Source organism: Arthrobacter sp. W4I7 (assembly GCF_030816215.1).
Lineage (GTDB): Bacteria > Actinomycetota > Actinomycetes > Actinomycetales > Micrococcaceae > Arthrobacter > Arthrobacter siccitolerans_A.
Genome location: NZ_JAUSXU010000001.1, coordinates 171329 through 228635, shown reverse-complemented (window position 1 = coordinate 228635; position 57307 = coordinate 171329). Strand labels below are relative to the sequence as shown.

Sequence of the window (57307 nt, the reverse complement as noted above, 5' to 3'; positions counted from 1 at the left end):
CAGCCACGGCAGCAGGAACGATGACGCGTCCAGTGGCCGTCGAGTCCCGGTTCAGCATCCACCCCACCCGCTTGACAGTACTCAGCATCACTACGCTCTCCACCAGCTCAATTGCGGGGATCCGCTGCTGCAGGGCGAGCTCGGCGTTCATCACATCGGCCAGCGACTGCAACCACATGATGATCACAAAGTTGGTGCGGCCCGTAGTGGAGGCACTGAGCCGGACGTTGCGCAGGCCCCTGAGCTCGGCCGCGGCAGCCTCATGCTGTCCTGGCGGGACGTTGGCGAACCACTGGCATGTCACGGGGTAGCCGGAGAACTTCTGCGCCACTTCGCAGCGGAAGGAGAGCACCCTGCTGGCGAGGACCCGGTTCAGCTGGCGCTGCACCGTGGCCGGGTGGCGGCCCAGCTCCCGGGCGATGTCGGCCGCCGTGGCCCGCCCGTCCCTGGCAAGGAAGGGAAGCAGTGCCAGGTGGCTTTCAGGCAGGGGCTCCACAACGGCTTCCGGGGGTGCGGACCCTGCCGCTTCGGGACCCGCCTTCGCCTGCAGCGCCGCGACCTGGGCTCGGTCCAGCACATTGAGGCGCCAGGCGTACCCGCCCGAGTGCAGCCTGGTGCACAGGGCGGTCTGGTACTTCAGGAGACCCTGGATGTCCTGGAGCCGGGACGCCACGGCCGTAGTGAACTCCTCCAGGGACCGGGTGAGGACCGTCAGCATCAGGTCCCTGTTGCTGGCGGCCTCCTCGATGGTAACGATCTCGGGGACCGCGGCCAACGCCTCCGTCACCTCAGCCCGGCGGTGCATTTCGCAGTCAACGTCCACGAGTGCAAGGCACATCTGTTTGGGGTCGCCCATCAAGTGGGCGGTCACCCAGGCCGCACCTGAACCGCGGACCCGTTCCCACCGTGCCGCAAGTGTAGTGGCGTGGACACCAAGAATTTCTCCTGCATCCGCCCAGCTGATCCTCGGCGCGATCTCCAGCGCGTTGATGAGGGCAAGGTCCTCCTCGCTCAGTTCCATATTCATCATTCTTCCGGAGGGATGCGCAAAACGTGGAAGACAAGGAGGGCTTCTGCATTTTTCGAGCAGTTTGAACATATGTGAACCAAGTCACCCCAGACTGGATAAAACTGATTCTTGGAGGAGCAGCAATGACCATCACATCAGCGGCCAGGGAACTCCAGCCCGAACTCACCCGCTTCCGCCACGCCATGCACCGGGAGCCGGAAATCGGCCTTGACCTGCCCCGGACGCAGGACAAAGTCCTCCAGGCACTGGACGGGCTGCCTTACGAAATCACCCTGGGCAAGGAGACGACCTCGGTCACGGCGGTCCTGCGGGGCACCGGCGGCAGAGCAGGAATGGGCGAAGCAGGGCAGGATCAGCCGGTGCCATCGGTCCTGCTCCGTGCCGACATGGACGGCCTGCCCGTCCAGGAGAAGACCGGCGTCGACTACACCTCCCGGCTGGACGGCGCCATGCACGCCTGCGGCCACGACCTCCACACGGCCATGCTCGCCGGCGCCGCCACGCTGCTGGCCGAGAACCGGCACCGCCTGGCGGGCGACGTCGTCCTGATGTTCCAGCCGGGCGAGGAAGGCTTCGATGGCGCCAGCTACATGATCCGCGAAGGTGTACTGGACGCTCCCGGGCGCCGTGTGGACGCCGCGTACGGGATGCATGTGTTCTCCGCCCTCGAACCGCACGGCACCTTCGCCACCAAACCCGGCGTGATGCTCAGTGCGTCCGATGGCCTGGTGGTCACTGTCCTCGGCGCAGGCGGCCACGGCTCCGCCCCGCACACTGCCAAGGATCCGGTGACGGCGGCCGCCGAGATGGTCACGGCGCTGCAAGTGATGATCACTCGCCAGTTCAACATGTTCGATCCCGTGGTCCTGTCCGTCGGTGTCCTCCATGCCGGCACCAAGCGGAACGTCATCCCGGAGACCGCGCGGATCGAGGCCACCATCCGGACGTTCTCCGAAGCCTCCCGGGTAAAGCTGATGGACTCGATTCCGCGCCTCCTGCAGGGCATCGCGGCAGCGCACGGCCTGGAGGTGGACGTCGACTACCAGCAGGAGTACCCGCTCACCATCACTGACGCGGATGAAACCCATACTGCCGAGAACGTCATCACCAGGATGTTCGGCGATTCCCGGCTCTCCCGCTGGGCCACTCCCCTGAGCGGCTCGGAGGACTTCTCCAGGGTGCTCGCCGAAGTACCCGGTACCTTCATCGGCCTCAGTGCCGTCCCGCACGGCGCTGACCATGCCGCCTCCCCGTTCAACCACTCGCCGTATGCAACGTTCGACGACGGCGTGCTGGCTGACGGCGCCGCCCTCTACGCGGAACTGGCCATGCAGCGCCTTGCGGCGCTTTCGTCCACGCGCACCAACTCCTGATCCACCCTTCCAGGAAGAGAACTCAGATGACCACTATCGTCAACCCGCAGCGCACCGCACGGGCTGCACTGCGGAAAACCATCGTCGGGACCGGGATCGGCAATGCCGTCGAATGGTACGACTGGGCGATTTATGCAACCTTTACCCCCTTCATAGCCAGCCAGTTGTTCAGCAAGGCGGACCCGGCGTCGGCCGTTCTGTCCACGCTGGCGATCTTCGCCGTCGGCTTCGTCGCCCGGCCCTTCGGCGGCTTCCTGTTCGGCTGGATCGGCGACCGTGTGGGCCGTAAGACGTCCATGACCCTCGCGGTGGGCTTGGCGTCGCTCGGCAGCCTAATGATCGGCATTGCGCCCACCTTCGCCAGCGTCGGGGCGTGGGCGTCACTGATGCTGCTGGTGGCCCGGCTGGTGCAGGGCCTGGCGCACGGCGGCGAGCTGCCGTCGTCGCAGACGTACCTTTCTGAGATGGCCCCGAAGGAAAAGCGCGGCTTCTGGGCCACCCTGATCTACACCTCGGGGACCGTGGGCATCCTGTTCGGCACGCTGCTGGGCGCGGTCCTGAACATGGCACTGAGCACCGACGCCATGAATGCCTGGGGCTGGCGTATCCCGTTCCTGATCGGCGCGGCACTGGGGCTGTACGCCCTGATCATGCGGTCCCGGCTGCACGAAACCGAGGCGTTCGAGAGCGAATCCGCCGGCACGAAGCGTGCTCCGATTTGGCCGCAGATTGTCCGCCACCGGAAGCAGGCCCTGCAGGTCATCGGCCTGACCGTGGGGCTCACGGTGATCTACTACATCTGGGGTGTGGTGGCCCCTAGCTACGCCACCACTGCGCTGAAGATCGATCGCGGCGAAGCACTGTGGGCCGGCGTGGTCGGGAACATCGTGTTCATCGCGGCGCTGCCGGTGTGGGGCAAGCTGTCTGACAAGATCGGCCGCAAGAAGGTGCTGTGCTCCGGCGCCATCGGATCCGCCGTGATGCACTTCCCCATGACCTGGCTGCTCAAGGACTCAGCATGGCAGCTGGCCGTCAGCATGTCCGTGATGCTGATCTTCATCGCAGCGAGCGCCGCGATTGTCCCGGCCGTGTATGCCGAGCTCTTCCCCACCAGCATCCGCACCGTGGGAGTCGGCGTCCCGTACTCCATCTGCGTGGCATTGTTCGGCGGCACCGCCCCGTACCTGCAGCAGTGGCTCGGCACCACCCTCCATATGCCGGACCTGTTCAACGTCTACGCCGTGCTGCTGCTGGTGGTCAGCACCGCTTTCGTGTTCACCATCCCGGAAACGAAAGGCAAGGACCTCACCCACTAGTCTTCCCAGGCAGGTAGCAGCAGGTGCCGTTATGAGCTCATAACGGCACCTGCTGCTACCCGTTTCAGTTACCGACGAAACGGCTCCGTCCCGCCCGGTAGCCAAACAAGGCCGCGAGCAGCCCCACGGCCAGGAAAAGGACGCCCGCGGCGGTGAAGGAGCCGGTGGCCTGGTGCAACTGGCCCACCATCAGGGTTCCCGTTGAACCCAGGCCGTACCCCACGCCCTGCATCATTCCCGAAAGGTGGGCTGCCGTGTGCCCGTCACGGGTGCGCAGCATGATCAGGGTCAGCGCCACCGCGGTGAGGCTGCCCTGCCCGAGTCCCAAAAGACCTGCCCAGACCCAGACCAGCTCAAGCGGACCGAAAATGCTCAGCGCAAAGCCGCCGCCGGTCATCAGCGCCACCACCGTGTTGATGCCACGCTGGTCGCGGAACCTCGCAGCCAGCGCCGGCGCAAACAGTGAGCCGAGCATCTGCAGCACAATGCTGGCCGAAACGATCAGCCCCGCCGTGGCGCCGTCCACTCCCCGTTCGCGCAGGATCGGCGCCAGCCAGGCGAACACGCTGAAGGACATCATCGCCTGCAGCACCATAAAGATGGTGACCTGCCACGCAACCGGCGAACGCCACACGTTCACGCCGTCCTTCACCAGCTGGTGCCGCACGGCGCGCTGCCGGAGCGCCACCGGAAGGAAGAGCAAAAGGACGACGGCGGCAGGCAGCGCCCAGAACCACAGCGCCAGGGTCCATTCCCCCGTCGCCGCATAGACAGGGTACGTAAAGCCGGCTCCCAGGGCGGCTGAAGCGCAGATGGCGGTGGTGTACAGCCCGCCCATCAGGCCCAGCCGGTGCGGAAAATCGCGCTTGACCAGCCCCGGCAGGAGCACGTTGCACAGGGCGATGGCGGCGCCGCAGGCAGCAGTTCCGGCCAGCAGGGCGGGCAGCTGTGACGGTCCTGCGGGGCGGAGCAGGAGTCCCGCCGTGAGGACCGCCATCGCGCCGAGGAGGACGCGTTCGGGGCCGAAGCGGCGCGCCAGGACCGGGGCCAGGGGCGCAAACACGCCGAGCAGTGTCACCGGCACGGTGGTCAGGACCACCACGGCCCACGCGGGCAAGGCGGCCTGCGCCGTGATTTCGGGAAGCACGGCCGAGAAACTGGAGAAGACCGTGCGCAGGTTCAGGCCGATCAGGACCAGGCACAGGCCCAGGTAAACGAGGGCCTTCCGGCTTCCTACCTGTGTTGGCTCCGGAGCGGGAAGCTCGTCAATTTCGGCGTCCACCAGATTGTCCGGGCGGGCCGCGTTGGCGGGCCGGGGCCCCGCCGCCGGTTTCCCGGACCGCTGCCTTTTTGCCGCCGCATTTGTCGCTTCTGTCACCTGCCCATTCTTGCAGGACGCCGGCGGACGAAGTTATCCACATACGGCAGGTGGCGCCTACTGCGAAGGTCACGACCTCCATAGGTTGGAACAACACACCCGCAGGGTTCAGCAGCGGCCTTCGGACCTATCTGAGGAGAACCATGGGCATCCCGCCACCAGATGCGAACCGGCCAGTAGATGGAACAACACCGCCCGGCGGTCCCCCTGAAGCGGGAAACCGGGAACAGGGAACAGAGGGCTACGAGCGCAAAGCAACTCACAGCGTCACGATGGCGGTCCTTGCCATTCTCAGCATGATCGTGACTGCTCCATTGGCAGCGTTTGCCATGCTCGGCACTTATCCGTCCAGTGGCCCCTCACCTCTGCCCTGGGTGGCACCTTTGGTGTTCTTCAGCCTGCCCCTCCTGTTTGCTTTGCCCTCCCTGGCGCTGGCAATTTCCGTCATCAAGAACTCCCCGGATACGTCACCCGCCCGGTCATCGGCGGCGTTTGCCTTGTGCATCTCGGGGCTGGTCTTTGCTTTGGCCCTCGGGCCTGCACTGGACCAACTGGGGAACTGATGATTCCGCCCTCCGGCCGCCGGTATTCTGGAAGGGATGAGCGAATCCCCAGAAACCCCCCAGCCGCAGCATGTCCCCAGGCCGGTGACGCCCGGCACGCAGGCTTCCTACGGCACATACGGCGGGCGGCCGGTCAGCTTCGTCCGCCGCGGAACCCGCCTTCAGGGACGCCGGCAGGCGGCTTGGGAACTGCATGCCGAGCGGTGGGCGGTGAACGTCCCCCGGCACGTAGCCAACACCTCCGTCCACCCGGACTACACATTTGATGCCGAGGCGGAATTCGGCCGCAAGGCACCCCTCATCGTCGAGATCGGATCGGGCCTGGGCGACGCCATCTGCCACGCCGCCGAGCAGAACCCGGACACCGACTTCCTCGCAGTGGAGGTCTACACCCCCGGACTCGCCAACACCCTCATCAAAATCAACAGCCGCGGCCTGAGCAACGTGCGGGTGGTTGAGGCCAACGCTCCGGAAGTGCTGGCCACCATGCTTCCGGAGGGCTCCGTCAGCGAACTGTGGGTCTTCTTCCCCGACCCCTGGCACAAGTCGCGGCACCACAAACGGCGCCTGATCCAGCCCGAGTTCGCTGAACTGGCCGCACGAGCGCTGAAAAAGGGCGGCCTGTGGCGGATAGCCACCGACTGGTCCAACTACGCGGTCCACGTCCGCGACGTCCTGGCGGACTCCAAGGACTTTGAGAACCTGCACACCGGCGAGCGCCGCGGACCTGAAAGCCCGTTGACCCACGTGTGGCAGTCGGGCGTGGAATCAGTAGTGGGAGGAGCACCCGTCCGGGAAGGCCGTCCACCGGTCAGCACGGAACACACCGGGCCCAACGAGGGTGTGGATGAAACGGGCGGCTGGGCGCCGCGCTTCGAGGGCCGGATCCGGACCAGCTTCGAGGCCAAGGCCCACGAGGCCGGGCGGCTGATCTTCGACCTCTGCTACCGCCGGCGGTAGACCCGCCCGCCGGCAGTCCGCGGCGCCCATCACGACCTCAGCCGTGGTTCAGCCCGTCAGGCCACGCTGATGGACCCGACGATCTCCTTCAGCATAACCAGCCTCGGCTCCACCCCGGGGTTGCTGTAAGGCCAGATGACCACCAAACCAATGAACCGCCCGCGTTCCCACACGCCGACGGTTGCTGCAACCTTTCCCGAGCCGTCGGCGTCGTCATAGCCCACCACCACGGCGTAGGCGGCTTTGCCGGCCAGGTTGAGTTCGCCTTCGGTCAGTAGGGTGCCACCCCTCTCCTCAAGGTAGAAGCCGGACATCAGGTGCGCCCAGCCGTTGGCTTGCGGTGCGCCCCGGACGGAAGTGTCGGTGGGGACCTTGCAGTAGGTGGAGACGTTGGTGGTGGCCCGGCTCTCGGTTTTCACTTCCACTTCGCCCAGCTTGACATCCAGCCCGGCCTCGTTGGAGGCCGTGACCACGCTGTTGACGATGTTGTTGCCCTTGCCCATGTTCAGCTCGAGCCCGCCCTTGCCGGACGCCTCGAAAGTCCGGCCGTCAAGGTTCCTGCCGCGGCTTCAGCACCGCTGGATGTCAAACGCCTGAACCACAAGCTCCACACGCTATTCCACACAGTTCCCTCACTGGTTCGCCGGGACCAAATCCGCGTGGCACGATGGCGGTATACGGGGCACGCACCGTTCGCGCTTTGGCGCCGGCATGAAGGAACAGCCATCAAAAGAGAACTGAAGCAGGCCGCGGACGCGGCAGAGGATGTGACCAATTCCCGCCCCCTGGAGCTGCTGGCCAGGGCTGGTTTTGCGGCCGGCGGCATCCTGCATCTGCTGGTAGGCGCCATCGCCTTCCGGCTGGCCAGGGGCGGCACAGGAAGTGCCGATTTCAGCGGCGCCGTGGCTGAGCTGGCCACGCAGCCTGCCGGACCCTTCCTGTTGTGGGCCAGCTTCGCCGCGTGCGCCGCCCTTGCCCTGTGGCAGGCCGGCGATGCCATCTTCGACTACAACCATCTCCAAACCAAGGAAAAGGTGGGGAAGAAGGCCAAGGCAGCGGCGCAGGCCCTCGTTTACCGCGGGGCTTGCCCTGACGCTGCTGTCCTTCGCGCGCGGCACGGGCTCAAGCGGGGACAACCGGGAGAACATCAGCGACCTTACCGCCTCGCTGATGCGGGCTCCGGGGGGCGTGGTACTGCTGCTCCTGCTGGGCGCCGGCATTGCCGTGACCGGAGTGGCCTATGGCATCCGCGGTATACGGAAATCGTTTGTGAAGCAGCTGGCGATGCCGGGGTCCCCTGCGGCAAGGAACGCCGTCACCGTGCTGGGCGTAACCGGGTACGTCGCCAAGGGAATAGTGCTGCTGCTGACCGGCCTGCTGATCGCCATTGCCACCCTCGAGGCGCATCCCGAGGACTCCACAGGACTGGATGGCGCCCTCCGGGCGCTGCGCGACCAGCCCTTCGGCCTGTACGTCCTGGCGGCCGTGGGCGCGGGACTGATCTGTTACGGCGTCTACATGGTTGTCCGGGCGCGCCTGGCGAAGATGGTCCACTAGCTGCGCTCCGGGCGCGCGGCGGGTCCGGAACGGGGCCGCCCAAGGTGCGCATAGGGTTGGACCATGCCCCAGGTACGCGCAGAACGCTTCATCCGCATGGACCCGGACACCGCTTTCGCCTTCTCCCAGACCACCGGCACCTTCCGGCTGAAGTGGGATCCTTTCATCTCCGGACAACAGTTCCTGGGCGGCGCCGCCAGCGCGGGCAAGGGCGTGCGCACACGCACCCGCTCGCGCCTCGGCCTGACGATGGTCAGTGAGTACGTCTCCTATGCTCCGCCCAAAAACGTCGGCATGACCATGGTGTCCGGCCCCTGGTTCTTCGAAAACTTTGGCGGCGGCTGGCGGTTCACAGCCGACGACGGCGGCACGCGGGCAGTCTGGAAGTACACCTTCTCCTGCCGCCCGGCATTGTTGCGGCCGGTGATGGAGCGGATCGGCCGCTGGCTGCTGGGGCGGGAAATCGAGAAACGGATTGAAGCCTTCGCCCGCGCCTGTGAAGACCCCGCCCTGGTTGCCGAGTTCCGGGCTCTGGAACCAGGCAAGGTGAACGGGAAGCAGCAGTAGCCCACGGCGCGTCCTTCAGGGCTCTGTACATTACGGCACAGTAAATTGCGGCTCAGTGACCAGAAATTACGGCACAGTGATCACGGCAACGGCTTGCTGCATGCCGTCCCGCAGTTCCACGCTGGAGATGCTGGCCAACTGGATGGGTGTTGCCCCGGTGACTTTGACCCGGCCGCTGGGCGTGGCCGTCCAGGCACAGGCGCGGTCCTCCCCGCCGGCACGGTCCCGGACCCACAGCGAAAGGGTGCCGTCGGCCGGGAGGCTGCTGCCGTTCACTGCCAGCTCCGTTCCCCAGGTTTTGCGGGCCAGGTCGATGCTGAACTGCAGGCCCCCGCCGGACTGGACCGAGTAGGTGGCGTCCGGCTGTGGGGCCCGGCCCAGCAGCGGACCTACGGCCAGGCCCACGGCGAGGCAGGCAGCGGCGACGGCGCCTGCCAGCGCCGCCCACCGGCGTCGTACTTTACGACGGCGGTGCGCCAGTTCGGCGAGGAGGGCCACCGGGGCCGCAGCTGTTGGCGCGGCAATCGGGGCTGACGGAACAACGGTAAGCGCCACCGCGTCCGGTACGGGAACGGCGTCCAGCAGTGCGGGCACCTTCTCCAGCCGGCCCAGTTCCCCCCGGCACTGCGCGCACTCACGAAGGTGGTCTTCAAAACTCTTAAGGTCCACGGCATCCAGCCCGCCCAGCAGGTAGGCGCCCAGCAGCTGGTGCGGTCCGGGAGCGCTCACCGGTCCACCCCCATCTCGTCCAGGATGGTCCGCAGGGCACGGACGGCATAGTACGCGCGGGATTTGACCGTTCCACTGGGAATATTCAACTGCACGGCGGCCTCGTTCACTGTGAAGCGGCGGTAGTGCAGGGCCACCAGGACGTCCCGGTGTTCCCTGGTGAGGCGGAGCAGTGCCTCCTCGATCAGCACGCGGTTCAACAGTTCGTCCACCCGCTCCACGGCTTCAGCGTGCCCGTTGAGCCCGTCCCCCAGCGCTTCGGCCGGGCGGTGTTGGGCGCGGCGGTAGTTGTCAATCATGATGTTCCTCGCGGTCCGGAACAGGTAGCTGCGGAGGCTGCCGTTGACCTCGGGCGCGTGCTGCCACACCCGGAGCACGGTTTCCTGGACCACGTCCTCGGCAAGTTGGGGGTCCCGGGAGGCGCTGAGCACAAAGCGGCGGAGTGCGGGGCCGTGGTCACGGTAAATGGACTCCACCACGTCTTCGTCAAGTGGCATTCCAGGACCTCCAGTCCCAGCCTCTGCACGGCTGTTCCGCGCTTCCCTGCTGGTACCACGTCCGCAGCCGGGTTTTGGTTCATCGTGAACCATTCTTCACCCTGGTGCGTCGTATCGGTTAGCGTCCGGCGATTGGCGCCGGGCACTACCGAAGGAGCAACCCATGAAACAGCATGTGTTTGGGGCAGGCCTGGCCATCTTGGCCCTGACAGCGGCCCTAAGCGGGTGCGCCGGCGGCAGCGGAACCACTCCTGCGGCCACCAGCCCCGCTGCTGCGGCAAGTTCACCTGCAGCGTCGGCACCCGCATCGTCTTCAGCAAAGGCATCCTCAACGGCGTCCTCAACGGCGAGTGCAGGCGTTGACCTTAAGACAGGATCCTCAAGTTTGGGCACCATCGTGGTGGACGCCAAAGGCATGAGCCTTTATTACTTCACCAAGGACGTCAAGGATTCAGGCACCAGTGCCTGCACGGGTGGATGCCTGACCGCGTGGCCGCCGCTCACCACCACTTCTGCCACACCCAAGGTCGAAGGGGTCACCGGGAAGGTAGGCACCATCACAACTCCGGAAGGCGCAAAGCAGGTGACCCTGAACGGGATGCCGCTGTACTACTTTGCCAAGGACACCAAGGCCGGCGACGTCCTGGGCCAGGGGGTCAACAATGTCTGGTACGTTGCCGATCCGGCCGGCGAAATGATCACGAAGATGCCTGCTGCCGGCTAGTCACCGTCGGCGTTTGAGGCGGGCTTGGGTGATGTCAGGAAAGGTGACGTCAGGGAAGCGGGACGGCCGGCAACGTCCCCGGCAGGGGAACCTGAGAAGGGACCGGCACCTCCGGTGGCTTGCCGAGGCCGTTGGCGATCTGCCCGGGAACTGCCCCGGGCAGGGTTTCTGAAGCGGGGACTTCCCCGGGCCTCCCCGGGGAAGTTTGCTGGCCATGGGCAGTCTCCGCCGCAGCAGGATGGTCCGACGGCGGCGTGGCCGTCGGGTGCGCGGCTGCGGCGGGGTCCGCCGGGATCGATGCCGGGTCCCCCGGTGCAGAGCCCGCGGGCACTGTGCCGGGGACCGTGGGAACAGGAGTGGAGGGCTGCCCCGCCTGATCGCTGGCGGGAGCTCCGGCGGAACCGGTGATAAAGGAGGTAAAAGCCTGGTTGAGCTGGGTAAACGAGTCACGGATGCCCTGGTCAGATGCTGCGGCAACGGCACCGCCGGCGCCGAGCGATACCGCTACGGACAGGGTGGTGAGGGCAATCCGGCGCTTGGCCCTGCGGGCCGCGAGTTCGTCACGGGGAGCCGGATTTGCCTGCACGGCGGGCACTGATGCTGCTTCGGCAGCGCGGGATGTGATGGCACCGGCGCCGTTGGCGCCTGCCATCAACGCCAGCAGTTCGGCAGAGGGCTGCGGCGCTGCTGTGCCCAGCGCCTGGAGCTCCAGGAGGACGGGGCGGAGCTGGCTGTCGCCGCCAAGCTCTGCTTCCAGCAGCAGCTGGTCCACTGCCGCGCCACGGTGCAGTCCTGCGGTGTCACTCATGGTTTGCCTGGTTTCTTTTGAGCGTCTGTGCCTTGAGGTTGTGAAGGGCCCTGCGTTGAAGCTGTTTGATGGCTCCCTCGCTTTTGCCCATAATGCCGGCTACCTGTTCGATGGACAGGTCCGCCACCACGCGCAGGGCCAGCACTTCCTGGTGTTCGTCGCTGAGCCCCTCCAGCAGTGCTTCGGCCGCGCCGTTCAGCTCCACTGCGTGGTCTTCCGCCGAGGGCGTGCTGCGGCGGTCCTCCTGCGGGTCGTAGGGAGTCAACCGGGGCCTGCATTCCAGCCGCCGGTAGTGGTCCACCATCCGGGCGTGGGCGATGGCGAACAGCAGTGACTTTGCGCCCTGCAGTCCGCCGCTGAGGCCGCTGATCTTGGGGAAGAAGGCCAGGAACACGTCCTGGGTGACCGCTTCGGGATCGTCCACGCCGCGTGCCTTGAGGTAACCCAGCACCGGGCCGGCGAAGGTCCGGTAGGCCACGCCGAAGAACGCTGCCGGGTCGGTTCCGGCGGCGTCGTCGAATATGTCGATCTGTTCTTGGGCCAAAGTGACTGGCACCAGCGGCTCCTCCATCCCGGGACGGGCAAGGCCTTTCCCGGTTTACGCGGCGGTCTGCGGGTCCCTCCCGGACTGCCCGGCTGCCTTCAGGCGGGCGGGCCCGGACTGCATGTCCGGGCGCCATTTCCGGGTGCGGGTGGTGATCTTGAAGATCGGGACTGCCTTACTGCGGGAAACGGAACTTGTCCCGTTTCCCGCAGTACACACTAGCTAAGCCCGCCTAGCGGACCGAAACGGAGGGTGCGTCCACAACGTGGCCGGCTTGGCCGGGAACGGCGGGAACTGCAGGTACGGCAGGAACTGCAGGCTCGCCGTCGACACCCGGGACCGCGGGGACTGCCGGAACAGCAGGCAGCTCAGGACGCTCCGCGTCAACAGCGGCAGAACCGGTTGCTTCGGCACCGGCCTGTGCGGCGGCGTCAGCCTGGGCCGCGACGTCGGTGCAGAAGGATTTGATGTTTGCCTCACCCTGCGCTGCGATGGCCAGCGAGGAGAAGCCCTCGGAGGAAGCGTTCAGGCCCCCGCTGGTGAACGCCGTGCAGAGGCCGAGGGATGCGGCGCCGGCTGCATCAACGGCGGTGCCGGCTGCAGCCGAGGCAGAGGCCTGGGCGGCGATGTTCTCGTCGGAAACGGTGGCGTCTCCGGCTGCTTCGGCGTCTGCATCAGCGGAGGCGTTGGCTGCAGTGTCCGCCGCGGCGTCCGCGGTGGCCTGGCCTTCGGTGGCTGCTTCTGTGGCGAGCTTCGGGGCCGGGGCGCCGAAGAGGTCGTGGGCGCTCTGCTGTGCTTCGGTGGGGAGAACACCGGAAACTGCAGCGGCCCCGGTTCCGCCGACGGCAAGGGTGCCGGCTGCGAGGACTCCGGCAGCGACTTTGCTGGTGGCGAGAACGGTGAACAACGACATGAGAAACTCCAAAACCTAGACAACGCTTTTAGTTCGGGCCCGGCGGGCGGACCCATCACCTCCTATATCGCAGGGGCAGGCGGAAAGGTTACGGCTGTGCAGAATCTTTTTTCGTAGCCCTCTGCAGCAGGCGTTGCCTGCACCGGCCAGGAGGCGCGTGCCGCCAGCCAGGAGGCGGGTCCGGCCGGCGCTACGATCGAGGCATGCCTACAACCCCCGAGCCGCAGAAAAAAGCCGGCACCTGGCAGCTGATGGTGGACAACAACAAGGCCCTCCTGGTCCGGAAGACCGGCCAGGACACGGCACATTGGGCCGGGAAGGCCCGCGCCGCCGGCATCCACAACGACGGTGAGCTCCGCCGCTGGATGCGCGACGAATTCGGTGTGACCGGCTACGCCCAATATGCAGTGTCCTGGGAAATGTTCGGCTACCCGGACTTTATGCTCCGCGACGCCGATGAACTGATCGACGGCCAGTACGCCAACCACCCGCATCTGAGGCCCATCGCCGATGCGCTCCTGGCGTGGGCCTCTGCCACTGACGGGGTGGGGATTCAGATGCGGAAGGGCTACGTGTCACTCCACAGCCGGCGGCGGAAGTTCGCCCAGGTCACCAGGACCACCAACAACGCAGTGGACGTGACCCTCCGGCTCGGCGCCGCTGTGCTGGATCCCCGTATGGAGGGCAGGATCGACACAGTCAAGACCCGCGCCGATGACCCGTTCATCCGCCGGGTCCGGCTCACGTCAGAGGACCAGGTGGACCACGAACTGCTGGAGATCCTGGCAGCCGCCCTGGATCAGAACAGCTGACGGGGCGCCGCTGCAGGCGCCCCGTCAACCTTCCTAGGCTTCGACCAGGTCGGAGCCGGTTTCCTCGAACTCCACCGCCGCTACGATCTCCTGCGTTTCAGGGTTGACCATAAAGGCCTCGTCATCCTCCTCGATCATCAGGAAGCCGCCGTGGTCCGTGGTGAAGTGCCAAGCGAGGGTCTTGCTGCCGCCGTGCAGGTAGTTGGGGTCGCCCAAGGTGATCTTGACCAGCTGGTACCCGGCGATGCTGCAGAGTTCGCGGATGATGATTTCGAAGCCGGGGGCGTTCTCCAGCGCCTCGGCGCCCGCCCGTGCCCGCCGCTCCGGCAGGTCCGGGATCTGCTCCACCAGCCGGTCGATGTACGCTCCGATTTCCTCGTCGTCCAGCACCAGCAGTTCGGGCTGGCTGCGGAGCCATGCCGCGTTGAGTGCGGTGATGTTTTCGCTCTCCAGCAGCTCCTCGAACTCGCCGTCGAGCTCCTCCATCCGGAGGACGCCGTCGGACGTTTCCTCAGTGTCGGCCAGGCCGCCGTCCAGGTAGTGCTCTTCGTCCTCCCCGGACAGGTCATCGAACGCTTCCACCGCGCGGTTGAAAAGGTCAAGGTGGGCTGTGGCGCCCATCCCCGCCATGCCCTCCCGGATCAGGGTGTCCGTTTCGGCCCGGTCGACGGCCGTGAACTCGTACTGGGCGAACCCTCCCTCGAGTGCCTGGGTGAGGTAGAAGTCCACAAAGTAGCTGCGCACGGCGGCTGGCGACATCTCCCCCGTGTGGAGCAGGGCAGTATGCATGGCATCGACGATGCTGACATTGGCTCCTACAACGTCCTCGTCATTGGATGCGATGCTGCTGCTGGTCAGGACGACGGGCTGCTGGCTGGTGATCATGGCAATCCTCACGGCTGATGGCGGGTGGTGCTCGAACGCTTTTCACGCTACGGCCGCCGGGTACCCAAGGCGTTAAGGGGCAAATGAACGTCAGGCGAAGTTTGCGGGGGAGGTGTGTTTCCCGGCAGGCAGCGCTACAGGCCGTCAGCCGTGGAAGCCGAACCCCCGCGCGCACCCACGGAGCCCCGCTTCACCAGGGTTGCGGAGAATTCAGGCCTGGCCGCCGGCGCCTTCCTGCCTTGGATCTGGCGGATAAGGGCATCGGCAGCGGCGACGCCCATCTCATACACGGGCTGCGCGATGACCGTCAGCGGAGGAGTGGTGAGCCGCGTCCAGGCGAAGTCGTCATACATCAGGAAGGAAACATCGTCCGGGATCGATAGGCCCAGGTCCTGGATTGCCTCCACCACGCTGAGCCCGATAAGGCCGTCCGAGGCAATGATCGCCGTAGCCGGATCAGGCTGCTGCAGCAGTTCACGGGTGATTTTTTTGATGGACTCCGGACTGCCGGCGTTGAGACGGACCAGGTCCTCGGGTTGGGGAAGATTCGCCTCCTGGAAGGCACGCTTCATGCCGTCCCGCCGCTCGGAAATCTGCGATGAGTCCAGCGGCAGGCCGGCGAAGTAGGGCTCGTCCGTTCGAACGGTGGAAATGAAGGCAATCCGGCGATGCCCTTCCTGAATCAGATGGCTGGTGGACTCGTACGAAATCCCTTCCATTTCGACGGCCACTGTGTCCACCTCCAGCCCGGCGGCCTTGCGGTCGAGGAGCACCAACGGCCGCCCCGACTTGTAAACGGCCTGCAGGTGCCCGGTATCAATCGACGAGGCCGGAGCGATAATCAGTCCATCGACACGCTTGTCCAGCAGCACCTTGACGGCGTCCACTTCCGCCGGAGTGTCCTCATCCGTGTTGACCAGGATGACGTTGAAGCCGCTCTTTTTTGCAGTATCAGAGATCCCCCTGGTCGCCAGGCCAAAATGCGGATTTTCGATGTCGCCCACCACCACGCCGATGGTGTTCGATTTCCCCGTGTTCATGCTGCGTGCGAGTTCGTTCGGACGGTAGTTCAGCTCTTCCGCAGCGGCCAGTACACGTTCACGTACATCGTCACTGACGGCGCCGTAATTCCCCAGCGCACGGGCTGCCTGGGCCTTGGATACCTGCGCGGTTTTGGCGACGTCGGCGACGGTGACGTCGCGCCGCCGTGAACCATCAGTACTCATTTCGGCCTTTCTCGTCGGGCTTGACGCCCTTTTGTGGCTTGCGTTACATTTCTATCAATCGGTGTGAGTCCGGTCTCAATCGTAGGGACTGAGACCGGACTCAGCAAGAGGCACCGGCCAAGCATTACCACCACGGCGGATCTAGATCCTCCATCTCCCGCTTCTCATGATTGGAAAACTCGCTGTGATTACCCGAAAAATTTTCCGTCCCGCAACGGCCGTTGCTGCCGCCGTTGCCGCGGTCCTGGCACTGTCTGCATGCGGCGCCTCATCCCCGGCTTCATCCACGTCAGCCGAAAACCCGTACGGCCTGATTCGACCCGGAACCATCCGCGTGGCCAGCCTGGGAGACTCCAAGCCGTACACGTTCACCGACGCCCAGGGTAAGTTCACGGGCTTCGACGTCGAACTTTTCACAGACGTGGCCCACCGGGCCGGTGTAGACAATGTGGTCTTCACCGGGCAGGACTTCTCCGGACTGCTCTCCGCGGTTGCGAACGGACAATTCGACGCCGGCGTTGCCGCGATCGGCATCACGGACAAGCGCAAGGAAACTGTCGACTTCTCCGACGGATACCTCGCCGGATACCTGACCATCATCACCACCAAGTCCTCTGGCATCAGCGGCCCCGAAGGGCTTTCCGGAAAGCGCCTTGGCGTTGTCCAGGGAACACTTCAGGAAGCCTACGCCGTCAAGAACTTCACCAGCGCGAGCCTCGTCCGGTTCCCGGACAACAACACTGCAATCTCCGCGGTCAACAGCGGTGCAGTCGACGCACACTTCCTTGACTACGAGGCCGCCAAGTCCTACCAGGAACAGTTCGGGCTTGTCAGCGCCGCGGACATCCCCTCCTTCGACGCTCCCGCCGGCTTCGCCATCGCCAAGGGCAAGACCGAGTTCAAGGAGGCGCTGAACGACGGCCTGGCGGAAGCCATGGAGGACGGCACCTGGAAGAAGCTCTACCAGAAATGGTTCCCGGGCTCGCCGATGCCCGAGCACTACCTCCCCAAGGCTGAGCAAACGTCCAGCACGGCGCCCAGCAAGTAACCCTCCCAAGGTTGCGGGGGCGGCCGGCCGCCGGACTTACTGCCGGCATGCCGCCCCCGTTCCACCAGCTTCCCTCCATCAGCTAACAAACGTCTGAGAGCAACCATGGACTGGCTCAACACCATCATCCGCACGTTCTTCGACTTCGGTGCAATGGCCGAAGTCCTGCCCCAGCTTCTGGCCGTGGGCCTCCTTAACACCCTCATCATCTCCGTCGCGGCCACAATAATCGGTGTCGTGCTCGGGATGATCGTTGCGGTTATGGGCATCTCACCCTCCCGGTGGTTGCGTATCCCGGCCCGCATCTACACGGACCTGTTCCGGGGCCTGCCGGCCATCCTGACCATCCTGCTGATTGGCCAGGGCTTCGCCCGGCTGAGCCAGTCCATCTTCGGCCCCTCGCCATACCCGTTGGGCATCATCGCCTTGAGCCTGATCGCCAGCGCCTACATTGGCGAAATCTTCCGCGCCGGTATCCAGAGCGTGGACAAGGGCCAGGGCGAGGCCTGCCGCGCCCTGGGCATGAGCTATGGCAAATCCATGGCCCTCGTGGTCATTCCCCAAGGCATCCGCCGGGTACTGCCGGCCCTCGTGAACCAGTTCATCGCCATCGTGAAAGACTCCTCGCTCGTCTACTTCCTCGGACTCCTGGTCAGCGAGCGCGAACTCTTCCGCGTAGGCCAGGACGCGGCAGTTCTTTCCGGGAACCTGTCCCCGCTGGTCATGGCCGGCGTCTTCTACCTCATCATCACCGTGCCGCTCACGCACCTGGTGAACTACTTCGACAGCCGCTTCCGGGCAGGAAAGCGCCGGCCCACGGCCCCGTCCAGCGGCCTCAACGAAGTCAAGGAACTCGACGCGGCCTCGCCGCTTACTACCGGGAGCAACACATGATCACCAGCACCAGCGCCAACCCCACCGCTGACATCCAGACCTTCCATGGATCCAGCCTGGAACTCAAGAACCTGACCATGGCGTATGGGGATATCGAGGTCCTCCGCAACGTGAGCCTCACGGTAGCTCCTGGCACCACCACCTGCATCATCGGACCCTCCGGTTCCGGCAAGTCCACGCTCCTGAGGGGAGTCAACAGGCTGCATGAGCCCAAAAGCGGGGACGTGGTCCTGGCAGGCGAGAGTGCACTGAAGGTCAACCCCGACATCCTGCGCAGCCGGATCGGGATGGTGTTCCAGCACTTCAACCTCTTCCCGGACCACACAGCCCTGGAGAACGTCGCCCTTGCTCTGTGGAGCGTCAAGAAGATGTCCAAGGCAGAAGCCCGGGAACGTGCACGCCGCCGCCTGGCCGAAGTGGGCCTCGCCGAACGCGCGGACCACCGCCCCCGGGACCTTTCCGGCGGGCAGCAGCAGCGCGTCGCCATCGCCCGCGCCCTCGCCATGGAACCGGAGGTGATGCTCTTCGACGAGGCCACCAGCGCCCTGGACCCCGAGCTCGTGAAGGGCGTCCTGACCCTTATGGCATCCCTCGCCAAGCGGGGTATGACCATGGTGGTGGTCACGCACGAGATGGGCTTTGCCCGGAAGGTCGCCGACCAGGTGGTCTTTATGGATGAGGGGGAAGTGGTTGAAGCGGGCACGCCGGCGGAGATCTTCGACAACCCCAAGAGTGAGCGACTCCAGCGCTTCCTCTCTGAGGTGCTGTGATGGGAGCAGCAGCGAGTGCCCCCATCCGTACCGCCGTCGTCGGTTTTGGAATTTCCGGACGGGTCTTTCACGCACCGCTGATCGAGGCAGACCCCTCCTTTTCCCTTGATGTGATTGTCACGGCTGATCCGGAGCGCGCTGCCGCGGCCGCTGCCCGCTACCCGAAAGCCAGGATCGTCCCAACAGCCGACGCCATGTTCGCGCTGGCCGCGGATCTTGACCTGGTGGTCCTGGGAACCCCTCCCGTCACCCATTTCGACCATGCCGCCCGGGCGATCGCCCACAGGCTCCACGTAGTGGTGGATAAGCCGTTCGTCACTGCCTCAAGCCACGGGGAGGAACTCGTGGCCAAAGCTGCCGACGCCGGCGTGCAGCTGACGGTCTTCCAGAACCGCCGTTGGGACGCCGATTTCCTGACCCTGAAAAAGCTCCTGGCTGCCGGCGCACTGGGTGAAGTGCGGAGTTTCGAGTCAAGGTTCGAGTGGTGGCGGCCGGAGGGTTTCGGCAACTGGCGCGACTCAGCCACCACCGCAGAGGGCGGCGGCATCCTGCACGACCTGGGCGCGCACCTCGTTGACCAGGCGGTCCAGCTTTTCGGACCCGTGGCGCGCAGCTACGGCGAAACGGCACACCACTCACCAGAGCCGGAGGCGGCTGAGACGGAAGCCTTTGTCTCGCTGCTGCATGAGTCCGGGGTCCGCACCCGGCTGTGGATGAACGGCATGGCGGCCCAAGGGGGCCCCCGGTTCCACGTCCTCGGCTCGAAGGCCGGCTACACCAAGTGGGGCCTGGACAGCCAGGAAGCTGCGCTCGACGCCGGGCTGCCGCCGTCGGATGCCGCCTACGGCGTGGACCCCCAGGAGTCTTGGGGGCTTCTGGGCGTCGATGGCGAATCATCAGCCGTGCCCGCCGAACGCGGGGCCTATCCCCAGTTCTACCGGCTCCTCGCCGAAGCCCTCCTAAACGGCGCGCCGCTCCCCGTCGAGCCGGGCGACGCCGTCGAAGTCTTGAAAGTCATTGAAGAAATCCATGCACTCGCCTGACGCACCTGTCACGGCACATCTTCCGATAAAGGAAAGCGAGTCCCCCATGTCCTCCACTGCCCCCGCCAGGAAAGTCGCCGTCATCGGTGGCGGAATCCTTGGTGTTTCCACGGCCGTCCACCTCCTCCGCGAGGGCGCTTCCGTAGTCCTCCTGACCGAAGCGGGCCTCACCAGCGAGGCCTCCGGCCGGTCGCTCTCGTGGCTGAACTCTGCGGGCGAACGCTCCACGCCCTACCACCAGCTCCGCATGGCAGGAGTGGACCGCTACCGGACCTTGTTTGCCGCGGACCCGTCGCGTGAATGGCTCCAGTTCGGCGGCGGCCTGATGTGGAACCCGGCCGGCCAGGCGGAGGCCACGGCTACCCGTCACCAGTACGAGCTGAACAAGGGCTACGATTCCAAGCTGCTGGCACCGGCGGAGATCGCATCGGTTGCTCCCGGAGTGGACGCCTCCGCGGTTCCCGAGAATGCGATCTTCAACCCCGGCGAAGGCTGGGTGAGCCTTCCGGACCTGGTGGAATTCCTGATGGCGGAGTTCCACGAACTGGGTGGCGAACTGGTCCTCAACGCCGGAAAGGCTTCGGTAGTGCTCGACGGCGGCCGTGCTGCCGGCGTCCAGGTCGCCTCCGGTGCGGTGCATGAAGCCGACGCCGTCCTCGTGGCCTGTGGCGCCGCGACCCCCTCGGTCGTTGCCCCCCTCGGAGTGGAAATCCCCAACGGTTCACCGGTGTCGATGCTGGTTATCACCAAACCCACGGACCACGGCCTGGTTCCTGTGCTGAACACGCCCCGTGCCGCTGTCCGGCCCAACCCCGGAAACACCCTTGCCCTGGACCATGACTGGTACGAGGAAAACATCACCGAGCACGCGGACGGAACCTTCAGCATTCCGGATGAAGTGGTGCAGGAACTGGCCGACGAAGCCTCCCAGCTCATCGCAGGCAACCCGGAGCTCAAGCCGGCTTCCTGGAAGATCGGCTACAAGCCCATTCCTGGCGACGGAGAGCCTGTCTTCGGTGAACTGGAGAAGGTGCCTGGATGCTTCGTGGCGTTCACGCACTCGGGGGCCACGCTCGGACTGATCGCCGGCGAACTGCTGGCCAGTGAAATCCTCACCGGGTCCCGCCACCCGATGCTGGAGACCTTCCGGCCGGAGCGGTTCGCGCAGCCTGCCAACAACCAGCCTGCCAACACCGGGTCGCCCATCCGCTAATCCCCCCACGCGAAGTGCGCGGCCGCGGCCGTGGTGCGCTGTTGATTCCCGACGGCAGCACCACGGCCGTTCTGTTCAGGCCCTGTCTGTCCTGCCTTCCGCCCTCGGGGACCCGCGGCACGCCCTCCCCCGCAGGCGAACTAAGATGGATCAGATAACCAACCACCGGCCCCGCCCCCGCCGCGGCCTGTTGAAAGTAGCGCGCACCATTCCATCCCAACCGGACGAAAGTACGGCACTGGCAATACAGACCCCCGCCATCAACGACCGTTCCCTGGCGGCCGGACTGGCATATGCCATGGGCAGCCGCGTCTCCGGCATCTCGTTCGACGCCGCCACCGGGCTCATGCTGGGCAAGGTCCGCGGCGGTGCTGACGTGCCCTATTCCACCACCGCCAAACTGGTCCGCAAGGCCGGCGGCTGGAGCTGCACGGTGGGGGTGTGCAGCTGCCCGGTCCGGAAGGACTGCAAGCACGTGGCGGCGCTGCTCTTCGCGGCAGAGGACAACCCTGCCACCCGCGTCCAGCTGCTGTCACCGGGCACCGCCACCCAGACTTCGCGCGAGCCGGCAGCGGCCGTCTCCGATTGGGAAAAAGCGCTCAGCCCCCTGATCTCCCAGCCCGGGGCTGCACCCTCCACCAACGGCGTGCCGCTGGCACTCCAGTTCGAGATCGAAGAGCCTGCCCCGCACTTCTCCTACACAGGGCGGCGCGATCCGCTCCGCAGCGTCCGCCAGCTTAAAGCGCGCCCCGTGATCATGGGCACCAAGGGCAAGTGGATCCGCGGCGACGTCTCCTGGAACACCCTGAACTACCTGAACTTCCGCCGCGAGTGCAACGAATCGCACGTGGAGTGGATGCAGGAGTTCCTGGCCGCCCACTCCGCCTCGGCTGGCCGGATGCAGAACTCCTCCGGCCTCTGGCTGGGTTTGAACACCTACTCCGGTAAAAACCTGTGGAGCCTGCTGGCGGACGCCCGGAAGATCGGGCTGGCACTCGTTCACTCCAAGGGCAGCGACCAAGTGCGGCTCGCGGAGTCCCCCGCCGCCGTCGGCCTGAACCTGGGCCGTTACGGCACCCCTGTGAATGAAAGCCCGGTAACTGAACCCGCCCCGGGTCAAGGCACACCAGCCAAGGAACAGGCCTCCGACGGCGGCCTGGAGCTGGCGCCCACCATCACCGTGGAAGGGGAAGAGGTTGATCCGGCCGCCGTGGGAACCATCGGCCGGCCCGCGCATGGCATCTTCTTCACGTCCGGGGAAGCCTCCTTACCGGGGGTCCCCGACCCTGACGGCGTCATCACGCTGGCACCGCTCGAGGGCGGCCTGAGCGAGGAGCTGCTGGCGTTCGTCACCGCCGGGAGCACGCTGCACATCCCCGCCAAGGACGAGACGCGCTTCCTCACCGGCTTCTATCCCAAGCTCAAGCAGACGGCCCGGGTCACGGCCCGCGACGAGTCTGTTGCCTTGCCTGCCCTGGCAGTCCCCACCCTCTCGCTGCTCGCCAACTACGGCGCCGACCACCGGGTCCGGCTGCACTGGGAGTGGCACTACAAGACAGGAAACCTCGTCACCGCCCAGCCGCTGTGGCGGCACCCCGGCGACCACGGCTACCGCGATGACACCGCCGAGGCCCGCATCCTCGAGGGCATCGGCCGGCCCTGGGAAGTGGTTCCGGCCCTGGGCGAATCCGCCACCGGGGGCTGGGGCACACCCCGGCTCGCCGCGTCCGTGGAGCTGAAGGGCCTGGACACACTGGCCTTCACCGAGGAGGTCCTCCCCCGCCTGCGCGAGGCCCCCGACGTGGACGTGGACACGGTGGGAGACATCGCCGACTACCGCGAGGCCGAGGAAGCGCCGGTGGTTTCCATCTCCACCAAGGCCACCGAGCAGCGCGACTGGTTCGACCTTGGCATCCAGATTTCGCTGGAGGGCCAGCCGGTGTCCTTCGCCGCAGTGTTCTCGGCGCTCGCAGCGGGCCAGACCAAGATGCTGCTGCCCAGCGGCGCCTACTTCTCCCTCGACCTGCCCGAGCTGCACCAGCTGCGGGCACTGATTGAGGAGGCGCGTTCCCTGCAGGACAACAAGGATGCGCCGCTGCAGATCAGCCGCTTCCAGGCCGGCCTGTGGGATGAACTGGCGCAGCTGGGAATCGTGGATGAGCAGGCAGCAGCTTGGCGCTCGGCGGTGGGCGGCCTGCTGGAGGGCGGCGTTGACGGCCTGCCGCTGCCCGCGACCCTGAACGCGGACCTGCGTCCCTACCAGCTTGAAGGCTTCAACTGGCTCACCTTCCTGTACAAGCACAGCCTGGGCGGGATCCTCGCGGACGATATGGGCCTTGGTAAGACTGTGCAGGCGCTCGCGCTGATGTGCGCCGCCAAGGATCTGGCCCTTTCGGCCGCTGCCGAGGATTCCGGCACCAGCGCGGGTTCCGGCCCTTCAGGTTCCGGCGCACCAGGGCCTGGCGCTTCAGGGTCCGTGGCCGACGCCGGAGCTCCCTTTTTGGTGGTTGCCCCCACCAGCGTTGTGGGCAACTGGGCCCTGGAGGCCGCGCGCTTCGCGCCGGGACTGAAGGTGCACGCGGTCAGCGAGACCTTCGCCAAAAGCAGCCAGGTCCCGGCCGAGGCACTCGCCGGCGCGGACATCGTGATCACGTCGTACGCCCTGTTCCGGATCGATTATGACGCCTACGCGTCCCGTGACTGGGCGGGCCTGGTGCTGGACGAGGCGCAGTTCGTGAAGAACCACCAGTCCAAGGCGTACCAGTGCGCCCGGAAACTGCCGGCGGCCTTCAAGCTGGCCATCACGGGCACGCCGCTGGAGAACAACCTCATGGAGTTCTGGGCGCTGACTTCCATCGTCGCGCCCGGCCTGTTTTCCAGTCCCAAGCGCTTCGCGGAGTACTACCAGAAGCCGGTGGAGAAAAACGGCGACAAGGGGCAGCTGGACAAGCTCCGCCGTCGGGTCCGTCCACTGATGATGCGCCGCACCAAGGACCAGGTGATCAAGGACCTGCCGCCCAAGCAGGAGCAGATCCTGGAAGTGGTGCTGAACCCGCGCCACCAGAAGGTGTACCAGACGCATCTGCAGCGGGAACGGCAGAAGGTCCTGGGCCTGATCGAGGACGTCAACAAGAACCGGTTCACCATCTTCCAGTCACTGACCCTGTTGCGGCAGCTCAGCCTGGACGCCTCACTGATTGATCCGGCGTTGTCGTCGGTCCGGTCGAGCAAGCTGGACGTGCTGTTCGAGCAGCTGGAGGACCTGGTGGCCGAGGGCCACCGTGCCCTGATCTTCAGCCAGTTCACCGGGTTCCTGGGCAAGGTCCGGGAGCGGCTGGACGAGGAAAAGATCGAGTACTGCTACCTCGACGGCGGTACCCGCAACCGTGCCGACGTGGTCAGCGAGTTCAAGAATGGCAGCGCGCCGGTGTTCCTGATTTCGCTGAAGGCCGGCGGTTTTGGCCTCAATCTCACCGAGGCCGACTATGTGTTCCTGCTGGATCCGTGGTGGAACCCGGCCTCGGAGGCGCAGGCGGTGGACCGGACGCACCGGATCGGGCAGGCGCGGAACGTTATGGTCTACCGGCTTGTGGCCAAGGACACGATCGAAGAAAAGGTCATGGCATTGAAGGCCCGGAAGTCGCAGCTGTTCGCCGACGTGATGGAGGGCGATGCCCTGGCCGGCGGTGCCATCACGGCCGAAGACCTGGCAGGGCTGTTCCAGGAGTAGCTCCGGAATCTGCGCAGCGCAGGTGCGTTTGCGCGTCCTCTATCCGCCTATGCTGGTATCCACAACAAAACTACAACGTTGGAGAAATGGTGCCAAAGGACAGCGTGCAGCAGGACCTACCGGAATCGGACCAGCTCGCCAATCAAGCCCGCGCTTCACCGGCCCTGCCTCCCCTGCGCGCGGACGCCTTTACCACCCCCTACCGCGACCCCGTCTGGGACGGCCCCACCGACCCGGTCCTGGTCCCGGACCACCTCACTGGCGAATGGGTGCTGTTCTACACCCAGCGCCGCGCCACCACTCCTGGCCTGACCGGCGTCGAATGGGTGCACGGCACGGCGATCGGCACGGCAAGGTCCTCCGACGGCGGACTCAACTGGGCCTACCAGGGCACCGTGGACGGACTCGTCCCGCCGGACACCGAACTCCCGGCAACCCTGTGGGCTCCCGACGTCGTACGGATCGGTGACCAGTGGATCATGTACCTGACCGTTCTCGGCGGGGCGCGGACGGACTGGACCGGGACTGCGTCCATCGTCCAGCTCGCGAGCCGGGACCTGGTCCAGTGGGAGTACCTGGGCACCGTTGACCTGGATTCGCCCCGCGTCATCGACGCCGCCGTTGCCCGGTGCGGGGACGGCCGCTACCGGCTTTGGTACAAGGACGAAGCCCGCGGATCCAATACCTACAGCGCGGTCAGCGATACCCCGGCGGATCCGTCGTCGTGGGTTCTCGAAGGGCTGGCCATCCCGGGCCGCCCGCATGAAGGGCCCAAGGTCTTCCGGCTCGGGGGAACGTTCTGGATGATCGTGGACGAATGGCGTGGCCAGGGCATCTACCGCTCAGAAGACGCCGCAGGAGGCTGGATCCGGCAGGAACAGCTGGGCGGACTCATCCTTACAGCGCCGGAATCCGTGGAAGGGCGTCCCGTCGTCGGACGCCATGCGGATGTGGTCCCCCTCCCCGGCAGGGAAGGTGGCAAGGAACGCGCCCTCCTGGTCTATTTCACCCACCCGCACTGGGGCGGCGAAGACATCGACACCATGGCACCGGATCCCCGGACCCGCCTCAGCCACATCCTGGCGGCGGTGCTCGAGGTCAGCGATGGCAATCTGGTCTGCAGCGGGCCCTGAACCGCAAAAACAGCACAAGACAAAGGGCCAAACCTTGGAACTATAAGCCAGCTGCTGCTGGCACCGGTCCAAGGTTTGGCCCTTTGCCTGACTCGTATCCCGGGCGCCCCCACCCGGAATTCTTTAGTGCCTAGACCCGCTGGGGCGAACCGAGCTCCACCGGATCTTCGTCCGTGAGGTACGCCAGCTCGGAGTGCGCGGCGAGGTCGATGCCACGCAGCTCGTCCTCGGGCTTGATGCGCAGGCCAATGGTCTTGTCCAGGATCTTCGCCAGGACCCAGGTGATGCCGAACGAGTAGGCCAGGACGGAGACTGTTGCCAGCGCCTGGACACCCAGCAGCTCCAGTCCGCCGCCGTAGAACAGTCCGCTCACACCGTTGGGTGCAGCTTCCGTGGCAAACAGGCCGATCAGCAGGGTGCCGAGGATGCCACCCACCAGGTGGACACCAACGACGTCGAGCGAATCGTCAAAGCCGAGGCGGAACTTCAGCTCAATGGCCAGGGAGCAGACGGCCCCGGCGATGGCGCCGATGGCCACCGCACCGAGCGGGCTGACAGCACCACAGGCCGGCGTGATGGCAACCAGTGCAGAGATCAGGCCGGAGGCCGCCCCCATGCTGGTGGCGGCTCCATGGCGGACCCGCTCAACGAGCGCCCAGGCCAGGAGGCCCGCGGAAGCAGCAACAGCGGTGTTGAGGAAAACCACCGACGCTGACTGGCCGGCGGAGAGAGCGGAACCGGCGTTGAAGCCGAACCAGCCCACCCACAGCAGGCCTGCGCCCACCAGCACCAGCGGGCGGCTGTGCGGCTTGGCGTGTTCCACCTTGGGCCAGCCGGAGCTCTTGCCCAGGACCAGGGCCAGGGCCAGGGCGGCGGCGCCGGCGTTCATGTGCACCGCGGTGCCGCCGGCGAAGTCGATGGCCTTGATGCCGCTCGCGATCCACCCGCCAACGGTGCTGCCGTCGGCGGAGGAGAAGGCGAACACCCAGTGCGCGATGGGGAAGTAGACGATGGTGGCCCAGATGCCGGCGAACAGCATCCAGGCGCCGAATTTCATGCGGCCGGCTGCGGCTCCGGCAACCAGCGCCGTGGTGACGCAGGCGAAGAACAGCTGGAACGCTGCGAAGAGGATTACGGGGATAGAGGCGCTGTCATCAGCCGCAAGCAGCTGGCTCATACCGGGGAATTCCGTGACGTCCCCGATCAGCCCCACGCCGCCGACGGAGTTTCCAAAAGCCATCGAGTAGCCGAAGAGCGCCCAGAGGACGGCCACCAGGCTGGCGCCGCCGAAGCACATCATCATCATGTTGAGGATGCGGCGCGAGCCCACCATGCCCCCGTAAAACAGGGCCAGGGCGGGGATCATCATACAGACCAGAGCGGAACTGGCCAGAATCCAAGCGACATTTCCCGAATCCATGGGAAACCCCTTTCGTGATGCGAAGAGAGAACGGTAAGTTGCCGTCAGAGCCGCTCCGTTGGGAGGGACGCGGGGTCTGGTCCCACGTTCAGCGGAGGGTGGCTGTTGCCGTCGTGCTCCAACTGTATGGCGGCCACTTTTGGGTAGGTTTCCGGCGTGTTAAATGATGGTTTCAGTCGTTCACGCCCGAGTTTCAGCAGTCCCACTGATTCCAATAGCCCTACCGGCATCAGCCGCAACGGAAGAGCAGCCCGGGAGGGCAGCAGCGGCTGCGGCGGGGAGCCGGGCGGGACGTACGACGGCGGTCCTAAACGATGGTGCGGGCCTTGCCGAGCAGCCCGGCGAGGGAGTCCGCCAGTGCCACGGCGCCTTCCTCCGCATCCCAGTCCTCCACCAGTTCGTCGGGCGAGTGCGAGACGCCGGTGGGGTTCCGGACGAACAGCATGGCAGTAGGGATGTGCCCGCCCAGCACGCCCGCGTCGTGTCCCGCCCCGGTGTCCAGGACCGGCGCGGCGGGAAGCAGTTCCTGCAGCCGGTCCCGCAGGCCGCCGTCGAAGTGCACTGTGGGACTCAATGATTCCGTGGTCAGGCTGGCCAGGCAGCCTTCCTCCGCGGCGAACATCCCGGCGTTCAACCGGATGGCCTCAACCAGGGCCGCGGTGACGGAGTCGTCCGGGTGGCGGACGTCAATCCACAGGTCCACGCGTGAGGCAATCACGTTGGTCCCGCCCGGAACGGGTTGGACCCGGCCAACGGTGGCCCGGGCGTCCCGGTACTTCCTGGCCGTATCGCGGATGCTGACCATAATCTTGGCAGCAGCGATCATGGGGTCCTTGCGGCCGGCCATGAGGGTGGTCCCGGCGTGGTTTCCCTGCCCGGAGACGCTGAGCTTCCAGCGGCCGTGGCCCAGGATCGAGGAGCCGATGGCCACGGGCTGGTTCAGGTCGATCAGCCCCCGGCCCTGCTCCACATGCAGCTCCACAAACAGGCCCAGCTGCTGGAGGGCCTTGTAATCGGCGCCGATGAGCCGGGGATCCTGCCCGTTCGCGGCGGCGACGTCAGCATAGGTGTTGCCGTCCGGGTCCTTGAGCCGGCGGGCCTTGTCCGGGTCCAGCTCGCCGGTCAGAAGCCGGGAACCCAGGCAGGCCACGCCGAACCTCGAGCCCTCCTCCTCTGGAAAAACTGCGATGACCAGCGGCCTTCGGGGGCGGAGCCCGCGGGCCTTCAGGATGTCGACGGCGACCAGCGCCGAGGCGACACCCAGCGGGCCGTCGTACGCGCCGCCGCCCGGGACGGAATCGAGATGGCTGCCGGTAGCAACAGCGTCCCGCCGCGTGCCAGCGGAGGTGTCCCACCAGGCCCAGATGATGCCGTTGTGGTCCGTATGGACGTCAAGGCCGCGCCGTTCCGCCTGCTCAATGAACCAGCTCCGCAGGTCCGTTTCCGCACTGGAGAAAACCGGCCGCGAATAGCCACCCCGCGATGCATCCCTGCCGATGGTGGAGATGTCCTGCAGCAGACTGGAAACAGTGGAGGCACTGGTTCGGGCAGAAGGCAGCGCATCCGCTGTGGGTACTGTCTGTGGAAGGCTCACTGGTATCCGTTCTATGTGGTCACAGCTGTTGAAGACGCGGTCCGGAACCGGCTGGGAACATTCCCGGCACCGGTGGCCAGGTCCGCAGCCCATTGGCCGATCAGCGGCGCAAACTTGGCGCCGTGCCCGGAGCACGGCGACAGAACCGTGACGTTGTCCGCTCGGTCGATGAGGAAGTCCTCATTGGGCGTGTTGGTGAACAGGCACGTGGTTTCGGCGTACGGTTCCGGGTCCAGGCCGGGAAGGTAGCGGCGCACGTAATCCACCACCCGGCGGCGGTTGGCCGGGTCCACTTCTCCGGTCTGTTCCGCGGCCGACGGGATGAGCCTGCCGCCGTTGTACTCGGCCACTTTCTGCCCGGCATAGCCGGCGTCCCGTCCGCCGGGAAGGCCGTAGGCCTGGATCTCTGCGGCCTTGTGGATGAACGTCGGCCAGCCCCGGGCACCGGGGGCGGTGGAACCGGCCGCAGCGCCGCCGTCGTGATCCCGGTACTTGAAGTGGAACGCCTGCTCCTGCCGGACGATGATCCCCGGAAGCCCCGCCAGGAAACCGGCCGGAAGGGACAGCTGCCCCAGCAGGCCGGGGAGCCAGCCGCCGGCGCTGATCACCACGTTGCCGGCGTCCACGGTTTCACCCGTGGAAGAACGGAGCCGGTAACCGGCACCCGTCCGCTCCACGCTCTGCAGCTCCCAGCCCGTCACGAGGCGGGCGCCATGGCCGACGGCGAGCTTCACCATGGCGTTGACGACGACTTCCGCATCGATCACGCCGGCGCCGGGGTGCCACAGAACCTCGGTATCGAAGGCGATCTGCGGCCAACGGCGCCGGGCCTCGGCAGCGGACAGCAGTTCGTGCTCGATGCCTTCGCCGGCCAGCACGGAGGCCAGCAGCCGGGGATTGCGCTCCGGGCCGTAGTCCACGGCGCCGCAGGGAGTGATCAGGGAGGTTCCGGAGGCGTCGGCCAGCCCGTCCCACAGTGCCTTCGACTCCAGGACGGCCCGGGTATAGAAGGCGTCCGGGTAGGCGTAGCGGAAGATCCGGGCGGAACCGTGGGAGCTGCCAGCATGGCTGGCGGGGACATTGCGTTCCAGGAGGGCGACCTGGTGCCCGCGGGAGGCGAGCTGCCAGGCGGTGGCGGCGCCGGCCAGGCCGGCGCCCACCACTACAAAGTCTGACGAGTCTGTCACGGGCAACGCCCTAGCCTGCGCCGGGGATCCAGCTGGTGCCGGCCAGCGGCACCCGCGCCATGGCTGAAGCCTCAATGGTCAGCGCCACCAGGTCCTCGGGCTCCAGGTTGTGCAGGTGCGACTTTCCGCAGGCCCGGGCGATGGTCTGGGCTTCCATGGTGAGGACGCGGACGTAGTTGGCCAGCCGCTTGCCCGCAGCTACCGGATCCAGCCTGCCCGCGAGTTCCGGGTCCTGGGTGGTAATGCCGGCGGGGTCCCGGCCGTCCTGGAAGTCATCGTAGAAGCCGGCGGCGGAGCCCAGGGCGGAGTATTCGGCGGCGTAACGGGGGTCGTTGTCGCCGAGGGCGATCAGCGCCGCGGTGCCGATGGCCACCGCGTCCGCGCCCAGGGCCATGGCCTTGGCGACGTCGGCCCCGGTGCGGATGCCGCCGGAGACGATGAGCTGGACCTTCCGGTGCACCCCGAGTTCCTGCAGGGCCTGGACGGCCTGCGGGATGGCGGCGAGGGTGGGGATGCCCACGTTTTCGATGAACACCTGCTGCGTGGCGGCGGTTCCGCCCTGCATGCCGTCCACCACCACCACGTCCGCGCCGGACTTCACGGCGAGCGCCGTGTCGTAGTAGGGCCGGGAGGCGCCGATTTTGACGTAGATGGGGGTCTTCCAGTCGGTGATTTCCCGCAGTTCGCCGATCTTGATTTCCAGGTCGTCCGGGCCGGTCCAGTCGGGGTGGCGGCTGGCGGAGCGCTGGTCAATGCCTACAGGCAGGGTGCGCATGCCGGCCACACGCTCGGTGATTTTCTGGCCCAGCAGCATGCCGCCGCCGCCTGGCTTGGCCCCTTGTCCCAGCACGATTTCGATGGCGTCGGCCTTGCGCAGGTCATCCGGGTTCATGCCGTAACGGGACGGCAGGTACTGGTACACCAGGTGCTTGGACTGGCCGCGCTCCTCAGGGGTCATGCCGCCGTCGCCCGTGGTGGTGGAGGTGCCCACCTCGGACGCGCCGCGCCCCAGCGCCTCCTTGGCGTTGGCGGACAGGGCGCCGAAGCTCATGCCGGCGATGGTCACCGGGGTCTGCAGGTGCAGCGGGCGGGTGGCGTGCCGGTCGCCTAGGACGACGTCGGTATCGCACTTTTCGCGGTAGCCCTCCAGCGGGTAACGGGACATGGAGGCGCCGAGGAAGAGCAGGTCGTCAAAGTGCGGGACCTTGCGTTTGGCGCCCCAGCCGCGGATGTCGTAGACACCGGTGACGGCGGCACGCTGGATATCGGCGATGGTGGCACGATCGAAGGTGGCGGACTCGCGCAGGCCCAGGGCTGCGATATCAGGCGCAGCCAGGTTCTGTGCAGGAAGGTTCTGTGCGGGCGCTTCAGCGGGCAGGGGTACTGAGGTGATGGTCATGGGGGCTCCTAGTACGACGTCGAGTTGTCGACGTGGAAGTGGTAGAGATTCCTTGCTGAGCCGTAGCGCTTGAAGTCTGCCGGGTCGTCGGTACGGCCGGCGGCGGCCAGCAGCTCGGCGAGTTCGGCCAGGTGCTCTGCCTTCAGCGGCTTTTCGATGCAGTCCGCGCCGAGTGAGGCCACGGTGCCTTTGACGTAAATGCGCGCCTCGTAGATGGAGTCGCCGAGCGCGTCACCGGCATCGCCGCAGACCACCAGCCGGCCGGCCTGGGCCATAAAGGCGGACATGTGGCCGATGTTGCCGCCCACCACAATGTCCACGCCCTTCATGGAAATCCCGCAGCGGGCCCCGGCGTTCCCGTCGATGACCACCAGGCCGCCGTGGCCGGTGGCTGCGGCGGACTGTGAGGCGTCACCCTTTACGTGGACTGTCCCGGACATGATGTTCTCGGCCAGCCCGACGCCGGCGTTGCCGTTGACGGTCACGTCCCCCTTTTGGTGCATCCCGGCTGCGTAGTAGCCGGCGTGGCCGTCGATGGCCACCTTGATGTCCGTGTTGATGCCGACGGCCAGGCTGTGCTTGCCGCCGGGATTGGTGACGGTCCAGGCCTGGCCGTCAACGGCGTTGTGGATGGCCTGGTTGAGTTCCCGGACGGTGCTGCCGGCCAGGTCCACTGTGGTGGTTTCCGCAGTCGCGCCGGTTTCCGGAGCAGTTCCTCGGGCGGGCGCTTCGGGGGCTGTCAGAGTGACCATGTGTAGACCTTTCCGGGTTCCGGTTCAAAGATGCGGGCGTTTTCAATGCCGGGCAGGGCTGCCAGGGCACGGTATTCGGAGGCCATGGCCACGTAGTCGTCCGTTTCGGCGATGATGGCCGGCTTGCAGGCGATGGGGTCGCGGACCACGGCCATGCTGTCCGCCGTGGTGACCACCAGGGTGTAGAAACCGTCCAGGACCTTGCCCAGGTTCACCAGGGCTTCCTCAAGGGTGTCGCCCTGCTTCAGCCGGGAGGCGACGTAGCGGGCGCCCACTTCGGTGTCGTTTTCGGAGTCAAAGACCACGCCTTCACGCTTAAGGTCACGCCGTACGGTGGCGTGGTTGGAGAAGGAACCGTTGTGGACCAGGCACAGGTCGTCGGCAACCGAGAAGGGATGCGAACCGCCGGCGGTGACAGCGGATTCGGTGGCCATCCGGGTGTGGGACAGTCCCTGGCTTCCGCCCATCGCTTCCAGCCCATGCTCGGCGGCAATCTCCATCGGGTGGCCCACGCTTTTCATCACGGCAACGTGCTCGCCGCGGCCGATGATGGTGGAGCCCGGCAGGGTTTCGCTGACGGCCTTCACCAGCAGGTCCGTTCCGACGGCGGCACTCACCAGCGTGGTATCGCCCACCACCTGGACAGCTGCTGCTGCGTCCGGCGGGAGCAGGGCGGCGACGCCCGTGGTGATGGCCGCCGTCGTCATTCCCTGGTCCTTGCCCAGGAGGCTGAGGGTGGACGTTCCCTCCCTGACGAGGCCGGGGGTGTTGTAAACGGCGAGGCCGGCTGAATCCGGTCCGCGGTCCACGATCTGGCAGAGCATTGAGGACAGCAGGCTGCCCATCCAGGGATGCAGCGAGGGGTTGCGCAGCTGCAGCGCAGCGATTCCGCACATGGTGGAAGTCCTTTACAAAGTAGGGGTCAGATGGACGTCAAATACGTGCGGATTTCCCAGTCGCTGACCTGGTTGTGCCAGCTGAGGAATTCCTCTTCCTTGGCGTCCGCGTAGTAGCGGGCGATGGCGGGGTCTCCGCTGAGGCTGGCCAGGATGACGGGGTCCTTCCGCAGTGCTTCCACGGCGTGGAGCAGCGTGGCCGGCAGGAAGTGAGCGTCCGGCCTGGACTCCCCGGGGCCGGACGGCTGGCCGGGGTCCAGGGACTTCTCCACGCCGTCCAGCCCGGCGGCGATGGTGGTGGCGATGGCAAGGTACGGGTTGGCCGAGCCGTCGCCGGAGCGCAGCTCGATCCGCTTGTTGTCCGGCACCCGGATCATGTGGGTGCGGTCGTTCCCGCCGAAGGATGCCTTCCGGGGCGACCAGGTGGCGCCGGAGGAGCTGGTGGTGGCGCCGGTCCTTTTGTAGGAGTTCACGGTAGGGGCGAGGAATGCCTGCAGTGCGGGGGCGTGGTCCAGGACGCCGGCGATGAACGAATAGGCGAGGCCGGAAAGCCCAAGGCCGCGGCCGTCGTCGTCCGCGCCGTCATTCGGGAACAGCGCCTCGGCACCGGACCACAGGGACAGGTGGAAGTGCAATCCGGTGCCCGTGCGGTCGGTGAACGGCTTGGGCATAAACGTGGCAGTCATGCCGCGCTGCTCAGCCAGGATGTTCAGGATGTAGCGGAGGGAAACCACGCGGTCCGCGGTGGTGAGAGCGTCCGCGTAGTTGAAGTTCTGCTCGAACTGGCCGGCTGCGTCCTCGTGGTCGTTGGCGTAGTTGCCCCAGCCCAGGCCGTTCATCGCATCGGAGATGGAGGTGAGGTGGTCGTACATCCGGGTGACGCCGCGGGCGTCGTAGCAGGGGCGGGGCGAATCGTCCCGGTCGTCTGCGGTACTGAGCGTCCCGTCGTCGTTCTTTTTCACCAGGAAGTATTCAACCTCGGCGCCCACCTTGGCCTGCATGCCCTGATCTGCCAGACGGACCAGGGTGTTCTTGAGGACCACCCGCGGGGCGTAGGGCCAGGGCTTGCCGTCAACGTGCGGGTCGCAGTGGATGATGGCCAGGCCCTTTTTGATAAAGGGAACCGGAGTGAAGGACGCGAGATCCGGAATGGCGATCAGGTCCGAGTCCTGCGGCTTCTGTCCCATCAGGCCTGCGGCGTAGCCGGCGAAGCCCATCGCGCCTTTTTCCAGTTCATCGGCGGCTTCCACGGGGACCAGCTTGGCGCAGGGCTTCCCGGTCATGTCCACAAACGTGGCAAGGAGGAAGCGGACCTCGTGCGCCCTGGCGATGTCCGCGAGGGAAATCCGGCCGGTGCTCTCCGCCAGGGGTACATCTGTTGGTGTTTCAGGTGTCGCGACACTTGTCATCGGAACTGTCCTGTTCGCTTTGCTGTTACTCGATATGAAACCTTGTTGAACCACAGTAGTCAAAACGATGTTTCAGAAGAGCGCAGGATTTGTTAACTCTGGATGTCGCGAAGGAATTTATTGGGCGGGGAGTTGTGCAGCAGGTGCGTTTCGACCTCCGCGAAGGCGCAACTACGTCACCTGCCACGCGCCTGGTGAACCGGGGTCACGCGAGCTGGTGGTGTCCGGCTGCCACGCGCGGCAGCCGGTTACTTCGCGGCGACGGCCAGGAACCGGATGGGGAGTTCCTGAAGCTCGAGCGGTCCGTGCGGGCCCTCGCCATCAAGCAGCAGGGAATCTCCCGGCTCCATGGTGTATTCGTACTGGCCGTGGCCGTAAACCATCCTGCCGGCGAGCATGTAGATGAACTCGGTCCCGGGGTGCTGGAAGAGCGGGAAAACGTCCGAGGCGTCCGTCAGTGTCACTAGGGTTGGCTCCAGCGCATCTGTCCGGCCCTTCAAGGTACCCAGCACGCGGTATTCGTGCCCGTGCTGGGTGCCGCTGCGGACAGTGAGGCTGCCCTGGCCGTTCTTGGTGAACGTGGCGTCCCGGTCGGTGTCAGCGCCGCGGAAAAGCGCGGTCACCGGGATCTTGAGCCCGTCGGCAAGGCGTTGCAGCGTGGTCAGCGAACAGGACGTGCTGGCAGTTTCAATCTTCGAAATCATCGCTTTGGACAGCCCGGTGCGGGCAGCAAGCTCCGCGGAGGACAGGCCATGGGAGGTGCGGTAGCGCCGCAGCTGGGTTGCGATCACCTGTTCGAGTTTTCCCGCAACCTCTTCCCGGGCATGTTCCGTCATATCAGCCATCATAGGTGGCGTGCTGCGGTGACGAACGGCCGCCGCAGCCGCCCTCAACGGTTTCATAGCGCGTCGGTCACGCCCCGGAAGGCTTGGCGTATCGGCCCGGGCCGGGACAAATCCGCCAGCGTGGCGGCTAAGCTGGGGAAAAACCCGCCCCATCATGGCCCGGGCAAGGGCAGGGCGGCAAGGACCAGAGGCACTGGTCGCGAAAGGACATCGAATGGCGCGAGCGACAGTCCAGGACGTCGCTAAAACAGCCGGAGTGTCTGTGGGCACTGTGTCTCGCGTCCTGAACGGAAGTCCGGCCGTCAGCCAGGCGAGCAAGGAAAAGGTCACAGCCGCCATCCTCCAGCTCAACTACCGGCCCCTCGCCTCCGCCCGTGACCTGCGCCGGGACCGGACCATGCGCATACTGGCCCTGGCCAAAAACCTGAACTCACCCGTGATCAGTGAAGTTTTCCGTGGTGTCGGAGACGCTGCGGCAGTGTCGGGATATGTCAGCCTCATCGCACCAACCGCTGGGGACCTGGAACGGGAACAGCAGTTGGTGGACATGCTGCGCAACGGGTCGGTGGACGGGCTGATCATGTTTTCGCCCACGATGCCGGATGAGGATATGGAAGAAATGGCCGAGCAGCTATGCGTTGTCCAAGTGTGTGAGATCGCTGATTCCGAGGCAGCATTCGGCGTCTCCATTGACGACCGGAAGGCCGCCTTCGACATTACGCGGCACCTGATTGAAACGGGCGGCCGGCGCTTGGCGATGATTGGCAACAGGGCGGCCCGCTCCGGTCGACTGCGCGAGGAAGGCTTTCGCCAGGCTGCCGCCGAAGCTGGCCTGTCGCCGGACCAGATGCTGTTCGTCGAAGGTGAGTTCGACTTCCATACAGGGCGCCGCCTCACCAGGAAGCTGCTCGCGGCGGATCCCCTTCCTGACGCAGTTTTCTGCGGCAGTGATACCGTCGCCGCAGGCTGCGTCCGGGAAATTACGGACGCAGGAATGCGGGTGCCCGAGGACATAGCCGTGGCTGGATTTGACGACTCAATACAGGCCGAAATGTGTGTGCCGGAACTGACCACGATCAGGCAGCCGGCCTATGACATGGGCCGCGCAGCATTCGGCGAGCTCTTGGCGCGGATGACCGTGCCTGCGGTTCACCGCCGTGGCCGGATCTTCCTTCCCCACGATCTTGTAGTGCGGGACTCGACAAGGAACTAGGACGAGGGTTGACAGCCCCACGTGGCGCCTGTCACACTTCTTTGGAATCGATTCCACGCACCCTGTGCGAGTATCCGTCCAGACTTTGGAATCGATTCCATCTGCAACAGAAGCCAGCCCGGCAAAGGAGCCATTTGTGGACTTGATTCGACTTTCTTCCCCCGTCCAGGAAGACACAGGACCGTCAAAGCCGGTGATGCGGAAGAGCGCTTCCCGCCGGCACGCGCGCCTCACCGCTTCGGCCGTTGCGGCTATGGCTGCCGGCTTGCTGATCACCGGGTGCGGTGGCGGCGCGGCCACGCAGGGCGCGGACAACGCGGCCGCTGCCGATCCGGCCTCGGCGGCTGGCGCCACCGGAAGCATCAACATCTGCGGCGGCAAGGACGCCTCCGGCATCTATAAGGGCACAGCGGAAGCCTTCACCACCGCGAACGGCAAGGTCACCGCCAAGTACACCGAGATCGGAGCGACCACCGACGAGGCCCGGACCCAGGCCGTACAGCGGCTTGAAGGCAAGTCCACCGAATGCGATATCTTCGTCGCGGATGTCATCTGGACCTCCGAGTTCGCCTCCCAGGGCTGGCTTCTGGACCAGACCAAGCTGGTCGAAGCGAACAAGGACCGCCTCATCCCCTCCACAGTGGAGACCGCCAAATACGAGGACAAGTACTGGGCTTCCCCGTTTTTCACCAACGCAGGACTCGTTTACTACCAGAAGGACAAGGTGGCAAAGCCCGAGACCTGGCAGCAGCTCTACGCTGAGGCAGCCAAGGCCCCGGGCAACAGTTTTGTCTACCAGGGCAAGCAGTATGAGGGCCTCACCGTCAACTTCCTGGAGATGCTCTACAGCGCCGGCGGAGAGGTGTTGGACGACAAGGGCGAGGTCAAAATCGACTCGGCGGAAACCCGGGAGGTACTCGACTTCATGACCAAGGGCCTCAAGGATGGCTCCGCGGACCGTGCGGTGCTGACCTACAACGAGGATCCGGCGCGGTTGGCCTACGAGTCCGGCAACTTTGGCTACCAGCGCAACTGGCCGCACGTCTACCGCCTGCTCAACGCCACCCCGCTGGCCGGCACTTTCGGTGTAGCTCCGCTTCCGGCCTGGGAAGGCGGCAAGGCCTCCGGTGTCCTGGGGGGCTGGAACCTGGCGATCTCGGCCCATTCCACCAACCCGGCCGGAGCTGTGGCGTTCATCGACTTCGCCACCACCCCGGACTGGCAGAAGCACGTGGCCATAGACTTCTCGCAGGCCCCGGTCAACGAAGCCGCCTATTCCGATGTTGCTGTCCTGGCGAAGATGCCGTTCGCCACCGAACTGCTCGCCTCAGTCAAAGGTGCCAAGCCGCGCCCGATCTCCCCGGTTTACCCGCAGATTTCCCAGGCCATCTACAAAAATGTGTATGCCGTCCTCTCCGGCACCGCCTCTTCCGAGGACGCCGTAAAGGCGATGGCCCAAGAGATCACCACCGCAAAGGCGAGCTTCTGACCATGGCAACCAGGTCCCTATCCCCCGGCCGCGGGGTGAGCAGCCGCGGCGTAAACAGCCTCGACCGGGCGGAACGGCGGCTTGCGTTCCGGATGACTGCTCCGGCCCTGGTCCTCATGGCGTTGGTGGCGGCGGTGCCCATCGGCTATGCGCTCTGGCTGTCCCTGAACCAGTACAGCGTCCGCACTGCCGGTCTCTCCCGCTTCGTCGGCCTGGAAAACTACATCACGGCCCTCAGCGGACCGCACTGGTGGGCCGCCTTCGGCCAGACCTTCCTCTTCGCAGGACTTTCGGTCTCGCTCGAGCTGGTGCTCGGCACGGCCATGGCATTGCTGCTCAACCTCGCCTTCAAGGGCCGCGCACTCTTGCGGACCGTGGTCCTGCTGCCCTACGCGGTGGTGACCGTGGTCAGCGCCATCACCTGGGAAACAATGTTCCAGCCCAACCTGGGCCTGGTCACCAACGTGCTATCGACCCTGGGCCTGCCCGGCGGGGACGTGGTCTGGCTCGGCGAGCACGGTTACGCGATGGCCGTGATTGTGCTTGCCGACGTCTGGAAAACGACGCCGTTCGCTGCCCTGATCATCCTGGCCGGCCTGCAGGTCATCTCCGCAGAGACCTACGAGGCGGCCGAACTCGACGGCGCCAACAAGTGGCAGGCCTTCCTCAACATCACCCTGCCGCTGCTCCGTCCTGCGATCGTGCTCGCAGCGATCTTCCGCAGCATGGATGCCCTGCGCGTCTTCGACCTTCCGTTTGTGCTCACCCGAGGTGCCAACGGGACCGAGTCCATGTCCATGCTGGCGTACACCCAGCTGCGCGAAAACCGCCTGGTGGGCGAAGGATCGGCGCTGTCCATCCTGACCTTCCTCACCGTCATGGCCGTGTCGGTTGTCTACATCCGCTTCGCCGGCGGCAACATCCGCGAAGTCGCCAAGGAGGAACAATGAGCACACTGACTGCACAGCGCACGACGGCGGCACCCGCCGCCCCCGGCAGGGCACCGAAGCGGAGGCTCCGCGGCGAGGAGAAGCTCCACCCGCTCGTCTGGGTCTTCGTCATTGCCGTCATGTGCTTCTCGCTCATACCGTTCTACTGGCTGGTCAACACCTCCCTCAAGAAGGGCGTGAGCCTGTCCAAGGGCGAACTCTTTCCGAGCCAGCCCACCTTGGAGAACTACCTCCTGGTGTTCCAGAACCCCGAGTTCCTCCTGGCCCTGCGCAACTCAGTGATCATCGCCGTCGTCACCACAACGGTGGCACTGGTGTTCGCTTCCTTCGCCGCCTACGCCCTGGCCAGGCTCAAGATGCGCCGCAAAGCCTTGATCCTGACCCTGATCCTGTCGGTTACCACCTTCCCCGCCATCGCCATCGCCGCCCCGATGTTCTCGATCTGGCGTGAAATCGGCCTCTATGACACGCTTCTGGGCCTCATCATCCCCAAGCTGACTTTCGCGTTGCCCCTGGCGATTTACACACTGACGTCCTTCTTCCGGGAGATCCCGCGTGAACTCGAGGAATCGGCGTACATGGACGGGGCCACACCCTTCACCGCGTTTCGCAAAGTCATCCTGCCGCTGGCAGTTCCGGGCCTTGCCACAACGGCGATCCTCGTGTTCATCTCGGTGTGGAACGAATTCCTGCTTGCCGTCACCCTCACCACCTCGCCGGAGGCCCGTCCGGTCCCGGTTGCGATTGCGTTTTTCAGCGGAACCAGCGAATTTGACCAGCCACTGGGCACCATCAGTGCCGCGTCCGTGATCATCACGGTCCCGCTCGTCATCCTCGTACTCGTTTGCCAGAAGCGCATCGTTTCCGGCATGACCGCCGGCGCCGTCAAGGGCTAAAACCTCAACAATCAGTCCCAAGCACCACAAGAAAAGGAAAATATCCGTGAGCAACGACCAGTCCCCCAGCCAGCAGGCTTCTGCCCTGGAAGAACCACAAGCCGAAGAACTGAGGGTAGGCGTCGTCGGCATTGGCTGGGCGGGCCAGCAGCACCTGAAGGCCTACGACTCGCTGGAAGGCGTCCGCATCGTGTCGCTGGCGGGGATGGAGCAGGAGCTCCGCGACTCGCTGCAGGCAGAATACTCGATCCCGAACGCGTTCGCCGGCTGGGAAGAGATGCTGGAACACGGCGGCGTGGATGCGATCAGCGTGGCAGTGCCTACCTTCCTGCACGCGCCCATCGCCGTTGCCGCCTTGGAACGGGGAATCCACGTGCTGAGCGAGAAGCCCATCGCGCGCAACGCCGTCGAAGGCCAGGCCATGGTGGACGCCGCACGCACGGCCGGCCGCGTCCTGGACATCGCCTTCAACCACCGCCGCCGGGGCGACATCAAGGCGCTCAAGGAAGTGATCGACGGCGGCGGCGTGGGCCGCCCGTACTACGCCAAGGCGTCATGGCTGCGGCGCTCCGGCATCCCGATGCTGGGGAGCTGGTTCACCAATCCCGAGCTCGCAGGGGGCGGGCCCCTCGCGGACATTGGCGTTCACGCCCTCGACTTTGCCCTGCACCTCCTGGGCGAACCGAAGGTGGTTGCCGTATCCGCAACCACCCATTCAGAACTGGGCCCGCGCGGCCGGGGCGGAAACGACCGCTACACCGCGATGGCCACCAGCCACGCGTTCGAGGTGGAAGACTTCGCCTCCGCGTTCCTGCGGCTGGAGGGCGGCGCCACGCTGCTGATAGAGGCAGGCTGGGCCAGCTACCGGGAGACGGATGACCTGCTGGACTTCACGGTCTACGGGACCGACGGCGGAGCGGAGCTCAAGGTACAGGGGGCACCGTTCGCCCCGGTGGGAAAGCTCAAGGTGTTCACCGAAAAGGACGGCGAGAACGCCGACTACGTGCCTTCCGCGCTGCCGGGCCGCGCCCACGATGCCGTGATTGAAGACTTCGTGACGGCCGTTCGCGGCGGTACGGAAGTATGGGGTGAACATGATGGATCCTTGGCGCTCTACCGCGCCCAAATCATCGATGCGTGCTACCAGTCGGCACGCGAGCAGAGGGAGGTTCGTCTCTAATGAACGACAAGCTGAAAATCCGGGTCTGGAACGAGGGTGTCCACGAGGCACTCAACGAGCCGTCGCACATCGGGGAAATCTACCCGGACGGGATCCACGGTGCCATCGCAGCCGGGCTGCGCTCCTACTACCCTGACGCCGAGATCACGACGGCAGTCCTGGCCACCGACGATGAACACGGCCTCGACGAGGAGATCCTTGCCGAGACCGATGTCCTGCTTTGGTGGGGACACATGGCCCATCACGAGGTGAGCGACGCTGTCGTCGAACGCGTCCACCGGCACGTCCTCGGCGGCATGGGATTGATCGTGCTCCACTCGGGGCACTTCGCCAAGGTATTCACCAAGCTGCTGGGCACCAGCTGCTCGCTGGCCTGGCGGAACGACGGCGAGCGGGAGCTGGTGTGGACCGTGAAGCCCTCCCACCCCATCGCCGAAGGCGTGGACAGCCCGATCGTTATCCCCGAGCAGGAGATGTACGGCGAGCTGTTCGACATTCCGGACCCGGACGACCTGATTTTCATCAGCTCCTTCGCCGGCGGCGAGGTGTTCCGCTCCGGCGTCACCTTCACCCGCGGCAAAGGCCGCATCTTCTACTTCAGCCCGGGCGACCAGGAATACCCGGTCTACCACCACCCGCAGATCCAGCGGGTCCTGGCCAACGGCGTGAAGTGGGCGGCCCAGCCGGAGCTCCATCGTGCGGCCCCGGAAGTCAGCAACCCGGCCCGGGACTGGTTCGGCCAGGGGTAAGCAGATCAGGTGCATTGGCTGCGGCTGCGGCTCCCCCGGCGCAGCCGCGCCACCAGTGTGGCGGCGAGCAACGCCGTCGCCAGTTCCAGTCCGATGACCAGCAGCAGCTGGGCGGCGCCCGCGGCCTGGGGAGTGTACGACGCCGGCCCTCCGCCATGGGTGTGCCCGGCACCTCCGGTGCCGAGCAGCAATGCGACATGCAGCGCCACCATGGCCAACGCCACAAGAGTCACTTGATGCAGTGCGCTGATGCGGCTGTGGCGCCAGATATGAACCGTGCACGGCACGCAGACGGCGGCCAGGGCAACCATGAGGAGGCCCAACCAGGCACCGTGATGGCCCGCTGCTGCCACCCAGAGGTGTGTGAGGCAGGAAGCGGCGGTGACTACGGCGCAGGCCCGGGGATGCAGGACGGGACCGCCGGTTCGCACCGGTCCCGCCGTCGTCGGCCTCTCCATCTTGCCGCCGACGGGGCTAGTGGCAGGAGCCACCGGTGGTTCCCTCGCTGTGGCAGGAGGAGGCCTGCCGGTTTGGGTTGGCAGGCACGTCCAGCACCGGGCTGCGGTCGAAGAAGCCTTCAGGGCGGAGCTTGAAGCCCACAGTGTCCACGGGCATGATGGGCCAGTCCTCCACCCGCGGGAAGTGGGTGAGGCCGAAGGTGTGCCACACCACGACGTCCTGGCCGTCGAGCTCCCGGTCCTGCGCCACGTAGGCCGGCAGGCCTGCGCCGCCGGCGTGCTGGTTGACGAAGTCCCCCGTGGGATACCGCTCGTCCTCGGCATAGCGCGTGACCCAGAGGTCCTTGGTGGCAAAAGCCGCGCGCTTGGCGATCGAGGATCCCGGGTCAGCGAGCAGGGTGGGCTGGTTTTCAGAGTGGAGCTTGTAGCCCACCGGCTCGCCCAGCCTGTTGCGGGATTCGGGGTTGGAGATGATCCAGGTCCGGCCGCTGCGGGCATCGGCCTCACGGACACCGTCCGATTCGCTGGCCAGGAGAGTGCGCCTGCGGGAGAAGGCGTTGCCGCGTTCGTTGCCCGGGCCCATCGCCTGGCGGACCACGTCCTCCTCCTCCACCCGGTTCGTGAAACCGTCAACGGCCATGTCCAGCCGGGCGCTGAAGAGGTGCTGGTGGAAGGGTGCGCCCAGTCCCGGGGCGAGCTGGGAAATGTTGTCCGAGCCGCCCTCCGGGAACGCGGAGGTGAAGACCACGCCGGTGGCCTTGGCCTCGAACTCGATGGTGCCGTCCAGGTACAGGTACCAGTAGAAGCCGTAATCGTAGTTGCCGATGGTGGTGAAGAAGGAGATCACCAGGCGGCGGTTCCGGCGGGTGTAGTTGATCCCGGTCCAGAGGTCCGAGTGCTTGGAGAGGACGCCCCAGTCCTCCTCATGCATGCAGATGCCGTTGCGGATCTCGCGCGGATTGCCGAAGGCGTCCGAGATGACGGGGCTGAGGTAGGTGATGTCGCCCAGGCAGTCGCAGCCGAGCTCCAGGGAGTTGGCGTACTGGCCCACCAGGTATTCGCCGGTGTCGAAGTAGTTCTGCCACGACCGGATCGGTGACGGGTCGCCGTACGGGACCACCATCTCGGCGATGGAAGCACGGTTGATGATGGGCCGCAGCCGGCCGCCGTCACGGAAGCCCAGGTTGTGCAGGACCACTCCTTCGCGGACGTCGAAGCCCACGTCCACGCTCCACTTTTCCCACTCCACATGGTTTCCGCCGATGACGGTGAAGCTGGGGCCTTCTGGCTGCGTGATGCTGATGGGCTTCTGGGTGGTCCGCAGGGGGCCGGTCAACTCCGGGTCCGTGTAGTTGCCATGTTCAGCCGGGATGGGCATAACCCCGAGGTCGATGACCTGCATGACTTCCTTGTTCACCACGTCCACGTAGGCCAGCAGTCCGTCCACGGGATGTGCCCAGGCGCTGTCCGCCGGGAAGTCCTGGACGAAAGCCAGGCCCCGGAGGATCCGGCGCCCCTTCTCCTCCGCGTACTCGAATACGCCGGCGGACAGCGGCGCCACGCGAACGTTGGCGACGTCCAGGTCGCGGGCAGCGAGGGAGTCCAGCCAGCGCTGGTCAGTGGCCAGCAGCGACTCCACCAGTTCGAACTCCTCCTCAAGAACGGGAAGTTCACCGGTCACGGCGGTATCGAGCACGACGGCGGATTCCACCTTCTGGTGCGTCAGGGAGACGATGACATCGCTTGGCGCAGCCCCGGAGACGTCGTGGATAAAGATCCGGAAGCGCCGGTCCTCCGCTTGGTCGGCGCCGCCTTCGGCTCCGGGCCGGCCGCCCCGGACCGGATCCAGGAGTCCCAGGTACGCAATGCGGTGCTGCGCCCCAAGGAGGTCCTCCGACTGCAGGATGGACCGGACCTCCAGGATCTCCGGGGCCGTGGCGAGGCCGAATGCTGATGCGGTGTCAACGGGTGCAAGCGTCATGGTCAAGCCTTTGATCGGACCCCTGGTGGGTCGGTCGGTTTATTTTCTATAGTTGTGGAGAATAAGCTGTACGTAAGATGGGCCACAAGGGTTTGGGCGAAAATATTTCCGGGGAGCAGCTGCGGTGCCAAAGATTGTTGACCATGATGAGCGGCGCCTGGAACTGGTGGATGCGACATGGCGCATAATTGCGCGCCATGGCCTGGAGGGCGCCACGATGCGCGAGATCGCCATGGAGGCAGGCTTCGCCAACGGCGCCCTGAAGCCCTACTTCCCCACCAAGGACACCTTGCTCGAATTCGCCTTCAGCCATGTGTTCAACCGCACGAACCAGCGGATCGCAGAGGTTACGCAAGGCCAGTCCGGCCTTGCTGCCCTGCGGGCCTTCTGCCTTGAGGTGCTGCCCCTGGATGAGGAGCGCGTCAACGAGGCGCGGATCGTGATCCCCTTCTGGCAGAAGGCGGTCAACGACCCGCAAAAAGCATTGATCCACCAGCAGTCCATGGCCGAGTGGCTTACGGTCATCCGGCGCTGCCTCGCGGAGGCCCGGGACGCAGGCGATGTGAGTACCGCCGTCGACGATGACGCCCTGGCCGGCCAGCTCCTGAACATGCTGCTGGGCGCACAGATCGAGGCAGCCCTGGCACCGGCGGGCCGCGGAGACTTCGGTCACCACCACCAGCTTGAGGGCTACCTGGCCCTACTGAGCCAGCCGGCGGACCATTGAACGCTGAGAGCGCAGCCGCGACCATTCCTGCTGACATCGACACTCCCGAGATCCTCGTGGACGTTGACGTCCTGGACCGCAACATCACCCGGATGGCCCGGGCCGTGCAGGCGAAAGGACTCGTCCTGCGTCCGCACGCCAAGACCCACAAGATCCCGGAGATCGCCGCGCGGCAACTCGCGGCCGGGGCGGTTGGGCTGACCGTGGCCACTATCGGCGAGGCGGAAGTGTTCGCCGCGTCAGGAGTCCAGGATCTCTTCATTGCCTACCCCCTGTGGGTCTCTCCGCAAAAGGCAGTGCGGCTCCGGCAGCTTGCAGCAAGCGCGAAAATTTCAGTAGGCGTGGACTCGGCAGCCGGAGCTTCCGCGCTGGGTGCAGGTCTCGGCGATGCCGCCGGGGAGATCAGCGTGCTGGTGGAGATCGACAGCGGCCACCACCGCAGCGGCGTCCAGGCTGAAGCAGCAGCAGCCGTTGCCCAGGCAGCGTCCGGCGCCGGCCTCAAGGTGGCAGGGGTCTTCACCTTTCCCGGCCACAGCTATGCGCCAGGCATGCCCGTCGAAGCGGCGGCGCAGGAGCAGGACGCCCTGCACCGGGCAGCGGAAGCGCTGAGCGCGGCGGGCTTCGAGGCCGCTGTGCGAAGTGGAGGATCCACCCCGACGGCGCTCCTCACCGAAGGCTCTGCTGCCACCGAAGTGCGTCCCGGCGTCTACGTCTTCGGTGATGCCCAGCAGCTGGAGCTGGGCCGTTGCGCCCTTGAGGACATCGCGTTGACCGTTGCGGCCACCGTGGTGAGCCACCACACCACCGGTCCGGACAGCCCGCAGCGGTTCATCCTTGACGCCGGGAGCAAGATCCTGGGCAGCGACCGGCCGGTTTGGGCCAGCGGGTTCGGGCGCCTGATGGACCACCCCGGGGCAAGAATCACCGCACTGTCAGAGCACCACGCCACAGTGGAGTGGCACAACGACGGCGCGCCGCCGGCCATCGGTACGCGTCTCCGGGTCATCCCCAACCACGTCTGCCTCGCCATCAATCTCGTGGATGACGTGGCCGTTGTGAGCCAGGGCAGGCTGATTGATCGCTGGGCGGTGGCAGCCCGGGGGAAGAACAAATAGCGGCAATTCTTTTTTCGCCAACTGTTGAAAAAAGACGGCGGGTGGCACTAACCTGATGGGACTGTGTTGCAGGACACAGTTCGGGGGAATGTCAGATGGCCCGCCCGTCGTCAGGAACATCCATGCAAGCACCAGCCTCGCCCGCCAGCCAGAACCAGAACCTCACCACCAGGGTTGCCGCGTCTTTCGACCACTGGAAGCACCTCGTGGCCGAGTCCTTTGTGTGCCGCTCACGGCAAAAACGGCTGACGTGGACGGCTTCCGCGGGCAGCTGCGCGCGCGGGTACTGGACCGGATGTCCATCGTGGAAGTCACCGCCACATCCCATGAGGTCCACCGCACGCCAGCGCTCATTGCCCAGGCCGGCGAGCGCTATTTCAAGCTCAGCCTCCAGCTTGAGGGCACCGGACTCCTCATCCAGGACAACCGGGAGGCGCTGCTCCAGCCCGGTGATCTGGCCATCTATGACACCAACCGCCCGTACACCCTGGCGTTCGAGGAACAGGCCCGGATGATGGTGGTGATGTTTCCATGCGACGCCCTCACGCTGCCCACGGATTACGTTGGCCAGCTCTCCGCCGTCAGGATGCCCGGCAGCACGGGCCTGAGCGGGATCGTGGGACAGTTCATCCGCCAGCTCGCCGAAAATCTCGACATCCTGAGCGGTCCCAGCGGGTCGCGGCTGGCCACCAATGCCCTGGACCTGGTGTCCACCATGCTGCACGCAGAAATGGACATCGCCCCGGACCGGATGAAGCCGCAGGCCCTGCTGGCCGCGTCGGTCCGGGAATACATCGAGGCCAACTTGTCCGATCCGCTGCTGTGCCCGGCGAACATCGCGGCCGCCCATTTCATTTCCACCAGGCACCTGCACAACGTCTTCCACGAGTCCGGCACCACCGTGGCCTGCTGGATCCGGAGCCAGCGCCTTGACGGATCGCGCCGCGACCTGCGGGATCCCCTGCACGCCGGGAAGTCCGTCAGTGCGGTGGCTTCCCGCTGGGGGTTCCTTGATGCGGCCCACTTCAGCCGCACCTTCCGCGACGCTTTCGGCATGTCCCCCACCGACTGGCGCCGGGGCGCCTGAGCATCAGCGCCGGCGGGCATTAGTGCACGACGGCGGATGGCGCCCGCTTGGCATGCCCGGCTTAGATCAGCCCCTGCGCGAGCATCGCGTCGGCCACCTTCACGAATCCGCCGATGTTGGCACCGAGGACGTAGTCGCCGGGCGCACCGTATTCCTCCGCGGTGGCAGCGCACAGGTCATGGATTCCCACCATGATGTCCGTGAGCCGCTGCTCGGTGTGCTCGAAGGACCAGGAATCGCGGCTGGCGTTCTGCTGCATCTCCAGGGCGGAGGTGGCCACCCCTCCGGCGTTGGCTGCCTTGCCGGGTGCGAACAGGACAGCGGCCTGCTGGAAGACGGAGACGGCGTCGGGCGTGCTGGGCATGTTGGCCCCTTCACCCACGGCGAGCAGGCCGCCCCGCACCAAGGCGGCGGCAGCAGCGCCGTCGAGCTCGTTCTGCGTTGCACACGGCAGCGCCACGGTGGCGCCGGTGTCCCAGACGGACCCGCCGTCCACGTACGTGGCGTCGGGCTTGCGGACGCCGTATTCCTTGAGCCGGGCCCGTTCCACCTCCTTGATCTGGCGCAGCAGCGGAACGTCGATCCCTGACTCGTCGATGATGTAGCCGCTGGAGTCCGAGCAGGCAACCACCGTGGCGCCCAGCGCCTGCGCCTTGGCGATGGCATTGATGGCCACGTTCCCGGAGCCGGAGACCACCACGCGCTGCCCGTCGAAGGAGAGCCCGCGGGTCTTGAGCATCTCGTTGGCGAAGATGACTGTCCCGAAACCCGTTGCTTCCGGCCGCACCAGGGACCCGCCCCAGGAGATCCCCTTGCCGGTGAGGACGCCGGATTCGTAGCGGTTGGTGATGCGCTTGTACTGGCCGAAGAGGTAGCCGATTTCACGCCCGCCCACCCCGATGTCGCCGGCCGGGACGTCGGTGTACTCGCCGATGTGGCGGTAAAGCTCAGTCATGAAGGACTGGCAGAACCGCATGACCTCGGCGTCGCTGCGGCCGCGCGGGTCGAAGTCCGAGCCGCCCTTGCCGCCGCCGATGGGCATGCCGGTCAGTGCGTTTTTGAAAATCTGCTCAAACCCGAGGAATTTGACGATGCCAAGATTCACCGACGGATGGAACCTCAGCCCGCCCTTGTAAGGGCCCAGCGCGGAATTGAACTCCACCCGGAAGCCGCGGTTGATCTGCACCCGGCCATGGTCGTCAGTCCAGGGGACACGGAAGATGATCTGCCGCTCGGGTTCGCAGAGGCGTTCCAGGATGGCCGCTTCGAGGAACTCGGGGTGGCGGTCGTGGACCGGCCCGAGGCTTTCGAAGACCTCGGTGATGGCCTGGTGGAATTCCGCCTCGCCGGGGTTCCGCGCCAGGACTGTATTCCTGATGGTTTCCAGCCGTGCATCCATGAGTTCTTCCTAACGTGGCCTGCACGGGACGGCCACGAGGAGGCGGCGTTGTCCCGAAAAAAAGTTTACGTTTCAACTTATCGGATTACGACTGCGCACTGTTAGGCGGGCGGGCGCGCTTCAGCTAATCTCCGTATTGTGACAGCAGACTTCCGTCTTATGAAATTTGAGGGGAATAATTCTCCCGGCCCCGGGGCGTCCTGATGCCGTATATTTGCCTGCTCCTCTCCGGTGCCCCGCTGCTGGTCAACGGGCTGGCAACACTGGGACGCCTGCCCCGCCGCGACTCAGCCGTGCTGAGCCTCGTGGTGGGTATCGTCCAGGTGGTGCTCGGCGTCGTCGTCCTGTCCCCGGGCACTCCTGCAACCCCAGCACTGACTCCCGCCGGCATGTTCCTGTTCGGCCTAACGTACGTCTATGCGGGCCTGGACGTCCTGCTGGCGCTGGGCTCCAAGGGGTTGGGCTGGTTCTGCGGCATGGTGGCCTTCGTTGGACTGCTCCTGGCAGCGGCGTGGCTTCGTGACGATCCCCTGCTGTCCGTTATGTGGCTGGTCTGGTCCGTGCTGTGGGCGCTGCTTTTCGCCTCGCTGGCCCTGGGCCTGGCCCGGGTAGACACCTTCACGGGCTGGGCGCTGGTGCTCACCAGCCAGGTCACGGCTACAATCCCAGCTTTCCTGGGGCTGGCCGGGCTGTGGCCGCGCAGCCCATCGGTAGCCGCCGCTGCAGCGGTATTACTGGGCGGGCTGCTCGTCCTTGCCGGCGTTCTTGCCCGGCGGACCCTGGCCGCAAAGGGAATGGCCCGGGCCGATGCTGTCGCACCGGACCGGGCCCTTCAACCCCTCACCGCGTCAGCGAAGGAAGCTGTCCGTTAGGCGGCGGTCCCCAGGCTGCCGGCCTTCTGCCGCCGTTCAATCCGTGACTCCACCAGGACACCGGCGGCGAACATCACCGGGACAGCCACCAGCAGGGCCGCGGCCGTTTCTGCGCTGCCGCCGATCAGTGCGGTGAAGTTGCTGACCACCAGGGCCAGCACCCACGCCAGCAACAGGGTGGCCAGGGCAGGCGCCAGAAAGGTCTGCCAGAGCTGGCCTTCCACACGCTCCCGCCGGAAGAATCCCACCACGGCCACCGAACAAAGGATGTACAGCACCAGCAGTGCAGCAACAGCCAGTCCGCTGAACCAGGAGAACAGGGTCAGGACAGGATCCAGCGCGAGCAGCGCGAAGGGAACCACCAGTACCACGGCGGTGGCGGTCTGGATCCGGGCGGCTGCGGCGGGAGCGCCGTGGCGGTTGGTCCGGGCCAGGACGGCGGGCATGGAGCCCTGCAGTGCCAGCGAGTGAAGGTACCGGTTGATGCCGTTATGGAAGGCGATGATGCCGGCCAGCAGGGACGTTACCAGCAGGATGCCCGTGGCAGTGCCGGCCCACGGTCCGAACAGTTCCACCATGGGAGCCAGCACAAAGCTGGTGGAGTCGCCCGGTTCAAGGGCCGCACCGGCTGCGTCCATGACCTGGCTGGGGCCGTAGTAGCTCACCAGCATCCAGGAGATAAACGAGAAGAACACGGCGATCACGGCTACTGACAGGTAGGTGGCCCGCGCTACGGTGCGGTGGGCGTCCTTGGCTTCTGCCGAATAGATGGCGGTGGATTCGAAGCCGAACATCGAGGCCACAGCGAACATGATGGCCACGCCCGGGGCGCCGGCGGCGATGGCCTCCGGGGAGAAGGACGCCGCGATGCTGATCCCCTCGGGACCGCCGCCGCTAAAGAGCACCGTGAAGCCGAACATCAGCAGGATGGCCACTTCGAGCCCCACCAGCAGGGCGAGGACCTTGGCGCCGAGTTCGATGTTGAGCGAGCCCAGCACCTGCACTCCGGCCATCGTGGCCAGGGCCAGCGCCCACCAGGGGACGTTGACGCTAACGGAAGCCAGCAGCCCGGAAAACGCTGCCCCATAGAGCCCGTACATCGCTGCCTGCACCGTGCTGTACGCCAGGAGCGCCAACCAGGCCGCGCCGGCTCCGGCCTTCCGGCCGAAGGCCGCCGTGACATAGGCGTAAAACGCGCCGCTGCCCTGGATCCTGCGGCTCATCGCCACGAATCCCACGGCGAAGATGACAATAACGACGCCCACAATCAGGTAGGCGCCCGGGGCGCCGGCACCGTTGCCGAGGGCGGCCAAGGGGGAAGCAGCGGCGATTCCCGTCAGGGGCGCCTGGGCGGACAGAACGAAGAACAGGATTCCCATGACGCCGATGCTGCCGGCGCGGAGGGCAGTGGAGTGTTCCTTTGCGGGGCTTGCATCAGCAGTCCGGGATTCGGAATTGGAAATACTCATTGGATCCTTCTTAACGGTCATGAGCGCTGGGGGGGGAAGGGTGCGGTTCAAGGTCCTGCACCGTTGAATCCAGCATGGCAGCGGACCGCCTCAAGGGTTTTGTCGCGCAGCGATCAGTTGTTGTACCTGAGCGCAATGCCCGGGCTGGAGCGGGACGCGTCCGCCACTTAATCCAAGGCGGTGCCGAATCACCTGCCCGTGGCATACTGCCGTTACCAGACATCGCCGGATCCGCCGGCCGGAAGGGGTCCCTTCGTGCAGGAATTCGGTGTGGACGAGACTGCGCGGCAGCACGTCGTCGAGGCCCTTGCCAGGGCGGACAGCGGCGCGGGGACGGACTTTCAGCGGCGGTTCGACCGGCACTTCCCGGACCTCTGCCGTCTCTTCCAGTCGCTGTACGGTTCCCGCGAGGACTGGCTGGACCAGCTCACCGCACTGGTCCTTCAGAACGCCCGCTCCTGGCAGGACCGCCCGGCGGAGCTGAAGGCCCTCGACGCCGAGCGGGAAGCCAACAGCGGCTGGTTCCTGGCCAACAAGATGCTGGGCGGGGTCTGCTACGTGGACCGGTACGCCGAAAGCCTGGAGGGAGTCCGCGCCCGCATCCCGTACTTCAGGGAACTGGGCCTCACCTACCTGCACCTCATGCCGCTGTTCCTGGCGCCGGAGCCGCACTCCGACGGCGGTTATGCGGTGTCCAGTTACCGCCAGGTCAACCCGAAACTTGGCACCATGGAACAACTGCGCGAGATTGCGGCGGAACTGAAAGCCAACGGGATCAGCCTGGTGGTCGACTTTATCTTCAACCACACCTCCGACGAGCACGAGTGGGCACGGCGCGCCGCCGCCGGGGATCCCGAATTCAGCGATTACTACTGGATCTTCCCGGACCGCACCATGCCGGACGCCTTTGAACAGAATGTGCGGGAGATCTTCCCGGAGAACCACCCCGGGTCCTTCATCCGGATGGAGGACGGCCGCTGGGTCTGGGCCACCTTCCACACCTACCAATGGGACCTGAACTACTCCAACCCGGACGTTTTCCGTGCCATGGCCGGCGAAATGCTGTTCCTGGCCAACCAGGGCGTGGACATCCTGCGCATGGATGCGGTCGCCTTCATCTGGAAACAGCTCGGCACCCCCTGCGAAAACCTCCCCGAAGCCCATACGCTGCTGCAGGCCTTCAACGCGGTGTGCCGGCTCGCCGCGCCGTCGCTGCTGTTCAAGTCCGAGGCCATCGTGCACCCCGACGAAGTGGCGCTCTACATCGACCCTGCCGAGTGCCAGATCTCCTACAACCCGCTGCAGATGGCCCTGATCTGGGAATCGCTGGCCACCCGGGACGTGTCGCTCCTGGCCCAGGCACTGCAGCGCCGGCACAACATCGCCGAGGGCACGTCCTGGGTGAACTACGTCCGCAGCCACGACGACATCGGCTGGACTTTTGCTGACGAGGACGCGGCGGAACTGGGCATCAACGGCTTTGACCACCGCCGGTTCCTGAACTCCTTCTACGTCAACCGCTTCCCCGGCAGCTTCGCCCGCGGTGTGCCCTTCCAGGACAACCCCAAGACCGGTGACTGCAGGATTTCAGGCACGACGGCGTCGCTGTGCGGCATGGAGGTGGACCCGGCTGAGGCGGTGGAGCGGATCCTCCTCGCCCACTCGGTTGCCTTCAGCACCGGCGGCATTCCCCTGCTGTATCTCGGCGACGAGGTGGGCCAGGTCAACGACTACAGCTATGCCTCGGAACCCGGGCATGAGTCGGACACCCGCTGGGTCCACCGGCCGCACTACCCGGCGGAGCAGTATGCCCGCCGCCATGACCCTTCCACTCCCGAAGGCGCCGTCTACGCGGGCCTGAAACGAATGATCGAGGTCCGTGCCGGCGCTCCGGAGCTGGCAGGAACAAGGCTGGTGGACTTCGCCACCCACAACTCCCGCGTGCTGGCCTACCAGCGCCCCGGCGAGCAGACCTGGGTCCTGGCACTGGCCAACTTCAGCGACGAACCGCAGGCATTGCCCGCCGAAACCTTTTCCGGATACTCAGCCGCCGCCGTCGACCTTCTCTCCGAAGCCGCGCTGCAGCTGGACGACGGCGTCACGCTCCTTCCGCGCCAGTATCTCTGGCTGCGCGTCACCCCCAGCTGATGTTCCCTTTTCCCAACTAAGTAGCGTCAAGTGTCGTTTTGACCGCCCAAAACGACACTTAGCGCTACCCAGTTGGGCGGGCGGGCACGGGACGTGAAACCATACGGATCATGGCCTCCAAGATTGCGTACCAGGGTGAGCCCGGCGCCAACTCCAATATCGCGTGCAAGCAGATGTTCCCGGACATGGAAAGCGTGCCCTGCGCCAGCTTCGAGGACGCGTTTGAACTCGTGTCCAGCGGCGAGGCGGACCTGGCCATGATCCCCATAGAAAACTCGATTGCCGGGCGGGTGGCGGACATCCATATCCTGCTGCCCCAGTCCAACCTGCAGATCGTGGGCGAGTTCTTCCTGCCCATCCACTTCGACCTGCTGGGCATCCCGGGCAGCACCATCGCGGATGCCACCGAGGTCCACAGCCACATCCACGCCCTGGGCCAGTGCCGCAAGCTGATCCGCGAGCACGGCCTCAAGCCCGTCATCGCGGGCGACACCGCCGGGTCCGCCCGCGAAGTGGCCGAGTGGAACGATCCCCGCAAGCTCTCCCTCGCTCCCCCGCTGGCCGCGCAGATCTACGGCCTGGAAGTGCTGGCCTCCCGGGTTGAGGATGATCCGTCCAACACCACAAGGTTCGTGGTCCTGGCCCGGGAGATGGCGCTGCCGGCCCGGGACGAACTGCCCGGACCGGCGGTCACCAGCTTCGTGTTCCGCGTCCGCAACGTCCCGTCCGCGCTGTACAAGGCGCTGGGCGGCTTCGCGACGAACGGCGTCAACATGACGCGGCTGGAAAGCTACATGGTGGGCAACGAGTTCGCGGCCACCATGTTTATGGCCGACGTGGAAGGTCACCCCGGGGACCTGCCGCTGAAGCTGGCCCTCGAGGAGCTGGACTTCTTCACCACCGAGGTGCGCATCCTTGGCGTTTATGAGGCCGCGGAGTACAGGACAGCTCAGACCGTCAGCGGCTGACCCGTTGCCTGACGCGGCTTGAGCAGGCCCGGCTTCAGCAAGGCAGCAAAGAACTCCCCCAGTTCCGCCGTCGCGGTGAGCGGCAGGACGTTCGCCACATACTGGTCCGGGCGCACCACCACCACCACGCCGCCGCGGTCCAGCCCGCGCAGTTCGAAGATGTCTGCCCCGGGATCGGTGGCGTACACCTTCTCGTAATCGGTCAGCTTGAACGGGCCCACCTGCGGCTTGAAGACGGCGGGAACCTTTCCAATGTCCACGGCCGTGTGCGGTTGCTGGTAAATCACCTTCACGTCGAACCAGGCGTCAGGATCAGCGTCCGACGGCGTTGCGGCCAGCGGCGAGTCAGGCGAGTTTGCGATCCACCCGGCGAAGTCCGCCACCCCTGAGTGCGTACCGGCGGGCGCGGCGTCCGCGAAGACGTAGATCCGCCACCGCCCGTCCGCCGTGGCGTGGTGGCCGAGGTGCATGGGGTTGGTATCGCCCACCCGCACCACCGGTGCTGATTTGAAACGCTTGCCCACGGGGAAGCCGGTGGCAAGGTCCTGGTGCTTCGCGGGTGCCACCAGCATGGACGGCGCGTACTCGGTCATGAATCCGGCCGGGAACTCGGCAGTGCGCACGTAGAAGTCTTCGAGGTCCGAGGGGTTCTCGAACTCCTCGGGCTTCTTGGCCATCATGGTTGACCATTCCTTGTCGAAGTCAATGAGATTCTTTGCCACCACCTGCCGCTCCGCGGAATACGTGGACAGCAGGCCTTCCGGGCTGCGGCCTTCCAGCACGTGGCCGAGCTTCCAGGCGATGTTGAAGCCGTCCTGCATCGAAACGTTCATGCCCTGGCCCGCCTTGGCACTGTGCGTGTGGCAGGCGTCGCCGGTGATAAACACCCGCGGGGTGCGCGTACCGCGCTCCTCCGGCAGGACGTCGTCGAACCTGTCCGTGAGCCGGTGCCCCACCTCGTAGACGCTGTGCCACGCCACGTTGCGGACGTCCAGCGTGTAGGGGTGGAGGATCTCGTTGGCCTTGTGGATGATCTGCTCGATGGTGGTGTTACGGACGGCGTGATGGGTGGCCGGGTCCACCTCACCCAGGTCCACATACATGCGGAACAGATGTCCGCCTTCGCGCGGGATCAGCAGGATGCTGCCTTTTTCCCCCTGGATGGCGCACTTGGTCCGGATATCGGGGAAGTCGGTCACGGCGAGGGTGTCCATCACGCCCCAGGCGTGGTTGGCCTGGTCCCCGGCAAGAGTGCAGCCAATCGCTGTGCGCACTTTGCTCCGCGCGCCATCGGCACCCACCACATATTTAGCCCGCACTACGCGTTCCTGGCCCTCATTCGGCCCGGAAGTGCGCAGGAGTGTCACGGTGACGGGGAAGTCGCCCTCGTCCGTGACGCTAAGGGACTGGAACTCGTAGCCGTAGTCGGGCTTCAGGCGGGTAGGCGAGTTGGCGGCAAACTCGGCGAAGTAGTCCAGCACGCGCGCCTGGTTGACGATGAGGTGCGGGAACTCGCTGATGCCCATCTCGTCGTCGACAGCGCGCGCGGTACGAATGATGTTGGCATGGTTGGCGGGGTCCGGCTTCCAGAACGCCATCTCGGTGATGCGGTAGGCCTCGGCAATGATGCGCTCCGCGAACCCGAACGCCTGGAAGGTTTCGACGCTGCGCGCCTGGATGCCATCGGCCTGGCCGATGGCGAGCCGTCCGGGACGCCGCTCGATGATGCGCGTGCTGACATTCGGGAACATGGAAAGCTGCGCCGCGGCGAGCATTCCCGCCGGCCCGGTGCCGACAATCAGAACGTCCACTTCATCCGGGAGCTCGTCGGGCCGGTTCAGCCCGACGCCAGCTGCCGGCTTTACCCGCGGGTCTCCGGATACGTAACCGTGGTGGTGAAACTGCACGGGATTCCTCACTTCGTTGTGTGGCTCTTCGGCCATAAGGCTTGTTCGATAATAGAACTAGGGTTTCCATATGAGAAAACTCGGGTGTGGAGCAATACTGTACGCCACCTGTGACGGGGACGACAAGGGTGCCAAAAACGCGAGCCTCGAACGCTTGACAAGCGTCGGCCAAAGCGCGAAGGTGATCGTATACGATTTCGTACTTCGCTAGGAGACGCTTTGGAGCAGGTCAACGGGGACACCCTCGCAGCGGCACGCAAGGTGATCGCGGTGCACATCAACTACCCCAGTCGGGCCGCACAACGGGGACGCACGCCGGTCCAGCCGTCCTACTTCCTCAAGCCGTCGTCGTCGCTCTCGCTTAGCGGCAGCACGGTGGAACGCCCCGCCGGATGCGAACTTCTTGGCTACGAGGGCGAGATCGCGCTGGTCATCGGCAGGGCTGCCCGCCGCGTCAGTATCGAGGACGCATGGAGCCACGTCGCCGCCGTGACAGCCGGCAATGACCTTGGCGTGTACGACCTGCGCTGGGCGGACAAGGGTTCGAACCTCAAGTCCAAGGGCGGGGACGGTTTCACCCCGGTGGGCCCGGGACTGATCCCGGCAGACGCCGTCGACCCCGCCCAGCTTCGCATCCGCACCTGGCACAACGGCCAGCTCGTCCAGGATGACATCACGGAAGACCTGCTCTTCCCGTTTGCCCGGCTCGTGGCCGACCTGTCCCAGCTGCTCACCCTTGAGGAGGGGGACATCATCCTCACCGGCACCCCTGCCGGTGCGTCTGTCGCCAAGCCCGGGGATGTGCTCGAAGTGGAGGTCTCAGCCGGGAACCTCACCACCGGCCGTTTGGTCACCACGGTGGAGGAAGGCACGACGCCGTTCGCGGACTTTGGTGCCGGACCCCAGGTTGATGACGTGCAGCGGGAGGAGGCGTGGGGTTCGCGTGAGGCTGCGGGACTGCCCGCGGCAGCCAGTGTCCTCACCCCCGGACTGAAAGCCAAACTCGAAAGTGTCGCCACGGCAACCCTGTCCTCGCAACTTCGCAAACGCGGCCTTAATAACGTCAGCATCGACGGCCTGCAGTCCACCCGGCCGGACCGCCGCGTGGTGGGCCTGGCCCGGACCCTGCGGTACGTTCCCAACCGCGAGGACCTGTTCAAGACCCACGGCGGCGGGTTCAACGCCCAGAAGCGCGCCATCGATTCCGTGAACGAGGGCGAAATCCTGGTCATGGAGGCCCGCGGCGAGAAGGGCACCGGCACGGTGGGTGACATTCTTGCCCTGCGCGCCCAGGTCCGCGGCGCCGCGGCCATCATTACCGACGGCGGCGTGCGGGACTTCTCAGCTGTGGCCGGGCTGGAGATGCCCACCTATTTCGCCAACCCGCACCCTGCCGTGCTGGGGCGGCGCCACATCCCGTGGGACACGGACATCACCATCGCCTGCGGCGGAGCCACCGTGCAGCCGGGCGACATCATCGTGGC

The 57307-nt window shown here is 65.9% G+C and carries 49 protein-coding genes and 2 pseudogenes (2 of these 51 cut by a window edge); 28 read left to right on the top strand and 23 right to left on the bottom strand.

Features of this window, described 5'->3' with window-relative positions; translation table 11 throughout:
• A protein-coding gene (locus QF047_RS01015; protein ID WP_307272954.1) for an Lrp/AsnC family transcriptional regulator crosses the window boundary here: on the bottom strand, positions 1-1021 show its 5' portion. Its footprint begins 11 nt before the window's first position; the window shows 1021 of its 1032 coding nt (coding positions 1-1021); its start codon is at positions 1019-1021; the stop codon falls past the left edge of the window.
• 131 nt (positions 1022-1152) lie between these two features.
• On the opposite strand from QF047_RS01015, the gene QF047_RS01010 reads away from it, so the two are divergent.
• Positions 1153-2403: a M20 family metallopeptidase gene (locus tag QF047_RS01010; protein WP_307272952.1), complete on the top strand. Its 1251-nt coding sequence runs from the start codon at positions 1153-1155 to the stop codon at positions 2401-2403.
• A gap of 26 nt (positions 2404-2429) precedes the next feature.
• Positions 2430-3719: an MFS transporter gene (locus QF047_RS01005; RefSeq protein WP_307272950.1), complete on the top strand. Its 1290-nt coding sequence runs from the start codon at positions 2430-2432 to the stop codon at positions 3717-3719.
• 64 nt (positions 3720-3783) lie between these two features.
• On the opposite strand, the gene QF047_RS01000 is transcribed toward QF047_RS01005, so the two are convergent.
• The gene (locus QF047_RS01000; RefSeq protein ID WP_307272947.1) at positions 3784-5097 is read right to left on the bottom strand and encodes an MFS transporter; all 1314 of its coding nucleotides are present in this window, start codon (positions 5095-5097) and stop codon (positions 3784-3786) included.
• 143 nt (positions 5098-5240) lie between these two features.
• Between QF047_RS01000 and QF047_RS00995 the strand changes: the two genes are divergently transcribed.
• Positions 5241-5660, top strand: coding sequence for a hypothetical protein (locus QF047_RS00995; protein ID WP_307272945.1), 420 nt, complete (start codon positions 5241-5243; stop codon positions 5658-5660).
• 36 nt (positions 5661-5696) lie between these two features.
• On the top strand, positions 5697-6620 hold the full coding sequence (gene trmB, locus QF047_RS00990; RefSeq protein WP_307272943.1) for a tRNA (guanosine(46)-N7)-methyltransferase TrmB: 924 nt from the start codon (positions 5697-5699) through the stop codon (positions 6618-6620).
• Positions 6621-6676: 56 nt separating this feature from the next.
• Here the strand turns inward: trmB and QF047_RS00985 are convergent, their stop codons facing one another.
• Positions 6677-7123: a hypothetical protein gene (locus QF047_RS00985; RefSeq protein ID WP_307272940.1), complete on the bottom strand. Its 447-nt coding sequence runs from the start codon at positions 7121-7123 to the stop codon at positions 6677-6679.
• Positions 7124-7357: 234 nt separating this feature from the next.
• Here QF047_RS00985 and QF047_RS00980 point away from each other — a divergent pair.
• Together QF047_RS00980 and QF047_RS00975 are read left to right on the top strand one after the other, a co-directional pair.
• A pseudogene (locus QF047_RS00980) lies at positions 7358-8177 on the top strand (DUF1206 domain-containing protein).
• A gap of 63 nt (positions 8178-8240) precedes the next feature.
• Positions 8241-8744: an SRPBCC family protein gene (locus QF047_RS00975; protein ID WP_307272937.1), complete on the top strand. Its 504-nt coding sequence runs from the start codon at positions 8241-8243 to the stop codon at positions 8742-8744.
• A gap of 66 nt (positions 8745-8810) precedes the next feature.
• On the opposite strand, the gene QF047_RS00970 is transcribed toward QF047_RS00975, so the two are convergent.
• Positions 8811-9473 carry a zf-HC2 domain-containing protein gene (locus tag QF047_RS00970; RefSeq protein ID WP_307272935.1) on the bottom strand — a complete coding sequence of 221 codons (663 nt, stop codon included), beginning with the start codon at positions 9471-9473 and terminating at the stop codon, positions 8811-8813.
• Positions 9470-9970: a sigma-70 family RNA polymerase sigma factor gene (locus QF047_RS00965; RefSeq protein WP_306636214.1), complete on the bottom strand. Its 501-nt coding sequence runs from the start codon at positions 9968-9970 to the stop codon at positions 9470-9472. The genes QF047_RS00970 and QF047_RS00965 overlap by 4 nt, the downstream gene beginning before the upstream one ends.
• A gap of 163 nt (positions 9971-10133) precedes the next feature.
• Between QF047_RS00965 and QF047_RS00960 the strand changes: the two genes are divergently transcribed.
• Positions 10134-10694: a hypothetical protein gene (locus QF047_RS00960; RefSeq protein WP_306636215.1), complete on the top strand. Its 561-nt coding sequence runs from the start codon at positions 10134-10136 to the stop codon at positions 10692-10694.
• Between the two features lie 49 nt (positions 10695-10743).
• Here QF047_RS00960 and QF047_RS00955 read toward each other — a convergent pair whose 3' ends face one another.
• From QF047_RS00955 to QF047_RS00945, 3 genes are all read right to left on the bottom strand, one after another.
• Entirely contained in the window at positions 10744-11502 is a 759-nt protein-coding gene (locus QF047_RS00955) for a hypothetical protein (protein WP_307272929.1), read from the bottom strand.
• A complete protein-coding gene (locus tag QF047_RS00950; protein ID WP_307272926.1) occupies positions 11495-12073 on the bottom strand; it encodes an RNA polymerase sigma factor in 579 nt (192 codons plus the stop codon). The genes QF047_RS00955 and QF047_RS00950 overlap by 8 nt, the downstream gene beginning before the upstream one ends.
• A 205-nt stretch (positions 12074-12278) precedes the next feature.
• Positions 12279-12959 (bottom strand): protein tyrosine phosphatase, encoded by a 681-nt coding sequence (locus QF047_RS00945; RefSeq protein ID WP_307272923.1) that lies wholly within the window; start codon positions 12957-12959, stop codon positions 12279-12281.
• A gap of 203 nt (positions 12960-13162) precedes the next feature.
• On the opposite strand from QF047_RS00945, the gene QF047_RS00940 reads away from it, so the two are divergent.
• On the top strand, positions 13163-13771 hold the full coding sequence (locus tag QF047_RS00940) for a DUF5655 domain-containing protein (protein WP_307272921.1): 609 nt from the start codon (positions 13163-13165) through the stop codon (positions 13769-13771).
• Between the two features lie 33 nt (positions 13772-13804).
• Here QF047_RS00940 and QF047_RS00935 read toward each other — a convergent pair whose 3' ends face one another.
• On the bottom strand, positions 13805-14656 hold the full coding sequence (locus tag QF047_RS00935) for a hypothetical protein (protein ID WP_307272918.1): 852 nt from the start codon (positions 14654-14656) through the stop codon (positions 13805-13807).
• Positions 14657-14790: 134 nt separating this feature from the next.
• Complete coding sequence (locus QF047_RS00930) at positions 14791-15882, bottom strand: LacI family DNA-binding transcriptional regulator (protein ID WP_307272915.1); 1092 nt, start codon at positions 15880-15882, stop codon at positions 14791-14793.
• Positions 15883-16069: 187 nt separating this feature from the next.
• On the opposite strand from QF047_RS00930, the gene QF047_RS00925 reads away from it, so the two are divergent.
• The 7 genes from QF047_RS00925 (at position 16070) to QF047_RS00895 (ending at position 25713) form a co-directional block, all read left to right on the top strand.
• Positions 16070-16930: an ABC transporter substrate-binding protein gene (locus QF047_RS00925; RefSeq protein WP_307281693.1), complete on the top strand. Its 861-nt coding sequence runs from the start codon at positions 16070-16072 to the stop codon at positions 16928-16930.
• A 105-nt stretch (positions 16931-17035) separates the two neighbouring features.
• Positions 17036-17824 (top strand): amino acid ABC transporter permease, encoded by a 789-nt coding sequence (locus QF047_RS00920; RefSeq protein WP_307272913.1) that lies wholly within the window; start codon positions 17036-17038, stop codon positions 17822-17824.
• Positions 17821-18594, top strand: coding sequence for an amino acid ABC transporter ATP-binding protein (locus QF047_RS00915; protein WP_307272911.1), 774 nt, complete (start codon positions 17821-17823; stop codon positions 18592-18594). Before QF047_RS00920 ends, QF047_RS00915 begins: the two co-directional genes overlap by 4 nt.
• Positions 18594-19637, top strand: a complete 1044-nt coding sequence (locus QF047_RS00910; RefSeq protein WP_307272909.1) for a Gfo/Idh/MocA family oxidoreductase — start codon at positions 18594-18596, stop codon at positions 19635-19637. The genes QF047_RS00915 and QF047_RS00910 overlap by 1 nt, the downstream gene beginning before the upstream one ends.
• Before the next feature lie 46 nt (positions 19638-19683).
• Positions 19684-20850, top strand: coding sequence for an FAD-binding oxidoreductase (locus tag QF047_RS00905; protein ID WP_307272906.1), 1167 nt, complete (start codon positions 19684-19686; stop codon positions 20848-20850).
• A gap of 208 nt (positions 20851-21058) precedes the next feature.
• Positions 21059-24580: a DEAD/DEAH box helicase gene (locus QF047_RS00900; RefSeq protein WP_307281690.1), complete on the top strand. Its 3522-nt coding sequence runs from the start codon at positions 21059-21061 to the stop codon at positions 24578-24580.
• 86 nt (positions 24581-24666) lie between these two features.
• The gene (locus QF047_RS00895; RefSeq protein WP_307272903.1) at positions 24667-25713 is read left to right on the top strand and encodes a glycoside hydrolase; all 1047 of its coding nucleotides are present in this window, start codon (positions 24667-24669) and stop codon (positions 25711-25713) included.
• 130 nt (positions 25714-25843) lie between these two features.
• Here QF047_RS00895 and QF047_RS00890 read toward each other — a convergent pair whose 3' ends face one another.
• The 8 genes from QF047_RS00890 to QF047_RS00855 all read right to left on the bottom strand — a co-directional run bounded on the left by QF047_RS00890 (position 25844) and on the right by QF047_RS00855 (position 35206).
• Positions 25844-27133: an ammonium transporter gene (locus tag QF047_RS00890; RefSeq protein ID WP_307272900.1), complete on the bottom strand. Its 1290-nt coding sequence runs from the start codon at positions 27131-27133 to the stop codon at positions 25844-25846.
• A gap of 307 nt (positions 27134-27440) precedes the next feature.
• Entirely contained in the window at positions 27441-28727 is a 1287-nt protein-coding gene (locus QF047_RS00885; protein ID WP_307272897.1) for an allantoate amidohydrolase, read from the bottom strand.
• Positions 28728-28738: 11 nt separating this feature from the next.
• The gene (locus QF047_RS00880) at positions 28739-29914 is read right to left on the bottom strand and encodes an FAD-dependent oxidoreductase (protein WP_307272896.1); all 1176 of its coding nucleotides are present in this window, start codon (positions 29912-29914) and stop codon (positions 28739-28741) included.
• Positions 29915-29924: 10 nt separating this feature from the next.
• The gene (locus QF047_RS00875; RefSeq protein ID WP_307272894.1) at positions 29925-31313 is read right to left on the bottom strand and encodes an FMN-binding glutamate synthase family protein; all 1389 of its coding nucleotides are present in this window, start codon (positions 31311-31313) and stop codon (positions 29925-29927) included.
• An 8-nt stretch (positions 31314-31321) separates the two neighbouring features.
• Entirely contained in the window at positions 31322-32065 is a 744-nt protein-coding gene (locus QF047_RS00870; protein WP_307272892.1) for a protein glxC, read from the bottom strand.
• Positions 32053-32961: a glutamine amidotransferase gene (locus QF047_RS00865; protein WP_307272889.1), complete on the bottom strand. Its 909-nt coding sequence runs from the start codon at positions 32959-32961 to the stop codon at positions 32053-32055. The genes QF047_RS00870 and QF047_RS00865 overlap by 13 nt, the downstream gene beginning before the upstream one ends.
• Before the next feature lie 26 nt (positions 32962-32987).
• On the bottom strand, positions 32988-34370 hold the full coding sequence (gene glnT / locus QF047_RS00860) for a type III glutamate--ammonia ligase (protein ID WP_307272886.1): 1383 nt from the start codon (positions 34368-34370) through the stop codon (positions 32988-32990).
• A 248-nt stretch (positions 34371-34618) separates the two neighbouring features.
• Positions 34619-35206: an XRE family transcriptional regulator gene (locus QF047_RS00855; protein WP_306636247.1), complete on the bottom strand. Its 588-nt coding sequence runs from the start codon at positions 35204-35206 to the stop codon at positions 34619-34621.
• 223 nt (positions 35207-35429) lie between these two features.
• Between QF047_RS00855 and QF047_RS00850 the strand changes: the two genes are divergently transcribed.
• The 6 genes from QF047_RS00850 (at position 35430) to QF047_RS00825 (ending at position 41692) form a co-directional block, all read left to right on the top strand.
• On the top strand, positions 35430-36428 hold the full coding sequence (locus QF047_RS00850) for a LacI family DNA-binding transcriptional regulator (protein ID WP_307272881.1): 999 nt from the start codon (positions 35430-35432) through the stop codon (positions 36426-36428).
• Positions 36429-36564: 136 nt separating this feature from the next.
• Positions 36565-37917 carry an ABC transporter substrate-binding protein gene (locus tag QF047_RS00845; protein WP_307272877.1) on the top strand — a complete coding sequence of 451 codons (1353 nt, stop codon included), beginning with the start codon at positions 36565-36567 and terminating at the stop codon, positions 37915-37917.
• 2 nt (positions 37918-37919) lie between these two features.
• Positions 37920-38867, top strand: coding sequence for a carbohydrate ABC transporter permease (locus QF047_RS00840; RefSeq protein WP_307272875.1), 948 nt, complete (start codon positions 37920-37922; stop codon positions 38865-38867).
• The gene (locus tag QF047_RS00835) at positions 38864-39763 is read left to right on the top strand and encodes a carbohydrate ABC transporter permease (RefSeq protein ID WP_306639170.1); all 900 of its coding nucleotides are present in this window, start codon (positions 38864-38866) and stop codon (positions 39761-39763) included. Before QF047_RS00840 ends, QF047_RS00835 begins: the two co-directional genes overlap by 4 nt.
• Positions 39764-39848: 85 nt before the next feature.
• Positions 39849-40943 carry a Gfo/Idh/MocA family protein gene (locus tag QF047_RS00830; protein ID WP_307281687.1) on the top strand — a complete coding sequence of 365 codons (1095 nt, stop codon included), beginning with the start codon at positions 39849-39851 and terminating at the stop codon, positions 40941-40943.
• Complete coding sequence (locus QF047_RS00825) at positions 40943-41692, top strand: ThuA domain-containing protein (RefSeq protein ID WP_307272869.1); 750 nt, start codon at positions 40943-40945, stop codon at positions 41690-41692. Before QF047_RS00830 ends, QF047_RS00825 begins: the two co-directional genes overlap by 1 nt.
• A gap of 5 nt (positions 41693-41697) precedes the next feature.
• Here QF047_RS00825 and QF047_RS00820 read toward each other — a convergent pair whose 3' ends face one another.
• The gene (locus QF047_RS00820; protein ID WP_307281684.1) at positions 41698-42150 is read right to left on the bottom strand and encodes a hypothetical protein; all 453 of its coding nucleotides are present in this window, start codon (positions 42148-42150) and stop codon (positions 41698-41700) included.
• Between the two features lie 16 nt (positions 42151-42166).
• On the bottom strand, positions 42167-44131 hold the full coding sequence (locus tag QF047_RS00815) for a primary-amine oxidase (RefSeq protein ID WP_307272866.1): 1965 nt from the start codon (positions 44129-44131) through the stop codon (positions 42167-42169).
• Positions 44132-44255: 124 nt separating this feature from the next.
• Between QF047_RS00815 and QF047_RS00810 the strand changes: the two genes are divergently transcribed.
• From QF047_RS00810 to QF047_RS00800, 3 genes and pseudogenes are all read left to right on the top strand, one after another.
• Positions 44256-44858, top strand: coding sequence for a TetR/AcrR family transcriptional regulator (locus tag QF047_RS00810; protein ID WP_307272863.1), 603 nt, complete (start codon positions 44256-44258; stop codon positions 44856-44858).
• Positions 44855-45973, top strand: coding sequence for an alanine racemase (locus tag QF047_RS00805; protein WP_307272861.1), 1119 nt, complete (start codon positions 44855-44857; stop codon positions 45971-45973). Before QF047_RS00810 ends, QF047_RS00805 begins: the two co-directional genes overlap by 4 nt.
• Positions 45974-46095: 122 nt before the next feature.
• Positions 46096-47060, top strand: a pseudogene (locus QF047_RS00800) (helix-turn-helix domain-containing protein).
• 61 nt (positions 47061-47121) lie between these two features.
• On the opposite strand, the gene gdhA reads toward QF047_RS00800, so the two are convergent.
• Positions 47122-48459 carry an NADP-specific glutamate dehydrogenase gene (gdhA, locus tag QF047_RS00795; RefSeq protein ID WP_307272858.1) on the bottom strand — a complete coding sequence of 446 codons (1338 nt, stop codon included), beginning with the start codon at positions 48457-48459 and terminating at the stop codon, positions 47122-47124.
• A gap of 203 nt (positions 48460-48662) precedes the next feature.
• Here gdhA and QF047_RS00790 point away from each other — a divergent pair, with 203 nt between their 5' ends.
• Positions 48663-49331, top strand: coding sequence for an AmiS/UreI family transporter (locus QF047_RS00790; protein ID WP_307272855.1), 669 nt, complete (start codon positions 48663-48665; stop codon positions 49329-49331).
• Here the strand turns inward: QF047_RS00790 and QF047_RS00785 are convergent.
• Positions 49328-50800: an APC family permease gene (locus QF047_RS00785; protein ID WP_307272853.1), complete on the bottom strand. Its 1473-nt coding sequence runs from the start codon at positions 50798-50800 to the stop codon at positions 49328-49330. The genes QF047_RS00790 and QF047_RS00785 overlap by 4 nt on opposite strands.
• 255 nt (positions 50801-51055) lie before the next feature.
• Here QF047_RS00785 and QF047_RS00780 point away from each other — a divergent pair, with 255 nt between their 5' ends.
• Both QF047_RS00780 and QF047_RS00775 read left to right on the top strand, forming a co-directional pair.
• On the top strand, positions 51056-52948 hold the full coding sequence (locus QF047_RS00780; RefSeq protein WP_307272850.1) for an amylosucrase: 1893 nt from the start codon (positions 51056-51058) through the stop codon (positions 52946-52948).
• A gap of 110 nt (positions 52949-53058) precedes the next feature.
• On the top strand, positions 53059-53916 hold the full coding sequence (locus QF047_RS00775) for a prephenate dehydratase (protein ID WP_306636290.1): 858 nt from the start codon (positions 53059-53061) through the stop codon (positions 53914-53916).
• Here QF047_RS00775 and QF047_RS00770 read toward each other — a convergent pair.
• The gene (locus QF047_RS00770; protein WP_307272845.1) at positions 53898-55823 is read right to left on the bottom strand and encodes an FAD-binding monooxygenase; all 1926 of its coding nucleotides are present in this window, start codon (positions 55821-55823) and stop codon (positions 53898-53900) included. The two genes, QF047_RS00775 and QF047_RS00770, sit on opposite strands and share 19 nt — an antisense overlap.
• A gap of 219 nt (positions 55824-56042) precedes the next feature.
• Between QF047_RS00770 and QF047_RS00765 the strand changes: the two genes are divergently transcribed.
• Positions 56043-57307 carry the 5' portion of a fumarylacetoacetate hydrolase family protein gene (locus QF047_RS00765; RefSeq protein WP_307272841.1) on the top strand. The gene runs 217 nt beyond the window's last position, so only the first 1265 of its 1482 coding nucleotides appear in the window; it begins with the start codon at positions 56043-56045; its stop codon lies beyond the right edge, outside the window.

Bases quoted from the DNA above. Each gene is read 5' to 3' on its own strand.
- QF047_RS01010 (WP_307272952.1), top strand. From the start codon at position 1,153: ATGACCATCACATCAGCGGCCAGGGAACTCCAGCCCGAACTCACCCGC.
- QF047_RS01005 (WP_307272950.1), top strand. From the start codon at position 2,430: ATGACCACTATCGTCAACCCGCAGCGCACCGCACGGGCTGCACTGCGG.
- QF047_RS00995 (WP_307272945.1), top strand. From the start codon at position 5,241: ATGGGCATCCCGCCACCAGATGCGAACCGGCCAGTAGATGGAACAACA.
- trmB (WP_307272943.1), top strand. From the start codon at position 5,697: ATGAGCGAATCCCCAGAAACCCCCCAGCCGCAGCATGTCCCCAGGCCG.
- QF047_RS00985 (WP_307272940.1), bottom strand. From the start codon at position 7,123: ATGGGCAAGGGCAACAACATCGTCAACAGCGTGGTCACGGCCTCCAAC.
- QF047_RS00975 (WP_307272937.1), top strand. From the start codon at position 8,241: ATGCCCCAGGTACGCGCAGAACGCTTCATCCGCATGGACCCGGACACC.
- QF047_RS00965 (WP_306636214.1), bottom strand. From the start codon at position 9,970: ATGCCACTTGACGAAGACGTGGTGGAGTCCATTTACCGTGACCACGGC.
- QF047_RS00960 (WP_306636215.1), top strand. From the start codon at position 10,134: ATGAAACAGCATGTGTTTGGGGCAGGCCTGGCCATCTTGGCCCTGACA.
- QF047_RS00955 (WP_307272929.1), bottom strand. From the start codon at position 11,502: ATGAGTGACACCGCAGGACTGCACCGTGGCGCGGCAGTGGACCAGCTG.
- QF047_RS00950 (WP_307272926.1), bottom strand. From the start codon at position 12,073: ATGGAGGAGCCGCTGGTGCCAGTCACTTTGGCCCAAGAACAGATCGAC.
- QF047_RS00945 (WP_307272923.1), bottom strand. From the start codon at position 12,959: ATGTCGTTGTTCACCGTTCTCGCCACCAGCAAAGTCGCTGCCGGAGTC.
- QF047_RS00940 (WP_307272921.1), top strand. From the start codon at position 13,163: ATGCCTACAACCCCCGAGCCGCAGAAAAAAGCCGGCACCTGGCAGCTG.
- QF047_RS00935 (WP_307272918.1), bottom strand. From the start codon at position 14,656: ATGATCACCAGCCAGCAGCCCGTCGTCCTGACCAGCAGCAGCATCGCA.
- QF047_RS00930 (WP_307272915.1), bottom strand. From the start codon at position 15,882: ATGAGTACTGATGGTTCACGGCGGCGCGACGTCACCGTCGCCGACGTC.
- QF047_RS00920 (WP_307272913.1), top strand. From the start codon at position 17,036: ATGGACTGGCTCAACACCATCATCCGCACGTTCTTCGACTTCGGTGCA.
- QF047_RS00915 (WP_307272911.1), top strand. From the start codon at position 17,821: ATGATCACCAGCACCAGCGCCAACCCCACCGCTGACATCCAGACCTTC.
- QF047_RS00910 (WP_307272909.1), top strand. From the start codon at position 18,594: ATGGGAGCAGCAGCGAGTGCCCCCATCCGTACCGCCGTCGTCGGTTTT.
- QF047_RS00905 (WP_307272906.1), top strand. From the start codon at position 19,684: ATGTCCTCCACTGCCCCCGCCAGGAAAGTCGCCGTCATCGGTGGCGGA.
- QF047_RS00895 (WP_307272903.1), top strand. From the start codon at position 24,667: ATGGTGCCAAAGGACAGCGTGCAGCAGGACCTACCGGAATCGGACCAG.
- QF047_RS00890 (WP_307272900.1), bottom strand. From the start codon at position 27,133: ATGGATTCGGGAAATGTCGCTTGGATTCTGGCCAGTTCCGCTCTGGTC.
- QF047_RS00875 (WP_307272894.1), bottom strand. From the start codon at position 31,313: ATGACCATCACCTCAGTACCCCTGCCCGCTGAAGCGCCCGCACAGAAC.
- QF047_RS00870 (WP_307272892.1), bottom strand. From the start codon at position 32,065: ATGGTCACTCTGACAGCCCCCGAAGCGCCCGCCCGAGGAACTGCTCCG.
- QF047_RS00865 (WP_307272889.1), bottom strand. From the start codon at position 32,961: ATGTGCGGAATCGCTGCGCTGCAGCTGCGCAACCCCTCGCTGCATCCC.
- glnT (WP_307272886.1), bottom strand. From the start codon at position 34,370: ATGACAAGTGTCGCGACACCTGAAACACCAACAGATGTACCCCTGGCG.
- QF047_RS00855 (WP_306636247.1), bottom strand. From the start codon at position 35,206: ATGACGGAACATGCCCGGGAAGAGGTTGCGGGAAAACTCGAACAGGTG.
- QF047_RS00850 (WP_307272881.1), top strand. From the start codon at position 35,430: ATGGCGCGAGCGACAGTCCAGGACGTCGCTAAAACAGCCGGAGTGTCT.
- QF047_RS00840 (WP_307272875.1), top strand. From the start codon at position 37,920: ATGGCAACCAGGTCCCTATCCCCCGGCCGCGGGGTGAGCAGCCGCGGC.
- QF047_RS00835 (WP_306639170.1), top strand. From the start codon at position 38,864: ATGAGCACACTGACTGCACAGCGCACGACGGCGGCACCCGCCGCCCCC.
- QF047_RS00825 (WP_307272869.1), top strand. From the start codon at position 40,943: ATGAACGACAAGCTGAAAATCCGGGTCTGGAACGAGGGTGTCCACGAG.
- QF047_RS00820 (WP_307281684.1), bottom strand. From the start codon at position 42,150: ATGGAGAGGCCGACGACGGCGGGACCGGTGCGAACCGGCGGTCCCGTC.
- QF047_RS00815 (WP_307272866.1), bottom strand. From the start codon at position 44,131: ATGACGCTTGCACCCGTTGACACCGCATCAGCATTCGGCCTCGCCACG.
- gdhA (WP_307272858.1), bottom strand. From the start codon at position 48,459: ATGGATGCACGGCTGGAAACCATCAGGAATACAGTCCTGGCGCGGAAC.
- QF047_RS00790 (WP_307272855.1), top strand. From the start codon at position 48,663: ATGCCGTATATTTGCCTGCTCCTCTCCGGTGCCCCGCTGCTGGTCAAC.
- QF047_RS00785 (WP_307272853.1), bottom strand. From the start codon at position 50,800: ATGAGTATTTCCAATTCCGAATCCCGGACTGCTGATGCAAGCCCCGCA.
- QF047_RS00775 (WP_306636290.1), top strand. From the start codon at position 53,059: ATGGCCTCCAAGATTGCGTACCAGGGTGAGCCCGGCGCCAACTCCAAT.